Origin of the sequence: Sulfitobacter indolifex, assembly GCF_022788655.1 — a bacterium.
GTDB classification, from domain to species: Bacteria; Pseudomonadota; Alphaproteobacteria; order Rhodobacterales; family Rhodobacteraceae; genus Sulfitobacter; species Sulfitobacter indolifex.
The window spans coordinates 1,801,648-1,857,363 of the sequence record NZ_CP084951.1 but is presented as its reverse complement, the minus strand read 5'-3'; the positions used below and the strand labels follow the sequence as shown (position 1 = coordinate 1,857,363).

The 55,716-nt window shown below is 60.1% G+C and carries 53 protein-coding genes (1 of these 53 only partly in view); 32 read left to right on the top strand and 21 right to left on the bottom strand.

Features of this window, described 5'->3' with window-relative positions; genetic code table 11:
* The 9 genes from DSM14862_RS09045 to cysE all read left to right on the top strand — a co-directional run.
* A protein-coding gene (locus DSM14862_RS09045) for a phage major tail protein, TP901-1 family (RefSeq protein ID WP_007119956.1) crosses the window boundary here: on the top strand, positions 1 to 345 show its 3' portion. It extends 78 nt beyond the left edge of the window; 345 of the gene's 423 nt are visible here — the last part of the coding sequence; the start codon falls outside the window, past its left edge; the stop codon is at positions 343 to 345.
* Positions 346 to 347: 2 nt separating this feature from the next.
* Positions 348 to 662: a gene transfer agent family protein gene (locus tag DSM14862_RS09040; protein ID WP_007119955.1), complete on the top strand. Its 315-nt coding sequence runs from the start codon at positions 348 to 350 to the stop codon at positions 660 to 662.
* Entirely contained in the window at positions 659 to 871 is a 213-nt protein-coding gene (locus DSM14862_RS09035) for a rcc01693 family protein (RefSeq protein WP_007119954.1), read from the top strand. The genes DSM14862_RS09040 and DSM14862_RS09035 overlap by 4 nt, the downstream gene beginning before the upstream one ends.
* Positions 864 to 1,523: a phage tail tape measure protein gene (locus DSM14862_RS09030; RefSeq protein WP_007119953.1), complete on the top strand. Its 660-nt coding sequence runs from the start codon at positions 864 to 866 to the stop codon at positions 1,521 to 1,523. Before DSM14862_RS09035 ends, DSM14862_RS09030 begins: the two co-directional genes overlap by 8 nt.
* A 26-nt stretch (positions 1,524 to 1,549) precedes the next feature.
* Positions 1,550 to 2,182: a DUF2460 domain-containing protein gene (locus DSM14862_RS09025; protein ID WP_007119952.1), complete on the top strand. Its 633-nt coding sequence runs from the start codon at positions 1,550 to 1,552 to the stop codon at positions 2,180 to 2,182.
* On the top strand, positions 2,182 to 3,069 hold the full coding sequence (locus tag DSM14862_RS09020; protein ID WP_007119951.1) for a DUF2163 domain-containing protein: 888 nt from the start codon (positions 2,182 to 2,184) through the stop codon (positions 3,067 to 3,069). The genes DSM14862_RS09025 and DSM14862_RS09020 overlap by 1 nt, the downstream gene beginning before the upstream one ends.
* On the top strand, positions 3,066 to 3,512 hold the full coding sequence (locus DSM14862_RS09015; RefSeq protein ID WP_007119950.1) for an NlpC/P60 family protein: 447 nt from the start codon (positions 3,066 to 3,068) through the stop codon (positions 3,510 to 3,512). Before DSM14862_RS09020 ends, DSM14862_RS09015 begins: the two co-directional genes overlap by 4 nt.
* On the top strand, positions 3,512 to 7,441 hold the full coding sequence (locus tag DSM14862_RS09010; RefSeq protein WP_007119949.1) for a baseplate multidomain protein megatron: 3,930 nt from the start codon (positions 3,512 to 3,514) through the stop codon (positions 7,439 to 7,441). Before DSM14862_RS09015 ends, DSM14862_RS09010 begins: the two co-directional genes overlap by 1 nt.
* A 98-nt stretch (positions 7,442 to 7,539) precedes the next feature.
* Positions 7,540 to 8,352, top strand: a complete 813-nt coding sequence (gene cysE, locus DSM14862_RS09005; RefSeq protein ID WP_007119948.1) for a serine O-acetyltransferase — start codon at positions 7,540 to 7,542, stop codon at positions 8,350 to 8,352.
* Between the two features lie 73 nt (positions 8,353 to 8,425).
* On the opposite strand, the gene DSM14862_RS09000 is transcribed toward cysE, so the two are convergent.
* The 5 genes from DSM14862_RS09000 to DSM14862_RS08980 all read right to left on the bottom strand — a co-directional run bounded on the left by DSM14862_RS09000 (position 8,426) and on the right by DSM14862_RS08980 (position 14,000).
* Positions 8,426 to 9,787, bottom strand: coding sequence for a pyruvate dehydrogenase complex dihydrolipoamide acetyltransferase (locus DSM14862_RS09000; protein WP_007119947.1), 1,362 nt, complete (start codon positions 9,785 to 9,787; stop codon positions 8,426 to 8,428).
* Between the two features lie 10 nt (positions 9,788 to 9,797).
* On the bottom strand, positions 9,798 to 11,192 hold the full coding sequence (locus DSM14862_RS08995) for a pyruvate dehydrogenase complex E1 component subunit beta (RefSeq protein WP_007119946.1): 1,395 nt from the start codon (positions 11,190 to 11,192) through the stop codon (positions 9,798 to 9,800).
* Between the two features lie 4 nt (positions 11,193 to 11,196).
* The gene (gene pdhA, locus DSM14862_RS08990) at positions 11,197 to 12,204 is read right to left on the bottom strand and encodes a pyruvate dehydrogenase (acetyl-transferring) E1 component subunit alpha (RefSeq protein WP_007119945.1); all 1,008 of its coding nucleotides are present in this window, start codon (positions 12,202 to 12,204) and stop codon (positions 11,197 to 11,199) included.
* A gap of 196 nt (positions 12,205 to 12,400) precedes the next feature.
* Complete coding sequence (locus DSM14862_RS08985; RefSeq protein WP_007119944.1) at positions 12,401 to 12,700, bottom strand: FtsB family cell division protein; 300 nt, start codon at positions 12,698 to 12,700, stop codon at positions 12,401 to 12,403.
* 121 nt (positions 12,701 to 12,821) lie between these two features.
* The gene (locus DSM14862_RS08980; RefSeq protein WP_007119943.1) at positions 12,822 to 14,000 is read right to left on the bottom strand and encodes a phosphoglycerate kinase; all 1,179 of its coding nucleotides are present in this window, start codon (positions 13,998 to 14,000) and stop codon (positions 12,822 to 12,824) included.
* Between the two features lie 128 nt (positions 14,001 to 14,128).
* Here DSM14862_RS08980 and DSM14862_RS08975 point away from each other — a divergent pair, with 128 nt between their 5' ends.
* The 3 genes from DSM14862_RS08975 (at position 14,129) to DSM14862_RS08965 (ending at position 16,215) form a co-directional block, all read left to right on the top strand.
* Positions 14,129 to 14,635, top strand: a complete 507-nt coding sequence (locus DSM14862_RS08975; protein WP_007119942.1) for a peptidylprolyl isomerase — start codon at positions 14,129 to 14,131, stop codon at positions 14,633 to 14,635.
* Positions 14,628 to 15,182 carry a peptidylprolyl isomerase gene (locus DSM14862_RS08970; protein ID WP_007119941.1) on the top strand — a complete coding sequence of 185 codons (555 nt, stop codon included), beginning with the start codon at positions 14,628 to 14,630 and terminating at the stop codon, positions 15,180 to 15,182. Before DSM14862_RS08975 ends, DSM14862_RS08970 begins: the two co-directional genes overlap by 8 nt.
* A 64-nt stretch (positions 15,183 to 15,246) precedes the next feature.
* Positions 15,247 to 16,215 (top strand): DUF3179 domain-containing protein, encoded by a 969-nt coding sequence (locus DSM14862_RS08965; RefSeq protein ID WP_007119940.1) that lies wholly within the window; start codon positions 15,247 to 15,249, stop codon positions 16,213 to 16,215.
* A 77-nt stretch (positions 16,216 to 16,292) separates the two neighbouring features.
* On the opposite strand, the gene DSM14862_RS08960 is transcribed toward DSM14862_RS08965, so the two are convergent.
* The 4 genes from DSM14862_RS08960 to DSM14862_RS08945 all read right to left on the bottom strand — a co-directional run bounded on the left by DSM14862_RS08960 (position 16,293) and on the right by DSM14862_RS08945 (position 19,595).
* Positions 16,293 to 16,793, bottom strand: coding sequence for a bactofilin family protein (locus DSM14862_RS08960; protein WP_007119939.1), 501 nt, complete (start codon positions 16,791 to 16,793; stop codon positions 16,293 to 16,295).
* The gene (locus tag DSM14862_RS08955; RefSeq protein ID WP_007119938.1) at positions 16,783 to 18,111 is read right to left on the bottom strand and encodes a DUF5930 domain-containing protein; all 1,329 of its coding nucleotides are present in this window, start codon (positions 18,109 to 18,111) and stop codon (positions 16,783 to 16,785) included. Before DSM14862_RS08955 ends, DSM14862_RS08960 begins: the two co-directional genes overlap by 11 nt.
* Positions 18,112 to 18,300: 189 nt before the next feature.
* Positions 18,301 to 19,125: a ferritin-like domain-containing protein gene (locus tag DSM14862_RS08950; protein ID WP_007119937.1), complete on the bottom strand. Its 825-nt coding sequence runs from the start codon at positions 19,123 to 19,125 to the stop codon at positions 18,301 to 18,303.
* A complete protein-coding gene (locus DSM14862_RS08945) occupies positions 19,122 to 19,595 on the bottom strand; it encodes a peroxiredoxin (protein ID WP_007119936.1) in 474 nt (157 codons plus the stop codon). Before DSM14862_RS08945 ends, DSM14862_RS08950 begins: the two co-directional genes overlap by 4 nt.
* Positions 19,596 to 19,690: 95 nt before the next feature.
* Between DSM14862_RS08945 and DSM14862_RS08940 the strand changes: the two genes are divergently transcribed.
* From DSM14862_RS08940 to uvrA, 7 genes are all read left to right on the top strand, one after another.
* Positions 19,691 to 23,032, top strand: coding sequence for a YhdP family protein (locus DSM14862_RS08940; RefSeq protein WP_007119934.1), 3,342 nt, complete (start codon positions 19,691 to 19,693; stop codon positions 23,030 to 23,032).
* Positions 23,033 to 23,076: 44 nt separating this feature from the next.
* A complete protein-coding gene (gene queA / locus DSM14862_RS08935; RefSeq protein WP_007119933.1) occupies positions 23,077 to 24,123 on the top strand; it encodes a tRNA preQ1(34) S-adenosylmethionine ribosyltransferase-isomerase QueA in 1,047 nt (348 codons plus the stop codon).
* A 91-nt stretch (positions 24,124 to 24,214) separates the two neighbouring features.
* Positions 24,215 to 25,549 carry an MFS transporter gene (locus tag DSM14862_RS08930; protein WP_007119932.1) on the top strand — a complete coding sequence of 445 codons (1,335 nt, stop codon included), beginning with the start codon at positions 24,215 to 24,217 and terminating at the stop codon, positions 25,547 to 25,549.
* A gap of 65 nt (positions 25,550 to 25,614) precedes the next feature.
* A complete protein-coding gene (locus DSM14862_RS08925; protein WP_007119931.1) occupies positions 25,615 to 26,214 on the top strand; it encodes a DUF924 family protein in 600 nt (199 codons plus the stop codon).
* 97 nt (positions 26,215 to 26,311) lie between these two features.
* Entirely contained in the window at positions 26,312 to 27,706 is a 1,395-nt protein-coding gene (lpdA, locus tag DSM14862_RS08920; protein WP_007119930.1) for a dihydrolipoyl dehydrogenase, read from the top strand.
* A 615-nt stretch (positions 27,707 to 28,321) separates the two neighbouring features.
* Entirely contained in the window at positions 28,322 to 29,497 is a 1,176-nt protein-coding gene (locus DSM14862_RS08915; RefSeq protein ID WP_007119929.1) for an MFS transporter, read from the top strand.
* Between the two features lie 66 nt (positions 29,498 to 29,563).
* The gene (gene uvrA / locus DSM14862_RS08910; RefSeq protein WP_007119928.1) at positions 29,564 to 32,449 is read left to right on the top strand and encodes an excinuclease ABC subunit UvrA; all 2,886 of its coding nucleotides are present in this window, start codon (positions 29,564 to 29,566) and stop codon (positions 32,447 to 32,449) included.
* Between the two features lie 38 nt (positions 32,450 to 32,487).
* Here the strand turns inward: uvrA and DSM14862_RS08905 are convergent, their stop codons facing one another.
* The 6 genes from DSM14862_RS08905 to DSM14862_RS08880 form a co-directional block, all read right to left on the bottom strand.
* Entirely contained in the window at positions 32,488 to 33,546 is a 1,059-nt protein-coding gene (locus DSM14862_RS08905) for a hypothetical protein (protein WP_007119927.1), read from the bottom strand.
* An 80-nt stretch (positions 33,547 to 33,626) separates the two neighbouring features.
* Positions 33,627 to 34,511 carry a 3-hydroxyisobutyrate dehydrogenase gene (gene mmsB / locus DSM14862_RS08900; RefSeq protein ID WP_007119926.1) on the bottom strand — a complete coding sequence of 295 codons (885 nt, stop codon included), beginning with the start codon at positions 34,509 to 34,511 and terminating at the stop codon, positions 33,627 to 33,629.
* Entirely contained in the window at positions 34,508 to 35,551 is a 1,044-nt protein-coding gene (locus DSM14862_RS08895) for an enoyl-CoA hydratase/isomerase family protein (protein ID WP_007119925.1), read from the bottom strand. Before DSM14862_RS08895 ends, mmsB begins: the two co-directional genes overlap by 4 nt.
* Positions 35,552 to 35,559: 8 nt before the next feature.
* Positions 35,560 to 36,702, bottom strand: a complete 1,143-nt coding sequence (locus DSM14862_RS08890) for an acyl-CoA dehydrogenase family protein (RefSeq protein WP_007119924.1) — start codon at positions 36,700 to 36,702, stop codon at positions 35,560 to 35,562.
* Positions 36,703 to 36,783: 81 nt separating this feature from the next.
* Entirely contained in the window at positions 36,784 to 37,893 is a 1,110-nt protein-coding gene (locus tag DSM14862_RS08885) for a carboxylate-amine ligase (RefSeq protein WP_007119923.1), read from the bottom strand.
* Positions 37,894 to 37,950: 57 nt separating this feature from the next.
* Positions 37,951 to 39,450: a CoA-acylating methylmalonate-semialdehyde dehydrogenase gene (locus tag DSM14862_RS08880; protein ID WP_007119922.1), complete on the bottom strand. Its 1,500-nt coding sequence runs from the start codon at positions 39,448 to 39,450 to the stop codon at positions 37,951 to 37,953.
* 124 nt (positions 39,451 to 39,574) lie between these two features.
* Between DSM14862_RS08880 and DSM14862_RS08875 the strand changes: the two genes are divergently transcribed.
* The 3 genes from DSM14862_RS08875 to coaD all read left to right on the top strand — a co-directional run bounded on the left by DSM14862_RS08875 (position 39,575) and on the right by coaD (position 41,623).
* A complete protein-coding gene (locus DSM14862_RS08875; protein WP_040701353.1) occupies positions 39,575 to 40,495 on the top strand; it encodes a LysR family transcriptional regulator in 921 nt (306 codons plus the stop codon).
* A 61-nt stretch (positions 40,496 to 40,556) separates the two neighbouring features.
* Entirely contained in the window at positions 40,557 to 40,991 is a 435-nt protein-coding gene (locus tag DSM14862_RS08870) for a CBS domain-containing protein (RefSeq protein WP_007119920.1), read from the top strand.
* Positions 40,992 to 41,125: 134 nt separating this feature from the next.
* Positions 41,126 to 41,623 (top strand): pantetheine-phosphate adenylyltransferase, encoded by a 498-nt coding sequence (coaD, locus tag DSM14862_RS08865; RefSeq protein WP_007119919.1) that lies wholly within the window; start codon positions 41,126 to 41,128, stop codon positions 41,621 to 41,623.
* A 221-nt stretch (positions 41,624 to 41,844) separates the two neighbouring features.
* Here the strand turns inward: coaD and DSM14862_RS08860 are convergent, their stop codons facing one another.
* Together DSM14862_RS08860 and gap are read right to left on the bottom strand one after the other, a co-directional pair.
* Positions 41,845 to 41,988 (bottom strand): hypothetical protein, encoded by a 144-nt coding sequence (locus tag DSM14862_RS08860; protein ID WP_007119918.1) that lies wholly within the window; start codon positions 41,986 to 41,988, stop codon positions 41,845 to 41,847.
* Between the two features lie 58 nt (positions 41,989 to 42,046).
* Positions 42,047 to 43,048 carry a type I glyceraldehyde-3-phosphate dehydrogenase gene (gene gap / locus DSM14862_RS08855; protein WP_007119917.1) on the bottom strand — a complete coding sequence of 334 codons (1,002 nt, stop codon included), beginning with the start codon at positions 43,046 to 43,048 and terminating at the stop codon, positions 42,047 to 42,049.
* A gap of 218 nt (positions 43,049 to 43,266) precedes the next feature.
* Between gap and DSM14862_RS08850 the strand changes: the two genes are divergently transcribed.
* Positions 43,267 to 44,241, top strand: coding sequence for a DUF808 domain-containing protein (locus tag DSM14862_RS08850; protein ID WP_007119916.1), 975 nt, complete (start codon positions 43,267 to 43,269; stop codon positions 44,239 to 44,241).
* An 83-nt stretch (positions 44,242 to 44,324) separates the two neighbouring features.
* Here DSM14862_RS08850 and tkt read toward each other — a convergent pair whose 3' ends face one another.
* Positions 44,325 to 46,340, bottom strand: coding sequence for a transketolase (gene tkt / locus DSM14862_RS08845; RefSeq protein WP_243254226.1), 2,016 nt, complete (start codon positions 46,338 to 46,340; stop codon positions 44,325 to 44,327).
* A gap of 310 nt (positions 46,341 to 46,650) precedes the next feature.
* On the opposite strand from tkt, the gene DSM14862_RS08840 reads away from it, so the two are divergent.
* The 4 genes from DSM14862_RS08840 to rpiB all read left to right on the top strand — a co-directional run bounded on the left by DSM14862_RS08840 (position 46,651) and on the right by rpiB (position 48,478).
* Positions 46,651 to 47,202 (top strand): hypothetical protein, encoded by a 552-nt coding sequence (locus DSM14862_RS08840; protein ID WP_007119913.1) that lies wholly within the window; start codon positions 46,651 to 46,653, stop codon positions 47,200 to 47,202.
* Positions 47,202 to 47,594 carry a cell division protein ZapA gene (locus DSM14862_RS08835; protein ID WP_007119912.1) on the top strand — a complete coding sequence of 131 codons (393 nt, stop codon included), beginning with the start codon at positions 47,202 to 47,204 and terminating at the stop codon, positions 47,592 to 47,594. Before DSM14862_RS08840 ends, DSM14862_RS08835 begins: the two co-directional genes overlap by 1 nt.
* Positions 47,591 to 47,926 carry an MliC family protein gene (locus DSM14862_RS08830; protein WP_083804562.1) on the top strand — a complete coding sequence of 112 codons (336 nt, stop codon included), beginning with the start codon at positions 47,591 to 47,593 and terminating at the stop codon, positions 47,924 to 47,926. Before DSM14862_RS08835 ends, DSM14862_RS08830 begins: the two co-directional genes overlap by 4 nt.
* A gap of 102 nt (positions 47,927 to 48,028) precedes the next feature.
* Positions 48,029 to 48,478: a ribose 5-phosphate isomerase B gene (gene rpiB, locus DSM14862_RS08825; RefSeq protein WP_007119910.1), complete on the top strand. Its 450-nt coding sequence runs from the start codon at positions 48,029 to 48,031 to the stop codon at positions 48,476 to 48,478.
* 211 nt (positions 48,479 to 48,689) lie between these two features.
* On the opposite strand, the gene grxD is transcribed toward rpiB, so the two are convergent.
* The 3 genes from grxD to DSM14862_RS08810 are packed head-to-tail and all read right to left on the bottom strand — an operon-like array spanning position 48,690 to position 49,639.
* A complete protein-coding gene (grxD, locus tag DSM14862_RS08820; protein ID WP_007119909.1) occupies positions 48,690 to 49,052 on the bottom strand; it encodes a Grx4 family monothiol glutaredoxin in 363 nt (120 codons plus the stop codon).
* A 1-nt stretch (position 49,053) separates the two neighbouring features.
* Positions 49,054 to 49,398, bottom strand: coding sequence for a hypothetical protein (locus tag DSM14862_RS08815; protein ID WP_007119908.1), 345 nt, complete (start codon positions 49,396 to 49,398; stop codon positions 49,054 to 49,056).
* Between the two features lie 4 nt (positions 49,399 to 49,402).
* Positions 49,403 to 49,639 (bottom strand): BolA family protein, encoded by a 237-nt coding sequence (locus DSM14862_RS08810; protein ID WP_007119907.1) that lies wholly within the window; start codon positions 49,637 to 49,639, stop codon positions 49,403 to 49,405.
* A 144-nt stretch (positions 49,640 to 49,783) separates the two neighbouring features.
* Here DSM14862_RS08810 and DSM14862_RS08805 point away from each other — a divergent pair, with 144 nt between their 5' ends.
* From DSM14862_RS08805 to DSM14862_RS08785, 5 genes are all read left to right on the top strand, one after another.
* Positions 49,784 to 50,743 carry an XdhC family protein gene (locus tag DSM14862_RS08805; protein ID WP_007119906.1) on the top strand — a complete coding sequence of 320 codons (960 nt, stop codon included), beginning with the start codon at positions 49,784 to 49,786 and terminating at the stop codon, positions 50,741 to 50,743.
* Positions 50,740 to 51,741: a molybdopterin-binding protein gene (locus DSM14862_RS08800; protein ID WP_007119905.1), complete on the top strand. Its 1,002-nt coding sequence runs from the start codon at positions 50,740 to 50,742 to the stop codon at positions 51,739 to 51,741. Before DSM14862_RS08805 ends, DSM14862_RS08800 begins: the two co-directional genes overlap by 4 nt.
* A gap of 86 nt (positions 51,742 to 51,827) precedes the next feature.
* The gene (locus DSM14862_RS08795; protein WP_007119904.1) at positions 51,828 to 52,313 is read left to right on the top strand and encodes a (2Fe-2S)-binding protein; all 486 of its coding nucleotides are present in this window, start codon (positions 51,828 to 51,830) and stop codon (positions 52,311 to 52,313) included.
* 115 nt (positions 52,314 to 52,428) lie between these two features.
* Complete coding sequence (locus DSM14862_RS08790) at positions 52,429 to 54,804, top strand: xanthine dehydrogenase family protein molybdopterin-binding subunit (RefSeq protein ID WP_007119903.1); 2,376 nt, start codon at positions 52,429 to 52,431, stop codon at positions 54,802 to 54,804.
* A gap of 70 nt (positions 54,805 to 54,874) precedes the next feature.
* Positions 54,875 to 55,663, top strand: a complete 789-nt coding sequence (locus DSM14862_RS08785) for an FAD binding domain-containing protein (protein WP_007119902.1) — start codon at positions 54,875 to 54,877, stop codon at positions 55,661 to 55,663.
* The last annotated feature ends 53 nt before the right edge of the window (positions 55,664 to 55,716 follow it).

The following is a 55,716-nucleotide window of genomic DNA, read 5'->3' as shown; positions in this document are numbered from 1 at the left end:
CTACGCGCCAGACGGGTGAGTTTCAACGCCGAGACGGTGGATGTGACCTCGCTCGACTCAAGCGGTGGCTGGCGGGAATTGCTGGTGGGCGCGGGCGTGCGCTCTGCTGCGATCAGCGGGTCGGGGGTGTTTCGCGATGCGGGCACGGATGAGCGGGCGCGGCAGTTGTTCTTTGACGGGCTGACACCCGATTTTCAGGTAATTATCCCGGATTTTGGTGTCGTGCAGGGGCCGTTCCAGGTGTCGGCCTTGGAATACGCAGGGTCGCTGAACGGGGAAGCGACGTTCGAGTTGAGCCTTCAATCTGCCGGGGAATTAATCTTCACCCCCGATGTGGCGGTGTGAGGATGGCCAACCCATGGCGTGGTGAGGTGAGCCTTGTAATTGACGGGCAACGCCACGAGGCCCGGTTGACCCTTGGTGCATTAGCCGAGCTTGAAGCGGCATTGGGGGCTGACAGTCTTGTAGCCTTGGTCGAACGTTTTGAAGGCAATCGCTTTTCCAGCCGGGACGTGCTGGTCTTGCTGCTCGCTGGGCTGCGCGGCGGCGGGGTGGAGATGGATGTGCCCACACTTGAGCATGCGCAGATCGAGGGGGGGCCGATGGCAGCGGCGCGGGCGGCAGCGGAACTGCTCGCGCGGGCATTCACGGTGCAGACGTGAGCGACGCGCGGGTGTTTGATTGGCCCGCTCTGCTGCGGGTTGGACTGTCTGGTTTGGGCCTGCCCCCTGCAGAATTTTGGTCGCTCACACCCGCTGAGTTGCAGTTGATGCTGGGCCCACCGTCCGAGGCCACGCCACTGTTGAGTGAAGGTTTGGCCGCCCTGATGGTCGCGTACCCGGACAAAGTGAAAGGGGCTGACGATGCCTGATTTAGATGATTTCGAAAACCTCGAAGGCCGCGCTGACGGGTTGAATGAGACGCTGGCGCAAACGAGCGGTCTGGTGGCTGGATTTGACCGTGAATTGCAGCGGATGCGAAACGCTCTTGCCGAGACCGGAAAAGGTGTGGCGACCCTGGAAAAGGGATTAAGCCGGGGGTTGCGGCGCGCATTCGATGGTGTGGTCTTTGACGGCGCAAAGCTGTCGGAGACGCTGAGCGATATGGCGAACTCTATGGTCCGCTCGACCTATAACGCCGCGATGAGGCCGGTTACGGACCATTTCGCCGGGCTGATCAGCGAAGGCGTCGGGGGTATCGTCGAGGGAATATTGCCTTTCGCCAACGGTGCGCCGTTTTCCCAAGGAAAGGTCATGCCCTTTGCACAGGGGGGAGTGATCAGTTCGGCGACTGCCTTTCCCATGCGGGGCGGCACGGGCGTGATGGGCGAGGCCGGGCCGGAAGCGATCATGCCGCTGGCCCGTGGGTCGGATGGCAAGCTTGGGGTGCGTGGCGCGGGCGGCGGAGCGACCACCATCGTAATGAACATCACGACGCCGGATGTGCAGGGTTTTCAACGCAGTCAGACCCAGATCGCTGCGCAGATGAGCAGGGCGCTTAGCTCGGGCAACCGCAACCGCTGATCCGTACAATGAAGGAGGAGCAGACCATGCAATTTCACGATGTCAGATTTCCGCCCTCGCTGAGCTTCGGCTCGGTCGGTGGGCCGCAGCGACACACTGATGTGGTCACGTTGGCCAATGGCTATGAGGAGCGCAACACGCCTTGGGCGCACTCACGTCGCGTCTATGATGCGGGCCTTGGTATGCGGTCGATTGAAGACATTCAGGCGCTGATTGCGTTTTTCGAAGCGCGTATGGGTCAGATGTTTGGCTTTCGTTGGAAAGATTGGGGCGACTTCAAATCTGGCGCGGCGGCTTTACCAGTGGCATATGATGATCAGAGCCTTGGCTACGGCGACGGGGTTTCCGCCAGCTTTCAGATTTCAAAAACATACCGTTCAGGTGCGCATAGCTACCGTCGTCCAATCACCAAACCGGTTGCCGGCACGGTGCGTGTAGGGGTGGCCCAAGATGAGCTGCAACACGGCGTCGAATACGAGGTCGATGCCACCACGGGCATTGTCACCTTCGCCCATCCGCCAGACCCGCAAATGGAAATCTTTGCGGGGTTCGAGTTCGATGTGCCGGTGCGGTTCGATACGGATCGCATCCTGACGTCTGTCGAAAGTTTTCATGCCGGGCAGGTGCCGAATGTGCCCGTGATCGAGGTGCGGGTCTGATGCCGGGGCTAGAGGCCGGATTTGCCGCGCATATTGCTGCGGGTGTCACGACGCTTTGTCATTGCTGGCAGGTGACGCGACGCGATGGGGCGGTGTTTGCTTTTACCGATCATGATATGCCGTTGCGCTTTGGCGGCGTTACCTTCCGCGCAGACACCGGGCTTAGCGCCCGCGCATTGGCGCAGACAAGTGGGCTGTCGGTCGACAATACCGAAGCGCTTGGCGCGCTTTGCGATGATGGAATCCGTGAAGATGAGATCGAACAGGGGCGGTTCGATGGGGCCGACGTTCAGGCTTGGTTGGTCAATTGGGCTGAGCCATCACAACGGATGTTGCAGTTTGGGGGATCAATTGGGGAATTGCACCGCGCAGGCGGTAGTTTTCGGGCCGAGTTGCGCGGGCTGACCGAGCCGCTCAATCGACCGCAGGGGCGGGTCTATCAAAAGCCCTGTTCGGCGGTGCTAGGCGACGGCAACTGCCGTTTCGACCTCTCTGAACCGGGCTATGCCGAGGAACGCGCTGTGGAGACTGTCCAAGATGCGCAATCTTTTCGCTGGGCGGGGTTCTCGGGCTTCGAAGAAAACTGGTTCGTACGGGGGCGATTTGATGTCATCGACGGCCCCGCGGCGGGTCTTTGGGGCATGATTAAGCTGGATTATTTCGAGGATGCGCAGCGTGTTATCGAACTGTGGGAGCCAATCCGAGGGGCGCTGCCTGAGGGCACGCGGGTACGGCTTACAGCCGGTTGCGACAAGCGGATGGAGACTTGTCGGCTGAAGTTTAACAACTTGGTGAACTTTCAAGGTTTCCCTGATCTTCCGGGTGAGGACTGGATGATGGCGGTGCCGCGTTCGGACGGGGCCAATACAGGCGGGTCGCTTAGATGAGCGGGTCTGGAGAGGCGCTGGTCAAGGTCGCCCAAAGTTGGATCGGCACGCCCTATGTGCATCAGGCGGCGACGAAGGGGGCGGGCTGCGACTGCCTTGGGCTGATAAGAGGACTGTGGTGTGAACGCTTTGGCGCTGAGCCCGAGACGGTACCGCCCTATTCAATGGATTGGTCCGAGCCTCAGGGGGAAGAGCAGCTTTGGGCGGGGGCGCTGCGGCACATGGCGGTGAAGGACAGTGATCTTGCAGCCCAAGGCGATGTACTGCTGTTTCGAATGCGCCAAGGTGCAGTGGCAAAGCATCTTGGGCTGCAGTCGCGCATCGGTGACGCCCCGAGTTTCATTCACGCCTATTCAGGGCATGGGGTGGTTGAAAGCCCGCTGAGCGTGCCTTGGCAAAGGCGCATTGTGGCGCGTTTCATATTTCCTGAGGAGATTTTCTGATGGCGACGATTGTTCTTTCAGCAGCAGGCGCGGCGGTTGGTGGCTCTATTGGGGGCACGCTGGCGGGGCTATCCTCGGTTGCGGTTGGCCGTGCGGTAGGCGCGACTTTGGGGCGTTTGGTGGACCAGCGGTTGCTTGGTCAGGGGGGGCAGGCCGTAGAGACCGGCAAGGTCGACCGGTTCCGGCTGACCGGATCCGGCGAGGGCGCGGCGATCCCACAGCTTTATGGGCGAATGCGGCTGGCCGGTCATGTCATTTGGGCATCTCAATTCCAAGAGGTAACCAACGTCAGCGGGGGTGGCAAAGGCGGATCGCCGACGCCGAAAACGACTGAGTATAGCTATACTGTCAGCCTTGCGGTCGCTCTTTGTGAGGGGGAAATCACCAGCGTCGGGCGCATCTGGGCCGAGGGGGTGGAAATCGCTCCGGATGACCTGAACATGCGCGTTTATCGCGGCGAGCCAGACCAGCAACCTGATCCCACGATGGCAGCGATTGAGGGCGTCGATAAGGTGCCTGCCTATCGCGGCACGGCTTATGTTGTGATGGAGGACTTGCCCCTGGCGCAATTCGGCAACCGTGTGCCCCAGTTTTCTTTTGAGGTGATGCGCCCAGAACAGCCCGCTGCGCCGGGATGGGAGCACGCGCCTGCCTTTGGCGTTCAAGGGGTCGCCCTGATCCCCGGAACGGGGGAATATGCGCTGGCTACCACGCCGGTACATTACTCGGATGGTCCCGGAAGTCGTTGGAGCGCCAATGTAAACTCGCCTGCGGCAAAGACCGACTTTTCCGTGGCGCTGGACGCCATGACAGAGGAGTTGCCCCGGTTGGAGGCGGCCTCTCTCGTTGTGTCGTGGTTCGGCAGTGACCTGCGGTGCGGCGGATGTCGCTTGCGCCCCAAGGTGGAAGACCCGGAAATTGACGGAGAGAACATGCCTTGGCAGGTCTCAGGTTTGACGCGCGACACGGCAGAGGTGATCGCCCAGCAGAGTGAGCGTCCGATCTATGGCGGCACGCCTGCGGATGCTGCGGTGATCGAGGCCATTCAAGCGCTCAAAACGGCGGGCAAGGCAGTGATGTTCTACCCCTTCATTCTGATGGATCAGACCGAAGGCAACGGGCTGCCGGACCCTTATAGCGATGCCGCAGATCAGCCACGCCTGCCATGGCGAGGGCGGATTACCCTCTCGGTGGCGACAGAGCGACCAGGAAGCCCAGATGGCACATCGGCGGCGGATGCAGAGGTGGCGGCATTTTTTGGTACGGTCACGGCGGCGGATTTCACAGTGACGAATGGGACGGTGAGCTATCACGGCCTCGATGAATGGTCCCTGTCCCGGTTCATCTTGCATTACGCAGCGCTTTGTGTGGCAGCGGGTGGGGTGGAGGCGTTTTGCATATCTTCTGAGATGCGCGGGCTGACACAGATACGCGGGAACGCGAATGGCTTTCCGGCCGTCGCGGCACTGCGGGCGTTGGCAGGAGAGGTGCGTGCCTTGCTCGGACCAGAGGCCAAGATCAGCTATGCTGCGGATTGGTCTGAGTATTTCGGCTATCAACCGCAAGACGGCAGCGGAGATGTCTACTTCCACCTGGACCCACTTTGGGCCGATGAGAACATCGATTTTATCGGTCTCGACAACTACATGCCGCTGGCCGATTGGCGCGAAGAGCAGGGGCATATTGATGGGGAACACTGGCCTGCCATTTACGATGTCGATTATCTGCAATCCAACATTGAAGGTGGTGAGGGCTATGACTGGTACTACCATTCGGCCGAGGCCCGGGCCGCGCAGATCCGCACACAGATCACTGACGGGGCGCATGATGAGCCTTGGGTGTACCGCTACAAAGATCTGCGCAACTGGTGGCAGAACCATCACCACGAGCGCATAGGCGGAGAGCGCCAAGCCGCGTCGACGGACTGGCTTCCGATGTCCAAACCCATTTGGTTTACTGAGTATGGATGTGCCGCAATCGATAAGGGTGCGAACCAGCCTAACAAGTTCCTCGATCTAAAAAGTTCCGAAGGTGCATTGCCGCATTTTTCCACCGGTGCGCGGGACGACTTGATGCAGATGCAATATCTGCGCGCACTCTCAGAATACTGGCGCGATCCGGCACATAACCCGACCTCAGAAGAATATGGCGGGCCGATGCTTGATATGTCCCGCGCGTTTGTCTGGGCGTGGGATACCCGGCCCTTTCCGTTCTTTCCCAATAATGTCGATCTTTGGAGCGATGGTGAGAATTACAGCCGGGGGCATTGGCTGAACGGGCGCGCCTCTTCGCGGTCGCTGGCTTCGGTCGTAAGTGAGATTTGCAACCGCGCGGGGGTGGAGCATTTCGATACGTCGCAACTTTTCGGCTATGTGCGTGGCTATGCGGTGACCGAGGTCAGCGAGGCGCGCGCGGCGTTGCAACCGCTTATGCTGCGCTATGGGTTCGACGCGATTGAACGGAATGGGGTTCTGCAATTTCGAATGCGCGACGGGTTGGATGCGGTGTCAATCAGGCAAGACATGCTTGTGACGAGCCCAGACCTCAACGGGCTGACTGAGCAATTGCGTGAAGCGGAGGCCGAAGTTTCAGGCCGTGTGCGGTTGCGGTTCATTCAGACAGATGCGGATTTCGATGCGATCTCGGAAGAGGCGGTTCTGGCGGATGAGGCGACCCATGCGGTCAGCGGGACCGAACTTAATATGGCGCTCACCCGGGGGGAGGGGCGTCAGGTGGCAGAGCGCTGGCTGACCGAAGCGCGCGTCGCGCGCGAAGCGTTGCGATTGGCTTTGCCGCCGTCCCAGATGGCGATCGGTGCCGGCGACGTGATCGAACTGCCGGGGGAGGGTGCGGAAGGACCGGGGTGCTACCGAATTGACCGTGTCGAACAAGCCGGAGCCCTGTTGATAGAGGCCACCCGCATCGAGCCGGAAGTCTATGATCCGGCCCCGCTTGAGGAAGAACTGGCAAGCCTGCGGCCCTTTGCGCCCCCGTTACCGGTCTTTTCGCTATTCATGGACCTGCCGCTCATGCGCGGAGATGAGGTGCCAGATGCCCCACATCTCGCGATCACCGCGGCCCCTTGGCCGGGGTCGGTCGCGGCCTATCGCGGGGCTGTTGATGCGAATTATGCTCTCAATGCCATCGTGCCGAGCCGATCAGTCATGGGCGTTACGAGGTCACCATTGTATGCGGCGCGGTCCGGGGTGCCGGATGCGGGGCCGGTGCTAGAGGTGAAGTTGACCAGCGGCAGTCTTGAATCAGTTAGTAAGGAAGCGCTGTTGAACGGTGCGAACCTTGCCGCCATTGGTGATGGCAGCGCGGACAATTGGGAGCTTTTCCAGTTTCAGGAGGCGCAGCTGATCGCCCCGCTGACATATTGGCTTAAGGGGCGTTTGCGCGGTCAGGCTGGCAGCGATGGGCTGATGCCCGAGGTCTGGCCTGCGGGGTCGAGTTTTGTGCTGATGAACGGCACGCCGCAACAAGTAGAACTCAGCCCGCATCTGCGACGTGTCGCGCAGCACTACCGGATTGGCCCGGCGCGGCGGCCCGTGGATGATCCGTCTTATGTGCATCAGGTTCAGGCCTTTGACGGGAATGGCTTACGGCCCTTTAGCCCTTGCCATCTTCGTTCAGAGACGGAGCCGACCGGAGATATCGTCTTCCGATGGGTGCGCCGCACGCGGATCGACGGCGACGCATGGGAGGGACCGGAGGCGCCGCTTGGGGAAGAAAGTGAGCGGTATCTTCTGCGGGTTTTTGTGGGCACGGAACAGCTGCGAGAAGAGCTGCTTGATACGTCGAAATGGACCTACAGTAACGCGGCACAGGCCGCTGACGGTGTCTTCGGCGCTTTCGAAGTTACAGTTGCTCAGGTCTCAGCGACCTATGGCGCGGGGCTCGCAACACGTCTTGAGTTGGCGGTTTAAGCCCGCGCGTTATCACGTTTTTGAGCATCTGCGGATTTACAATTGGTCCTACGCCATTGCATGAGCTACCCTATCAGCAGAGTGAAGGAGCCCGTGACATGGCACAAACACGCAGAAATATCTCGAAAGTGGACCCGGTGTGGGACCAAATTCAGCAAGAAGCCGAAGATGCGGTGCGTGACGAGCCGCTCATCGGCGGCTTTGTTCATGCCTGTATTCTGCACCATAAATCGATCGAGAACGCGCTCTCCTATCGCATCGCCGCAAAGCTTTCGTCCAATGAGATGTCGATGATGGTCGTGCGCGAAATGGTCGAAGAAGCCTATGCCGAAGACCCCGATCTTGTGGCTGCGGCGCGCGCTGATCTGGTCGCGATCTATGACCGCGATCCGGCTTGCCATCGGCTTCTGCAGCCTATCCTTTATTTCAAAGGCTATCAGGCGGTGCAGGCATATCGGGTTGGCCACCACCTTTATATGAAGGGCAAACGCGATCTGGCCTATTTCATCCAAATGCGGGTGAGCGAGATCTTCGGCGTCGATATTCACCCGGCGGCAAAGATGGGCAAGGGCATCATGATCGACCACGCGCATTCTATCGTGATCGGTGAGACGGCAGTGGTGGGCGATAACGTTTCAATGCTGCATTCGGTCACTCTTGGTGGCACGGGCAAAGAGGAAGAAGACCGGCACCCCAAGATCGGCAACGGCGTGCTAATCGGTGCAGGCGCAAAGGTGCTGGGCAATATCACCATCGGTCATTGCAGCCGCATCGCCGCGGGTTCTGTGGTGCTAGAGGCGGTGCCTGCTTGCAAAACCGTCGCAGGCATCCCCGCGCGGATTGTGGGGGAGGCGGGCTGTGATCAGCCTTCAATGTCGATGAACCATCTCTTCGGGCCAAACAGCGAATAAATACGAGAGATATCGTACGAAATGAAAAAGCCGGGGCATGCCCCGGCTTTTGTTTGTTTTGATGAAGATGACCTTAGGCGAGCATAACCATCGGATTCTCCAGGTTCTCGACAATCGCATTCAAAAGCTGCGCGCCGAGCGCCCCATCGATCACGCGGTGGTCCACCGAAAGGGTCACGGACATGACTGTCGCCGCAGTCACCTCACCGTCTTTGCCAATGATCGGCTTTTTCAAGCCAGCACCGACAGCAAGGATCGCCCCATGCGGTGGGTTAATCACCGCGTCAAAATTATCGATGCCGAACATGCCCAGGTTAGAGATGGCAAAGCTGCCGCCCTGATACTCATGCGGCGCAAGCTTGCGGTCGCGGGCGCGGGTGGCGAGGTCTTTCATCTGCGCCGATAGAGTCGAGAGCGACTTGGTGTCGGCATCCTGCAAGACAGGCGTAAAGAGCCCGCCTTCGATTGCCACAGCAACAGCCACATCCGACGGCTTCAGCTTGAGAATGCGATCCCCGGCCCAAACAGCATTGGCATCGGGCACAGATTGGAGCGCCAGCGCACAGGCTTTGATGATGAAGTCATTCACCGACAGCTTCACACCGCGCGCGTCGAGTTGCTTGTTCAAATCACTGCGGAACGAGAGCAGCGCATCGATCTGAATGTCGCGGCGCAGGTAGAAATGCGGTACGGTCTGCTTGGCCTCAGTAAGCCGCGCGGCGATGGTTTTGCGCATGCCGTTGAGGGTGACTTCCTCGTACTCTCGGCCCTCGTACATCTTAGCAACGGCATCGGCGGAGGGGCCGGTGGCCACGGCTTTGGCGACCGGTGCTGCTTCTTTGGCGGGCGCTGTGCTGTCGGATTTCACAGCACTCGGTTGCGCATTCTCGACATCCGCTTTGACAATCCGGCCCCGCGGGCCGCTGCCGTCGATCTGCGACAGGTCCAACCCCTTGTCGGCCGCGATCCGGCGGGCGAGGGGGGAGGCAAAGATACGCTCGCCCTTATCGCTTTTCGGTGCGGCGGGGGCTTTGCTGTCGCTTTTGCCCTGCGCGTCATTCGCATCCGTAGCGCCGCGGCCATAGCCCGCTTCGGGCGTCTCGGCATCGGCTGCTTTGTCGCTTTCTTCGGCCTGTGGTTTCTCTTCCTTAGCGGGAGCCTTGGCAGAACTGTCGATGTCGTCGGCGCTTTCGCCTTCTTCAAGAAGAACGGCGATGGGGGTGTTCACTTTTACACCCTCGCTGCCATCGCTGATCAGGATTTTGCCGATCGTGCCTTCGTCTACCGCTTCAAACTCCATCGTCGCTTTGTCGGTCTCGATTTCGGCCAGAATGTCACCGGAGGCGACGGTATCGCCTTCCTTGACCATCCATTTGGCCAGCGTGCCTTCTTCCATCGTGGGCGAAAGGGCGGGCATGAGAATTTCTATGGGCATGATCCGCTCCTTACCGATAAGTGACTGATTTTACGGCTTCAATCACCTCGTCGGTGGTGACCAGCGCGTGTTTTTCGAGGTTGGCAGCATAGGGCATGGGCACGTCCTTGCCGGTGCAAGTGATGACCGGGGCGTCGAGGTAATCAAACGCCTCCTGCATGATCACGCCGCTGATATAGCCGCCGACCGAGCCCTGCGGCCAGCCTTCTTCGACCGTCACACAGCGGTTGGTTTTCATCACCGATTTCAGGATCGTATCCGTGTCCATCGGGCGCAGGGTGCGCAGGTCGATGACCTCGGCTTCAATGCCGTCTTCGGCCAGCTTCTCAGCAGCCTCCAACGCATAGGTCATGCCGATGCCAAAGCTGACGATGGTCACGTCGGACCCTTCGCGCCAAATGCGCGCTTTGCCGAAAGGTACGGTGTAATCCTCAACATCCGGCACATCGAAGCTGCGGCCATAGAGGATTTCGTTCTCAAGGAAGATCACCGGGTTCGGATCACGGATGGCTGTCTTCATCAGACCTTTATAATCGCTCGCCGAATAGGGCATCGCCACTTTCAAACCGGGAATCTGCATGAACCACGCGGCGTAGTCCTGCGAGTGTTGCGCGCCGACGCGGGCCGCTGCACCGTTGGGGCCACGGAAAACCATAGGCGCGCCCATCTGACCGCCCGACATGTAAAGTGTCTTGGCCGCAGAGTTGATGATCTGATCCATCGCCTGCATGGCGAAGTTGAAGGTCATGAACTCAACGATCGGGCGCAACCCGCCAAAGGCCGCACCAACGCCGATACCGGCGAAACCATGCTCAGTAATCGGCGTGTCGATCACGCGCTTGGGGCCGAATTCGTCCAGCATCCCTTGGGTGATCTTATAGGCCCCTTGGTATTCGGCGACTTCCTCGCCCATGAGGAAAACGTCACCATCGCGGCGCATTTCCTCGGCCATGGCGTCGCGCAGCGCTTCGCGCACGGTCTGCTGCTTCATCGGCGTGCCTTCGGGCCAGTCGGGGCTGGTGTCAGGCTTGGGCTGTTTCTTGCCCTCAGCGGGTGTGGCGCGGTCGCTGTCATCGCTTGCTTTGGCGTCGTCGGCTTCACCGTCATCGCTTTTGGCCTCAGCGGGCGCAGATTTTGCGCTGTCGATGTCGTCGGCGCTTTCGCCTTCTTCCAGCAGAACGGCGATGGCGGTGTTCACTTTCACGCCTTCGGTCCCTTCCTCGATCAGGATCTTGCCGATGGTGCCTTCGTCCACGGCTTCAAATTCCATGGTGGCCTTGTCGGTTTCAATCTCGGCCAGAATGTCACCGGAAGAGACGGTATCGCCTTCCTTAACCATCCATTTCGCCAATGTACCTTCTTCCATAGTAGGGCTGAGGGCGGGCATAAGAATTTCAATTGCCATTGCTTCAGGCCTCCTGCGGTACTTCGGTTGCGTAGATGTCGGTCCAAAGCTCATCGAGCGCGGGTTCCGGGCTTTCCTTAGCGAATTCAGCGCCTTCGTTCACGATCTTCTTAATCTCTTTGTCGATTGCCTTGAGATCATCTTCGGTGGCGTGATTGCCTTCCAACAACAATGTGCGCACTGATTCAATCGGATCACGCTCATCGCGCATCTTTTGGACCTCTTCGCGGGTCCGGTACTTGGCCGGGTCCGACATTGAGTGGCCGCGGTATCGATAGGTTTTGATCTCAAGAATGTAAGGTCCGTCCTTGCGCGCATGCGCCACGGCTTTTTGACCCGCTTCCTTGACCGCCAGCACGTCCATGCCGTCGACCGCTTCGCCGGGGATGCCAAAGGCCTTGCCGCGTTCCCAAATCTCGGCCGAAGAGGTCGAGCGCTGTTGCGACGTACCCATGGCATATTGATTGTTCTCGATCACGAAGATCACCGGCAGCTTCCACAGCGCGGCCATGTTGAAGGTCTCATAGACCTGACCTTGGTTCGCCGCGCCGTCGCCGAAATAGGTGAAGGTGACGCGCCCGTTGTCTTTGTATTGATCCGCAAAAGCCAAACCGGCCCCCAGCGGCACCTGCGCTGCAACAATACCATGGCCGCCGTAGAAATGTTTCTCTTTCGAGAACATGTGCATCGAGCCGCCCTTGCCTTTGGAATAACCGCCTTCGCGGCCCGTCAGCTCGGCCATGACGCCGTTCGGGTCCATGCCGCAGGCCAGCATATGTCCGTGGTCGCGGTAAGAGGTGATGCGCTTGTCGCCTTCTTCGGCGGCGGCTTCGAGCCCAACAACGACCGCTTCTTGCCCGATATAGAGGTGGCAGAACCCCCCGATCAGCCCCATGCCGTAAAGTTGCCCGGCCTTCTCTTCGAAGCGCCGGATCAGCAGCATGTCGCGGTAATAGCTGGTCAGCTCCTCCGCCGAGACATTGGGTTTCTTGCTCGATTTCTTCGCGGCCATGGACGTCTCCTCCGTCGGCTCTGGTCAGGTGCCAAAAGTAGTTTAGCGTTAAACTATTCCCTATCGCATTCCGGAATGGATTGCGAGAGGCTTTGTGACGTGGCGCGTGTACCACGGCTGACAAGGTAAAGGAGGCCAGAGATTTAATGTGATTGCAAGACCGCAGGCGCGGGGCAGGGCGATCAAGTGCGAAAGCTCAGCGAATGACGATCTCATCGGTGCGGACCATGCCCAGCACCTTGCGCGTGCGCTCGTCCAAAAGATCAAGGTCAAGGTAATCGTCCGACAGGCGGCGGGTGAGGTTTTCCATCCGCGCAACCTCGGCCCTCACCTCGGCCAGACGGTCGCTTAGCTTTTGGTTCTCGGCCACGATCTCGGTCCGGCGGAACAGGCCGAAATCCCCTTGCACGGCGGCAAAAGTAAAATACAGGCTCAGCGCGAAAGCAATCGCGAAGAACAGCAATGTGCCGAAGGCCGGACGGGTGTTGCGTGTCATGGTTCTGCCTCTGCGTCTCTTGGCGGACGTGACATCAGTATGACACAGGCGATTCGTCATGGGAATCCCACAATTGCGGGAAACCCGTTGTTTTTAACAAGAATTTGCGTTTTTGCGCGGCTCAGCCGCCCAAAGCGGCCACACCGGGTAGGGTTTTGCCTTCCATCCACTCAAGGAACGCGCCCCCGGCGGTTGAGATATAGGTGAAATCGTCCGCGACACCTGCTTGGTTCAGTGCCGCGACCGTGTCACCGCCCCCTGCAACCGAGGTCAATGTGCCTTCGCGTGTTTTGGCCGCTGCTGCGCGGGCCGCGGCGACGGTGGCGGTGTCGAAGGGGGGAATTTCAAAGGCACCCATGGGGCCGTTCCAGATTAGGGTGCGCAGCCCGGCAAAAGCGGCCTTAATCAGCGCGACCGTGTCGGGGCCCGCATCCAGTACCATTTGATCATCGGCGAGCTTGGCATCCGGGCCAAGCTGGACCACCTCATGCGCGGCCCCTTTGGCGAACTCACGCGCGACCAGACCGTCGACCGGCAAGATCACCCGGCAGCCCGCCTTATCAGCCTGCGCCATGATGTCTTTGGCCGTGTCGTAATAATCTGGCTCTTCCAATGACTTGCCCAGATCAGCACCAAGTGCGGCGAGAAAAGTGTTCGCCATCCCGCCGCCGATCACCAAAACATCCAGCCGGTTCACGAGGTTTTCCAAAAGCGCGATCTTGGTCGAAACTTTAGCCCCGCCCACGACAGCCCCAACCGGGCGCTCTGGCTTGGCGAGTGCTGCCTCCAGCGCCGAAAGCTCCGCCTGCATCAGACGGCCCGCGCAGGCAGGCAGCAGCCGCGCCAGCGCTTCGGTCGAGGCATGCGCGCGGTGCGCTGCAGAGAAGGCATCGTTGCAGTAGATATCGCCCAGATCGGCCAATTGGCGGGCGAAGCCTTCGTCATTGGCCTCTTCGCCGGGGTAAAAGCGGATGTTTTCCATAAGTTGCAGATCGCCCTGCGCCGCCGCCGCCGCATCGAGCGAGGGGACAAAAGCCACGTCGCGGCCCAGTGCCTTTTCCAGCGCAGGTAGCACTTGGCGAAGGCTCATCTCCTCCACAACCTTCCCCTTGGGACGACCGAAATGCGCCAGCAGCGTCACCTTCCCACCGCGCGAAAGGATGTCGTTCACCGTGGGCACAATCCGCTCGATCCGCGTGGCATCGGTCACCCGGCCATCCTCGACTGGCACGTTGATATCCACGCGCAGCAGCACGCGTTTGCCGTCCAGTTCAATGTCGTCCAGTGATTTCCAGCCCATCGGTCTTCTCCCGTTCCCAATTGTTGCGCTGTGTTTTGCCGTTTACAGCCGTCACGTCAATGCACCTGCTTGGCAATCCGGGCCAAGCCACCTAGGTATCTGGCAAACACCAAAACAAGGATTGCCCAATGGCCGATATCAAAGACCCCGAAAACACCATCCTGATGGAGCTCAAAGGCGGCACCGTCACCATCGAACTGATGCCTGACCTTGCGCCCAAGCACGTCGAGCGGATGAAAGAACTGGCCCGCGCCGGGAAATACGACAATGTCGCCTTCCACCGCGTGATCGAAGGCTTCATGGCTCAGACCGGCGATGTGGCCAACGGCAATATGGAAGACAACTTCAACCTGCGCGCCGCAGGTACAGGTGGCTCCGACATGCCAAACCTGCCAGCAGAATTCTCCAAAGTGCCCCACGCACGCGGCACCATTGGTGCGGCCCGTTCGGCAAACCCCGACAGCGCTAACAGCCAGTTCTTCATCAACTTCAAAGACAATGACTTCCTCAACGGTCAGTATACTGTTTATGGCCAAGTCATCTCTGGCATGGAACATGTCGACGCACTGACGCGGGGTGAGCCGCCTGCGAATCCTGACCGCATGATCTCGGTCAAGGTGGCCGCAGATGCGTAAGCTTTTTGGCACCAGCGCCGTTCTGGCGCTTCTCGGCACGGCGGCTGCGGCCACCGGGCTTGAGATCGAAGTCGCGGGCGAGGCCAATGGCACCGTCAAGATCGACCTGTTGGAAGACGTGGCACCTGAGCATGTGGCGCGGATCACCGAACTGGCCGAAGATGGCGCCTATGACGGGGTGGTCTTCCACCGCGTGATCGACGGTTTCATGGCCCAGACCGGTGACGTGCAGTTCGGTAAATCCGGCGGCGATATATCGCGTGCCGGCATGGGCGGCTCGGACATGCCCGATGTTGCGGCTGAATTCTCGGACATCGCGTTTGAGACCGGTGTGGTCGGCATGGCGCGCAGCCAAAGCCCGGACAGTGCCAACAGCCAGTTCTTCATCATGTTTGACGCAGCACCCTTCCTTGACGGCCAATATACGGTCGTTGGCAAGGTGACCGAAGGCCAAGATGTGGTAGATGCCATCAAACGCGGCACCGGCCCAAACGGTGCCGTTGTTGGCGCGCCCGATGTGATGAAAACGGTCACCGTGACCGAGTAACATCCGTTCAGGATCGCGTGGGGTGGGCTTGTGCGCTCACCCCCGCATGCGCCAAGCTCGGCGTATGAAAAAATTGAGCGCCATTGTCCTGAGCCTTGGCCTGCTGGCCAATACTGTCACTGCCAACCCCGCCCGCTGGCAGGGCGAATGGCCCGACACCGATTTCGCCAAAACAAGCATCAACGACTGGTCCGAGATCATCTCAGGCGGCCCGCCTAAGGATGGCATCCCGGCGCTTGATGCGCCCGATTTCAGCGCCGCAAGTGCAGAGACCCGCATCGCCCCGCGCGAGCCGGTCATCACGGTCGAGATCGACGGCGCCAAACCGCGCGCCTATCCGATCCGCTATCTGACATGGCATGAGATTGTGAACGATACGGTGAATGGGCGGCCCATTGCCGTGACCTTCTGTCCGCTGTGCAACTCTGCGCTGGTCTTTGACCGCCGCGTTGCGGGCAAGGTGCTGCGCTTTGGTGTCTCGGGCAAACTGCGCCATTCCGATATGGTAATGTACGACCGCGAAACGCAAAGTTGGTGGCAGCAGGCCGAAGGCCGGGCCATTGTCGGCGCGCTGACCGGTACCGAGTTAAAGCACCTCCCAAGCTGGCTGGAAAGCTGGGCCGATTTCACCGCACGCCACCCCGATGGGCTGGTGATGGAGGAGCCGTCCTATAATCGCGACTATGGCCGTAACCCGTATCGTGGCTATGATTCCTCGACCAAACCCTTCCTCTATGATGGCGCGCAGCCACCTCACGGGATTGCACCGTTGGAGCGTGTGGTGCGCGTGGGGGACCGGGCGTGGCGGCTTAATCGACTGGCGGAGGAAGGTGAGGTCCGCGAAGCAGGTGTGACGATCACTTGGCGGGCAGGGCAGGCTTCGGCCCTAGACGCGGGGCAGATCGGCAAGGGGCGTGACGTGGGCAGCATCCGCGTGCGCGACAACGCCGGGCGCGACGTGCCGCATGACGTGATGTTCGCCTTCGCCTTTGATGCCTTCTGGCCAAACGGCACATGGATGCTGGGCCGCTAACTCAGAGCCATAGTAAAACGAAAACGGGCGCCGCAGTTTCCTGCGACGCCCGTGAATACTTTGAACCGACCGCGGCCTTAGGAGGCGGGGTTCGGCTTTTGCGCCGGAGCAGACTTTGCGCCGGGGTTCAGCGGATCGTCCTGACGCTGCACGGAGCCTTCGAAATGCGCGCCGGATTCGATCGCGATGGTCTTGTGGATGATGTCACCCTCAACCCGTGCGGTCGATGTCAGGCGCACCTTGAGGCCACGCACTCGGCCGACGATGCGGCCATTGATAACAACGTCATCGGCAACCACTTCGCCCTTGATCGTCGCAGTCTCACCGATGGTCAGCAAATGCGCGCGGATGTCGCCCTCAACGGTGCCTTCGACCTGAATATCGCCGGTGGTCTTCATGTTGCCGGTGACATGCAGATCCGAAGACAGAACGGATGCGGGCGGCTTCGCTTTGGGCGCGCTGGCCTTGAACTCGCTCTGCTTGGACGGCGCAGGGGCCGTGGAAGCGCTGGAAGGTGCCGGTTTGGACGCATCTGCATCCTGGGGCGCGGGATCGTTGATTTTGCTTTTAGAAAACATCGTTTGCAGCCTTGATATAGATCATGGGGTTAACAGCCTTGCCACCTACGCGGACTTCATAGTGGAGATGGACACCGGTGACCCGTCCTGATGCTCCCATATCACCAATATGCTGCCCGCGCGAGACTCTTTGACCAACTTTCACGCGAAGCTTGGACATATGCGCATAGCGGGTCTCAATACCAAACTCATGTTGGATTTTCACCAGACGGCCATAGCCCGATGACCAGCCCGCGTGGGTCACCACACCATCGGCAGTGGAATAAAGGGGTGTGCCCATGCCAGCGGCAAAGTCGACACCCTTGTGCATCCGGCGTCCACCGGTCTTGGGGTCGCGGCGATAGCCGAATTGGCTGGTGAAGCGGAAAGCGTTTTTCACCGGGTTGGCAAAAGGCGCCTTTTCGGCGGCAATCCGGTAGAGGTTCAGCCGGTCCATCTGGTTCAACAGGCGGTTGGCGCGCTGCGTGTCGGGGCTCAGCTCTTCGCCACGGGTGGTGAAAGACAGCGGCGTCATCGGGCCACCTTGGCCGGAGTACCCACGGCGCACGGTGGCGAGGATACGGTCGGTCGGCATGCCTGCGCTGCGGAACATTTTATCAAGCGGAGCGACGGATACGCTCATCGCTTCTTCAAGCTGGCGGAAGATCGCATCATTCTGATCCCGCATCAGCGCAATCTCTTGGGCCATTTCATCGGCCTGCAGCAGCGCGTCTTGCGCATCAACCACGACCTTATCACGTTCTGCCGAGGTGCGCGCCAAGGCTTGGGCTAGGAAATCAGTAGGCACTTGGTCGGCGTCAGCACGAACGCTGCCCGCCTCTCCATTCTCAAGACTGCCTTCCAAATCGGCCAGTTTCGACCGCGCTCTTTGGCGGTCTTTCATCGTGTCGCGCAGGGTGGACTGAATCACGTCAATCCCGGTCTCCAGCTCGCGGCGGCGGGTCTCAGACGACAGCAGTTCAGACTGCATCACAGAGATTTGTGTCAGCGCAGCGTTAAAGCGATCCTGTGCGGCCAATGCTTCTTCGGCGCGCAGATCACGCTGCGCGGAAAGTTCGTTCAACCGGGCCTGATAGGTGCGCTGGTCGCGTTTGGCCTGCTCGCGGAAGTTGCCTGAGCCGATGCTGTCCATCAAGATGATCGCCGTGGCGATGATCGCCCATGATACGAGGAAGGCAGAGCCCGCCAGCCCGATGATCTGAGTGCCGGGGCGAAGACGGATGAATCGGGTGTCGCTGTCGGATTTCAGAAAGACGCGGCGCTCGGGAAAGTAATGCTCAAGCAGAGCATGCGTCTTGATTGCAATCCGTGAGCGCATGTTGTCGTCCCTTGTCTCGTCCCGTCGGCGCGGCGAGGCAGCCCGGCCCGCGCCCAACGTCAATAGCCAGTGCGTACGAATGGGGCAACCCTGTTGCCCCAAAGCTGCGCGGCAATCCCCCATTCCTCTGCTCAACAGGGCAAGTGGTTGGCAAAAATCCGCCTATTCCAACCACTTGCTGATGTGAGCTTAGTTTTTTGTTGATCCACCATCGGCAGTGAGAGGCCAATAAAAGTCGGGAGGGATTCCCGCCTCGGCTCGTTTTTCTTCGTTAAAGGGCGGCTTCAAGTCGCCGTGGAAATACTTGCGTACGAGGGCGTGAAAGCGGTCTTTCGGGTCTTCATCATGACGCCCGCAGAGAAAGTGAAACCACTTGCTGCCATAAGCGACATGGGCGACTTCTTCGGAATAGATCGTCTCAAGCGCTGCTACGGCGCTATCGGCCTTTGCGTTGCGGAAAATCTTGATCATGCCCGGCGTCACGTCTAGCCCGCGCGCTTCCAGCACCATGGGCACCACGGCCAAGCGCCCCATAAGGTCGTCGACCGTATCCTCTGCCGCGCGCCACATGCCCGCATGGGCGGGCATGGCCCCGTAGTGGCTTCCCATCTCTTCGAGGCAGTCGCACATCAGGTTAAAGTGTTTCGATTCGTCGTCCGCCGCTTTCACCCAGTCGTCAAAAAACCCAAGCGGCAGCGGGACATGCGAAAACCGCGCAATCACGTCCCAATGCAGGTCGACGGCGTTCAACTCAATATGTGCCACGGCATGCAGCAGCGCCGCGCGGCCTTCGGGCGTGCCCGGGCGGCGGCGGGGCACTTCGCGGGGGCTGAGCAATTCGGGCTTGGCGGGCCGGGCAGGGTGCAGTGGCGGGTCGGCGCGGCCCACTTCGGGGCGGGCACCTTCAGCACGGGCCGAGAGCCACTCGGCCGCGAATTTCCGCGACAGCGCTGTTTTCTCACGCCCATCCGCCGTGCGCAGTACCGCTTCGGCCATCTCTGCCAGCGGCATCATGCGCCACGCACCGCATCAAGCACGGCATCCACATGGCCGGGCACCTTCACTTTGCGCCAGACCTGCGCGATCTTGCCTGTCGCGTCGATCAGGTAGGTCGCGCGCTCAATGCCCATAGATTTCTTGCCGTACATGTTTTTCTCGACCCATACCTCATAGGCTTCCGTCACTGCCCCATCGGTGTCGGACAAAAGCGGCACGGTCAGCGCGTGTTTGGACGCGAACCTGTCGTGTTTGTCCATGCTGTCGCGCGAGATGCCAAAGACCTGCACACCGGATTCGGCAAACTCCGAAAGCCGCTCCGAAAAGCCGATCGATTCCTTGGTGCAACCGGGCGTGTCATCGCGCGGGTAAAAGAACAGGACCACGGGGCCACCGCGCAGGGCAGAGAGCGTAATCTCGCCACCGCCGGTCACAGGAAGGGTGAAATCCGGGGCCGGTTGGCCGGGCTGCGGTCCGATCTGCGACATGGGGCGGTTCCTTTGGCTTGTGAAGGGTCGTTCAGGGCTGTCATACTGCATCTGATTTGACAACGTCAAAGCCGCCCCAGCCGAACCGGAGCCCGATGAGCGACCCGCCCCCTTCCAGCCCGCCTGAGCCCACCGGCAAGGGGCCATCGCGCCGCAGGCCGCTGCGCCGCGTGGGGGTTGCGTCACTCGTGGCGCTGGTGCTGCTGGCCGTGCTGGCGACGGGGGCGGCGATACATTTCACCGGGCGTCCAATCCCCGCGCCGCTTTGGGTGCAAGAGCGGATCGAGACGCGGATTGCATCAGCGCTGCCGCAGGCGCGGGTGGAATTCGGTGCGATGGAGTTTGTCGTCGACGAAGGTTGGCGGCCCCGCGTGCGGCTGCAAGATATCCTTGTCACCACGCCTGAGGGCGACGAGATCGTCAGCTTTAATGAGTTCAAGGCAAGCCTGTCGATGCGGTCTCTGCTGCGCGGGGTGGCGCAGCCGCGTGAGATTTCCTTGTCGGGCGTGGTGGCCAATCTGCGCCGAGGCGCAGACGGGCGCGTGAGTCTTTCCGCCGGGGCCGGGATCGCCCCGCCCGAACGGGAGGCCGCGACCCTGCCGCAGCTTATCGGCCAAATTGACAATGTGCTGGCCGCGCCTGCGCTCTCGGCGCTGCGCTCGGTCGAGCTGCGCGCTTTGACCTTGCGGTTTGAGGATGCCCGCGCGGGTCGGGCTTGGACCGGAGATGGCGGGCGGCTGCGTCTGTCGCGCAGTGGTGAGCAGGTTGACCTTTCTGCCGATCTTGCGGTGTTGAGCGGCGGCGCAGGGGTGGCCACGCTTACGGCGAATTACAGCAGCCGCATCGGCCAGAATGCCGCGACCTTTGGCGTGACCTTTGACGGGATCGACGCACGCGACATTGCCGCACAGGGGCCGGCGTTCTCATGGCTTGAAGTGCTGCGGGCCAATATTTCAGGCGCGGTGCGCAGCGGGATCGACAGCGCCGGTCACTTTGCCCCGATCAACGCATCGCTACAGATCGACAAGGGCGTGCTGCAGCCCCACTCACAGACCAAACCGATCCCTTTCGACGGGGCGCGCAGCTACTTTAGCTATGACCCCGCGCGCCAGCTTTTGCGCTTTGATGAAATGTCGCTCGACAGCCCTTGGGTCTCTGGCAACATCACCGGCACGTCGCAATTGGGCGATGTCACGGGGGGCATTCCGGGGGAGATGGTCGGCCAGTTTTCCCTACGCGATCTGCGCGCCAATCCGGCTGAAGTTTACTCCGAGCCTGTGGCGCTGGATCAAGCCGACATCGACTTTCAACTCAGTCTCAACCCGTTTCGCCTGAAGTTGGGCCGTCTGGAGATTAACGATCAGGGCCGCAGTCTGCGCCTTGATGGCGAACTTTTGGCTGAGCCTGAGGGGTGGAACCTCTCGCTTGACGGGCGCATGGACCGGTTGGGACCGGAACGTCTGCTGACCCTCTGGCCAGAAGGTGTGAAACCCAAGACCCGCACTTGGCTGGACGAGAACCTCCACGCAGGCCAGATGCGCAACCTCGACCTGGCCCTGCGCATGGCACCGGGGCAGGCGCCGCAAACCTATGTGGCTTTTGACTACGCAGGTGCCGAGGTGCGGTTTTTGAAAACCCTGCCGCATATCACCGACGGAAGCGGCCATATGAGCCTGCTCGACAACCGCCTCGTTGTCACAGTGGACGCGGGCGAGGTGATCGCGCCGCAGGGCGGGGCGGTGACGCTGGATGGGTCGTCCTTCATCATTCCCGACGTGCGGGTGAAAGACGGCAGCCCTTCGGTGATCCGGCTTGCCACCCGATCCACCCTAACTGCGGCGCTGTCGCTGCTTAACCAACCGCCGATGCAGGTTATGGATAAGGCAGGGCTGCCGGTGACGCTTGCGGATGGCATGGCGGTGCTGAAAGGCACACTGGCGCTGCCGTTGAAAAAGGGCGGCAAGCCTGAGGACGTGCACTATCACTTCGCGGGGGATTTGCTGTCGCTCTCGACCGATACACTGGTCAAGGACCGCAGCCTTCGGGCCAGCAGGCTGGCTATTACCGCCAGCAATGAACGCATCACCATTGGCGGCGAAGGGCGTATCGACGGCGTGGGTTTCGATGGGGAGTGGTCGCAGGCGATTGGGCCGGGCTCAGACGAGAGCCGCCTGACCGGACAAGTCGCGCTGACCCCCTCGGGGCTGGAGGCCTTTGGCATTGCATTGCCCCCCGGCAGCATTCGCGGCAGCGGCACGGGGCAGATCGCGCTGGACCTGAAAAAGGGTCAAGCGCCCCGCTTCTCACTACAGAGTAATCTCTCAGGGGTGGGTATCTCGGTCCCGCAACTCTCGTGGGTCAAGGCGCCGGGCAGCAAGGGCGAATTGCGGCTGGCCGGACGGCTGGGCGAGACGCCGAATGTCGATGCCTTCCAGCTGACCGCGCCGGGGCTGAGCTTGGCAGGCTCCATTGACCTCAAACCCGGCGGCGCGCTGGACCGGGTGCAGATCGACCGGCTGCGACGCGGCGACTGGCTTGATATCCCGGTGCAACTTATCGGGCGTGGCAAGGGCAATCCGGTGCAGGTTGTGCTGGGCGGTGGTATGCTTGACATGCGTCGGGCGGAATTTGGATCAGCCGGTGGGCAACCCGGCCCGCCGATGCGGGTGGCGCTAGATCGGTTGCAGATTACCGATACAATCTATCTGGCGAACCTATCGGGCACTTTTGACACCGCCAAGGGCATGGATGGAACGTTCACCGCTCAGCTTAACGGGGGCACATCGGTGCAAGGGCAGGTGCTGCCCCAAGGCGGGCGCAGCGCGGTACGGGTGGTCTCAAACGATGCGGGCGGGATCCTGCGTTCGGCTGGATTGGTAAAGCAGGTGGTCGGGGGAAACCTGTCGCTCACGCTGTTGCCTGTCGGCACTGGCGGGGCCTTTGATGGGCAGCTCACAGTCGATGATGTGGGCATTCGAGATGCGCCAGGGATTGCGGCGCTGGTCAATGCGATCTCGGTCGTGGGGTTGATCAACGAACTCAACGGCGATGGAATTTACTTCGATGATGTAGAGGCGAACTTTCGCCTGACCCCGAACCGCTTGACCTTGACCGAGGCCAGCGCCGTGGGCGCGTCATTAGGCCTGTCCATGGATGGGGTCTATGCGCTCGACAGCGGGTTGATCGACATGCAGGGCGTGATCTCTCCGGTCTATATGTTCAATGGGATCGGCTCGCTGTTCACCCGCAAGGGCGAGGGGCTAATCGGCTTCAACTACCGCCTGACCGGGGCCGCGAAAGAGCCGAATGTGTCGGTAAATCCGCTCTCGGCCCTTACGCCCGGCATGTTCCGCGAGTTGTTCCGCCGCCCGCCGCCCACTGTGCCGCAGGTGCAGGGCCAAGCGAATCCGGTTGCCCGGGTGCCAGAGGATCGCTAAGCGCCGAGGCGACCTATGCCGCCAGACCCGCAGGAGCCGCGCCGATGAAGCTTTCCGATTTCGATTTCGACCTGCCTGAGGAATTGATCGCCACGCGCCCGGCCAATCCGCGCTCTTCCGCCCGGCTCTTGGTGGCCGAGGGCGCTCAGCTTCATGACAGGCGGGTAACCGATCTGACCGATTGGCTGCGCCCCGGTGACCGTCTGGTGCTGAACGATACCCGCGTGATCCCCGCGCGGCTTTCCGGGCTGCGCCACCGCGCCTCGGCCCAAGGTGCCGTGCAGGCTAAGATCGAAGTCACGCTACTGGAGCCCCGCGGCGACGGCACGTGGTCGGCACTGATCAAACCGCTGCGCAAACTGAAAATCGGCGAAGAAGTCATCTTCTCTGACGATCTGCGCGCCACACTGGAGGCGGTGGAGGACGGGCAGGGGCATCTGCGGTTCAACTGCGCGGGCGATGATTTCGACGCAGCACTCAATGCCGCCGGTGCCATGCCGCTGCCGCCCTATATCGCCGCCAAACGCGCGGCTGACGCGCAAGACATGACCGACTACCAAACCGTTTTCGCCCGCCACGCAGGCGCGGTTGCGGCCCCCACGGCCTCGCTCCACTTTGATGAGACGTTGCTCGCCGCGTTGGCGGCGAAGGGGGTCACCTTCAGCCATGTCACCCTGCATGTCGGCGCGGGCACCTTTCTGCCGGTTAAAGTCGACGACATTTCCGAACATAAGATGCACGCCGAATGGGGCCGGGTCAGCGCCGAGGCTGCGGAAGAGATCACCGCAACCCGCGCCGCCGGAGGCCGCGTGATCCCCGTGGGCACCACTGCGCTGCGCTTGATCGAAACAGCCGCGCGCGATGGCCAGATTACCGCTTGGGAAGGTGACACCGATATTTTCATCACGCCGGGTTTCACCTTCAACGTGACTGACGGGCTGATGACCAACTTCCACCTACCAAAATCCACGCTGATGATGCTGGTCTCAGCGCTCATGGGCGTGCAGCAGGTGAAAGACATCTATGCCCATGCCATAGCAGAGAAATATCGCTTCTTTTCCTATGGCGATTCCTCCCTTCTGCTGCCCTAAGGCGCAAAATCTCGCTTGAACGTCGCACTAGGGGGTGACTAGCCTTCGATTGCGGTTCATGGGAAGGGCTGGGCGAACAAGGACTAGACCGATGATTCAAGTGGTTTCAAGCGCATGGGCGCTATTGCTGGGCATGTGCCTTTTGATGGTCGGCAACGGCATGCAGGGCACTTTGCTGGGTATTCGCGGCGGCATCGAAGGGTTTTCGACCTTCCAGATGTCGATCGTTATGTCCGCCTATTTCGTCGGTTTCTTGGGCGGATCGCGCATGGCTCCGGGAATGATCCGCCGGGTGGGCCACGTTCGGGTCTTTGCAGCACTTGCTTCGCTGATTTCTGCCGTGATGATCCTCTACCCGACGTTCCCCAACACGATCGTTTGGTCCATTGGTCGCGTGCTGATCGGCTTTTGTTTCTCCGCCGTCTATGTCACGGCGGAAAGCTGGCTGAACAACGCGGCCACCAACGAAAACCGGGGGCAGGCGCTCTCAGCCTATATGATCGTCCAGACACTCGGCATCGTCATTGCCCAAGCGCTGCTGCTAACAGCCGACCCATCGGGCTTCATCCTTTTCGTCATCCCATCGGTATTGGTGAGCATCGCTGTGACGCCGATCCTGTTGTCGATCAGCCCCACACCGCCCTTTGGCACCACCAAACCGATGAGCCTGAGCACCCTGATGGAGACCTCGCCACTCGGCTGCGTCGGCATGTTCCTTTTGGGTGGTGTCTTCTCTGCGCAATTCGGCATGGCGGCGGTTTACGGTGCCGAAGCGGGGCTGAGTGTCGCGCAGATATCACTTTTTGTAGCGGCCTTCTTTGTGGGCTCTGTGATCTTGCAATACCCCATCGGCTGGATCTCTGACCGGATGGACCGACGCAGCCTGATCGTGATCACCGCGCTGATCGGTGGCGCGGGCTCCATGGTGGGGATGATGCTGGGGCATATCTTTCCCATTCTGCTCGCAACCGCCTTTGTCGTTGGCGGCATGTCGAACCCGCTTTACTCGTTGATCATGGCCCATACCAATGACTTTCTTGAGCATGAGGACATGGCTTCAGCCTCGGGGGGGATGTTGTTTATCAACGGTTTGGGTGCCGTTTTGGGACCGGTGATTACCGGTTGGATGATGGGCACCACCTTGGGGCCGGGCGGGTTTTATCTATTCACCGCCGTGCTCTTTGCCGCGCTTGCGGGCTATGCCTCCTATCGTAAGACACAGCGTGCAGCGGTTCCGGTGGAAGACACAGGCAACTACGTGCCGATCTACCCCTCTGCAACTGCGGTGGCAGTGGAAATCGCCCAAGAATATGTGATTGAAGCTGAACAAGAAGCCGCCGAAGAGGCTGCACAAAAAAGCGCCGAAGAAGACAAAATCGCCCATGATAGCGATAACTATGTCGCGGATGATATAAAACGTGACTAGGCTTTTAGGGTAAGACGTTATTAACTTTAGTGAAACGCCCAAGTTGCGGCAAAGGAGTGTGCGGGATGACTGGCACAAATGCAGGACCCGAAGACGTACTGAAATTCTGGTTGGAGGACATTGGACCAGCCGGATGGTACAGCAGTTCTGAAGATTTGGATGCCGACATCCGTGCCCGCTTTGAAGAGCTTTGGAATGACGCGCAGGCGGGCAAGCTGAACCATTGGCTCACCAATCCCACTGATGCATTGGCGTTTTTGATCCTGACGGATCAGTTCCCGCGCAACATGTTCCGCGACACAGGCAAAGCGTTTTCAAGCGACCGTCTGGCGCTTACCGCTGCCAAGCTCGCGATCGAAAAGGGCTGGGACATGCGCATCGAAGCACCCGAGCGGCAGTTCTTCTACTTGCCGATGATGCATTCGGAAAACCTCTGCGATCAAGATCGGTGCGTAAGGCTGATGTGCGAACGCATGCCAGAAAGCCGTGACGGCAATCTGCTGCACGCCCGCGCGCACCGCGAAGTGATCCGCCAATTTGGCCGTTTCCCATACCGCAATGCGGCGCTTTCTCGCAGCTTTACGGCGCAGGAAACCTCCTATCTCAAACAGGGTGGCTATGGCCGGACTGTCAAACAGCTCCGCGAAAACCGCGTCGCGGCCTAAGCCTCTGCAGGGTGCAGGCAATACGCGTGGTTGTGGCGATTGCAAATATGGTTTAGCGGTAAACTATATTTGCAAACCCTAACGCGAGGTCCGTGCCATGGCTGCCAAATCCTTTGATCTGATCGTGATCGGTGCGGGGCCGGGCGGCTATGTCGCCGCCATCCGCGGCGCACAGCTTGGCCTTAAGGTCGCGATTGTAGAGCGGGAAAACCTTGGCGGCATTTGCCTTAACTGGGGCTGCATTCCCACCAAGGCGCTGCTGCGGTCTGCCGAAGTGTTCCACCTGATGCACCGCGCCAAGGATTTTGGTCTGACGGCGGATAAAATCGACTATGATCTTGAAGCGGTGGTCAAACGCTCGCGCGGTGTTGCCAAGCAGATGGAAGGCGGGGTCAAACACCTGCTGAAGAAGAACAAGGTCGAGGTCTTCATGGGCGAAGCCTCGATCCCTGCGAAGGGGAAGGTCTCTGTCAAATCCGACAAGGGCCACGAAGACCTGACGGCTAAGAATATCGTTCTGGCCACTGGCGCCCGTGCCCGCGAATTGCCGGGGCTTGAGGCGGATGGAAAACGCGTCTGGACCTATCGCCACGCCCTACAGCCCGTACATGACCCCAAGAAGCTGCTGGTCATCGGTTCAGGCGCCATTGGCATTGAATTCGCGAGTTTCTACAACACGCTTGGCGCGGACACGACCGTAGTCGAAGTGATGGACCGTGTTTTGCCCGTAGAAGATGAAGAAATCTCTAAATTCGCCAAAAAGGCGTTTGAGAAACAGGGCATGACCATCATGCAAAAGGCTACGGTCAAGAAGCTTGACCGCGCGGCTGACAAGGTGACGGCCCACATCGAACGCGATGGCAAAGTCGAAAAGCTTGATTTTGACACCGTGATCTCTGCCGTGGGCATCGTTGGCAATACCGAAGGGCTGGGGCTCGAAGACTTGGGCGTTAAGGTTGACCGCACCCATGTTGTGACAGATGAATACTGCCGCACCAGTATCGACGGTCTCTATGCCATCGGTGACATCGCAGGTGCGCCTTGGTTGGCCCATAAGGCAAGCCATGAAGGCGTCATGGTGGCCGAACTCATCGCAGGCCAGAAACCCCATCCGGTCAAACCCGAAAGCATCGCCGGGTGCACCTATTGCCACCCGCAGGTCGCTTCTGTCGGCCTGACCGAAACCAAGGCCAAAGAGCAAGGCTATGATATTAAAGTCGGGCGTTTCCCCTTCATCGGCAACGGCAAGGCCGTGGCCTTGGGCGAGCCTGAAGGGTTGGTGAAGACCATCTTCGACGCCAAGACCGGCGAGCTTTTGGGCGCGCATATGGTTGGGGCGGAGGTGACCGAACTGATCCAAGGCTACGTCGTGGGCCGTCAGCTTGAGACCACGGAAGAAGACCTGATGAACACTGTCTTCCCGCACCCCACGCTTAGCGAAATGATGCATGAATCCGTGCTCGACGCCTTCGATCGCGTTATCCATATGTGACGCCAACAGGACAGGGTGCGCGGCGCGTGCCCTGCTCAATCGGTACTCGGTTAATCGCGAACCTACCGGGCCAATCTGGTGGTCAATTCCGATCAAAGCCAGGTGGACCGCCGGCGGCCGACGAAGGACTGGGCAAGGGAACTAAGCACGTCTAGTAGCCGCGGTGTTTCTAGAAAAAACTGCGGCAGGTGGCCTGAGTTGATAATCGATACTCTGCTTGGCCACCCATGACATGAGGGGACTGTCGGTTGCCAAACCCTGCTCCGCGGCTTTGTGCAACTCTGTCATTATTTAGCCCATATATCCTAGTGAAAGCAGTTTCGCTGCATTCGGTCTGGCGCTACCAATAGGTAACACTTCCTTTCGGCCAGAATTTCGGTTCATCGTATCGTATTCATTTCTTTCTCTCCGGAACCTCCAATTCAATTTCTAGCTAATCCCCTTAAAAAATAGCGTAACTGCCCTTTAAATTTTCGTCCGACGTCATCTCTTTCTATGCACGACCATCGGAGCACGGGGACGCCAATTCGGGGACAAAAGTTCGACTAAGAAGCCAACAATTTGATAAACGGGTTGCGTTTCCACACGCGGCGAACCCCAAAGATTTGAGAACCAATGGTCGAACATACCTCCTTCCTCCGCGTCTTCGCGCTTTGGGCTGCCGGTCTGGGCGCCGCGGCGCAATATGCCAAGATGAGCGTCATTTTTGACCTGCTCCCAGAACTCTATCCCCAAGCCGGATCTGCGCTTGGCTTTCTGGTATCGCTGGTCGGCGGCGTTGGTATCCTTTTTGGTGTTGTGGCGGGTCTAATGGTCGCCCGTATCCGATATCGTCGTGCGCTGCTTTTTGCCCTATGGCTCGGGGCGGCGGTTTCGGCCTTCCAAGCGCTTTTGCCGGGGTTCGGTTGGATGCTGGCCAGTCGGGTGGTTGAAGGGCTCTCTCATCTGGCCATCGTTGTCGCTGCGCCGACGCTCATCGCACAGCTCAGCACTATTAAAGACCGAGGGTTCACCTTGACCCTCTGGGGTACTTTTTTTGGCGTCGCCTTTGCGATTTTGACCCTCGCCGGTCGACCGCTCGCACTTACGTGGGGCGTGCCTGCACTTTTTGCCGCCCACGCGCTGTATATGGCGGGTTGCGCGCTGGTGCTTTCCGCGACCCTTCGAAGTCTGCCGGAGGAGGGCGCGCAACCGCCATTCTCTCTGTCGCAGATTTGGCGCGACCATTTGGCGATATACCGGTCACCTTTCCTCTCGGCACCTGCCGCGGGGTGGCTATTCTATACATTCAGCTTCGTCTCCATTCTGACAGTATTGCCGCCCTACCTTCCCGAAGGCTGGCGCGCGATTACCATGGCCGCAATGCCGCTCACCAGCATCGCGGTCTCATTGACAATCGGCGTTGCTCTCCTGCGGCGTCTACCGGCTGTTCGGGTTGTGCAGGCTGGCTTTGCCCTATCAGCCCTCTCGATGGTTTGGCTTTGGTTGAGCCCCGGCTTCCCCTTGCCTTGTTTGGCCCTCGCAGCGGCGATGGGGTTGATCCAAGGGGCAAGCTTCACTGCGGTGGCACAGCTAAACCATGGCCCCGCCGCTCAGGCGCAAGCGAATGGCGCTGTGGCGCAGATGGGCAACCTCGGCAACAGCCTGGGCACGCCGGTCATGGCTTTTGGCCTTGTGACATTTGGGGGGGCCGCACTGCCGCTGTTGGCGGGCGGGGCATTCGTTTTGGGACTTGTGGCGCATCTCCTCCTTGGTGCGGCGCGGCGTCGCAGGACAGCCGTTCCTGTTTAGTTCTCATTTTCCCGTTGGAAAACACTGCATCAGCACCTATGTACAAATCGTTAAGAGGGGCATGTCATGGCTGAACTAAAGAACATCGAAGTGCGCGGCGCGCGCGAGCATAATCTAAAGAACATCGACGTGGATATACCGCGGGATCAACTGGTTGTTATTACAGGTCTTTCAGGGTCGGGTAAGTCGAGCCTCGCCTTTGACACGATCTATGCCGAGGGCCAGCGGCGATATGTGGAATCCCTGTCTGCATACGCCCGACAGTTTCTTGATATGATGCAGAAACCCGATGTGGACCATATTTCTGGCCTCAGTCCGGCGATTTCCATCGAACAAAAGACGACCTCAAAGAATCCCCGGTCGACTGTCGGCACGGTGACTGAAATCTACGACTATATGCGCTTGCTTTTTGCGCGCGTCGGCACCCCCTATAGCCCCGCCACCGGCAAGCCGATTGAGGCGCAGCAGGTGCAGGATATGGTTGACCGGATTATGACCATGGAAGAGGGCACGCGTGCCTATCTGCTGGCGCCGATTATCCGCGACCGTAAGGGTGAGTATCGTAAGGAGTTCATCGAGTTACGCAAGCAAGGCTTCCAACGGGTCAAGGTGAACGGAGAGTTCCATGATCTTGATGAGCCGCCAACATTGGATAAGAAGTTCCGCCATGACATCGATGTTGTTGTTGACCGGATCGTGGTGCGCGAAGGGCTTGAAACACGTTTGGCAGACTCGCTGCGCACCGCGCTTGATCTGGCCGACGGCATAGCCGTTTTAGAAACTGCACCTGCCGACGGTGAACCCGAACGGCATACATTTTCAGAGAAATTTGCCTGTCCTGTCAGTGGCTTCACGATCCCCGAGATTGAGCCGCGTTTGTTTTCGTTTAACGCACCTTTTGGGGCATGCCCGTCTTGCGATGGTTTGGGAGTTGAGTTGTTTTTTGATGAACGGCTGGTCGTGCCAGATCAGAACCTGAAGATTTACGACGGTGCGCTGGCGCCCTGGCGCAAGGGGAAATCACCTTACTTTAAGCAAACCATCGAAGCCATTGCGAAACATTATAAATTCGACCAAAAAACCCGCTGGAAGGACTTGCCGGAGCAGGTCCAAGAGGTCTTTCTTCGCGGTTCGGGGAAAGAAGAGATTACCTTTCGCTATGACGAAGGCGGACGCGTTTATGAGGTGAAACGCGTGTTTGAGGGGGTGATCCCCAACATGAAGCGCCGCTACCGCGAGACGGACAGCAACTGGGTACGTGAGGAATTTGAGCGCTACCAGAACAATCGTCCCTGCGGTACCTGCGGCGGATTTCGTCTGCGCCCAGAGGCACTTGCAGTTCGGATCGGTCCCGAAACTGGCAACGAAGATGAACTCCTTCACATCGGTAAGGTTGTGGAAATGTCGATCCGCGAGGCCTATGCATGGTGCACGTCAGTGTCAGAACATCTGACCCCGCAGAAAAACGAGATCGCTCGGGCCATTTTGAAGGAGATTCGCGAACGTCTGGGTTTCCTAAATAACGTGGGTCTTGAGTATCTTACGATGTCACGTGCAAGTGGCACATTAAGTGGGGGCGAAAGCCAGCGGATCCGTTTGGCGAGCCAGATTGGCTCTGGGCTGACGGGTGTGCTTTATGTGCTTGATGAACCTTCTATCGGCCTCCATCAGCGCGACAATGATCGCTTGCTTGGCACGCTGAAAAACCTGCGTGATCAGGGCAATACAGTTATTGTTGTCGAACATGACGAAGAAGCAATCCGTGAGGCGGACTACGTTTTTGACATTGGGCCAGGTGCTGGCGTCCATGGGGGGCAGGTTGTCAGCCATGGTACCCCTGAACAGGTCGCAAACGATCCAAACTCCGTTACTGGTCAGTACCTTACCGGCGTACGTGAAATCTCTGTGCCGAGCAAACGTCGGAAGGGGAATAAGAAGAAGCTTCAGGTCGTGAAGGCGACTGGGAACAATTTGCAAAGCGTCACAGTGGACTTTCCTCTGGCCAAGTTTGTCTGCGTCACTGGGGTGTCTGGTGGCGGTAAATCGACACTGACGATTGAGACATTGTTCAAAACGGCTTCGATGAATCTCAATGGTGCACGGCAAACTCCGGCACCGTGTCAGACCATCAAGGGGTTAGAACACCTTGATAAGGTTATCGACATTGACCAGCGGCCTATTGGGCGGACTCCGCGTTCAAATCCGGCGACTTATACAGGGGCCTTCACACCGATCCGAGACTGGTTTGCGGGGCTGCCTGAATCTAAAGCACGCGGATATAAACCGGGGCGCTTCAGCTTTAACGTAAAGGGTGGGCGCTGTGAGGCCTGCCAAGGCGACGGTGTTATTAAGATCGAGATGCACTTCTTGCCGGATGTCTATGTTGAGTGCGAAACCTGCAAGGGTGCGCGCTATAACCGGGAAACGTTAGAGGTGCGGTTTAAAGGCAAGAGCATCGCCGATGTCCTTGATATGACAGTGGAAGATGCGCAAACATTTTTCGCCGCCGTGCCTTCAATCCGCGAGAAGATGGACGCGCTTATGCGGGTTGGATTGGGGTACATCAAGGTTGGTCAGCAGGCGACAACCCTTTCGGGAGGCGAGGCGCAGCGGGTGAAGTTGAGCAAGGAGCTAAGCAAACGCTCAACGGGTCGCACGTTGTATATTCTTGATGAACCCACGACCGGGCTGCACTTTGAAGACGTTCGTAAGTTGTTGGAAGTGCTTCATGAATTGGTAGATCAGGGCAACTCTGTTGTCGTGATTGAACACAACCTCGATGTGGTGAAAACCGCTGACTATATAATCGACATCGGGCCAGAAGGTGGCGATGGCGGTGGTCGGGTCGTGGCCACAGGGACACCGGAAAAGGTCGCCGAAGTCGCTGAGAGCCATACCGGGAAGTACCTTAAGCCGATGCTTTATAAGCAAACAAAAGTGGCGGCAGAATAACCGCCGCCACTTCCTAGTCGATCGGTTGCGCCACGCGCTTATAGCACGGCGCGGGCGACCCGGATCAGCTGCAGCGTTTCATAAGCGCTGTCTTGCAGCGATATCACCTGACCGTTGAGCACAGCGTAGTTATAGCCGTCTTCCGGGTCTGGTAGGCGATAGAGGCGCATGAGATCAGCCTGCGTCAGTGCCGCAGTGGGGGCCACGTTGACACCTAAACCGACGTCCGGCACGCGAGCCAATTCGTTGATACGGAGCAGGGCCGTGTGATCCTCGGTGCTCAGCAGGACTGGCTGCCCATCAATCAGCGCGTAGCGGTGCCCCTGGGGAGCGGCGTCAAGATTGTAAAGTTGGGCGATCTGGCCGGATTCCAGCAGCAACAATTCGCGCTCGGTGCGGGGTTCAGCCTCAAGATATGGGCGGCGGCGCTCTTCTAGTAGCGTCGTGAGTTCATCGTCGGAATAGCTGGCCCATTCCTCATAAGTCACCCCGTCTTTCGCCAGTCCCGGTGGGACGCAAGGCGGGTCTTTTTTGGCCAAGCCGGGCGGGCAGTTGCGATAGGTGATTAATTCGTCTTCAGGCAGGGCTGCGGCGTTCAAATCAGGCGCGGCCAATGCCAGCGCGGCCGCAGCTCCGAGGATAGCAGCCATGTCACGCCCTTCAGGGGCCGGCGTGTTCAGTAGCCGGGTAACTATTGTTTCCCGGTCTTGGGTGAAACGCGTCACGCGCTGATCGAACTCCGCTCGGTCCACGCCCTTGGGGAGTTTGATCTTGTCGCCCTTGATCTTGACCTTTTCACCGTTGATCTTGAGCTCGGCTTTGTCGTCCTTCTTGTCTTTTTTTCTTTCTTTATCGGCTTTCTTAGCCTTCTTTTCCCTATTTTTCTTTACCTTCTTCTCGTGCTTATCCTGCTTTTTCTTAGCCTTTTTCTCTTTCTTGCCTTTGTTCTTATCGTCTTTTGCAAGCCAAAGGGTTTCGGGGCCGCTGCTGTCAAAGGTAAGTGTCGGCTGTGTCGGGGCAAAGCCCGGACCGGCAGCGGCCAGTGGGCCAGCCGCGCAAGCAGTTGTTATGATGGTGGTAATAAGCAGGCGTCGCATCAGATGATCTCCTCAAAAGGGGTCGTTCTGATGCTAACGCCTGCAGGGGTTAGCGCGTTCCCGCAAGGGCGCCCTTCGGCTTAACCTTGCCAGCCGCGCTTTTCGAAACGGGGCAACATGGCAGAGAAGTCTTTCCCCCTGCCGCCTTCTTCTTCAACAAAGCGGGTGTAGAGGGCGTTGGCCAATGCGCCCATTGGGGTGTCCGCATTGGCCATTTCGGCTGCCTGTTGTGACAGACCCAAGTCTTTCAGCATTAATTCTGCCGCAAATCCCGGTTTGTAGTCGTTGTCTGCAGGCGACGTGGGGCCAACGCCCGGCGCGGGGCAGTAGGCATTCATAGACCACGAGTAACCAGATGAGGTACTGACCACGTCGAACATCCGCTCCCGGTCGAGGCCAAGTTTATCGGCCAGCGCAAAGGCTTCGCAGGTGGCGATCATAGTCGCGCCGAGGATCATGTTATTACAGATTTTGGCGGCCTGACCTGCGCCCGCGTCACCGCAGTGCACAGCCTTTTGGCCCATGATGTCAAACAGCGGTTTGGCTTTTTCAAAGGCCGCTTCCGCCCCGCCTGCCATGAAGGTCAAGGTGCCGCCCTGCGCGCCGCCGATGCCGCCCGACACGGGCGCATCTACGAAAAGCAGCCCGGCTTTTTGCGCCGCCTCTGCGGCAAAGCGCGCGCTTTCCACGTCAACGGTTGAGCAATCGACCAGCAGCGCGCCGGGGGCCATATGGGCGATTGCCTCTTCAGCAACTTGGCGCAGGATCGCGCCGTTGGGCAGCATTGTGATGACCACATCCGCGTCTTTAACGGCGTCGGCGATGGTCGCGGCCTCGCTTACGCCCTTGGCGGTGGTGCCTGCCACGTCATTGCCGCGCACGGTATGACCCGCAGCGGCAAGATTGGCCGCCATCGGGCCGCCCATGTTGCCCAAACCGATGAAACCGATTGTAAGATTGCTCATGAATTTTCCTCCAACTTCAATTCGTTATCGCCCAAAGGGGCAAGCATAGCGTCGACATCGGCCTGCGGCACGGCCATGCTGTCATGTTGCCAGGTAGGGCTGCGGTCTTTGTCGATGATCGCGGCGCGCACGCCTTCGATGAAATCGCCTTTTTCCAGTGACCGCGCGGTAAAACGGTATTCTTGTTCCAGCGCCGGTACCATGCCAATGCCAGGGCCGCGCAGGCGCCGCAGCATGTCGAGCGTGCAGGCCATCGACAGCGGTGAGTTGCGGCGCAAAATCTTGAGGGTTTCGGCTGCAAACGCGCTGTCGGACATCGCATGCGTGGCTTCTATTTCGCTAAGGGTCTCACCTGCAAAAAGCCGGTTCACATCGCCTTCAAGCTCGGCCAGCTTGGACTGCGGCGGGGCGGTGGCCGCGCGGTCGAGGATGAAAGGATCACCGTTCTCCTCCAGTTGCGCAATCAGGTCTGGCCATTGCTTCTCAGGGATAAAGTAATCGGCAAAGCCTGCGTAGACCACATCACCGGGGCCCATGCGCGCACCGGTCAGCCCAAGATATTCGCCCATCCGTCCCGGGGCCTGCGCCAGCAGCAGAGTACCGCCCACATCCGGCACCAGACCGATGCCGCATTCCGGCATGGCGATCTTGCTGCTCTCGCCGATCACGCGGTGCGAGCCGTGACATCCAATGCCAACGCCACCGCCCATGGTGAACCCTTGCATGAAAGAGATCACCGGTTTTGCATAACCGTGCAGCTTGTTATTTAACCGGTATTCATCGGCCCAGAAGCGGCGGGCAAAGTCGAAATCGCCCTCTTTGCCGGTCTGGTAAAGCTGCGCCACGTCGCCGCCCGCGCAGAAGGCCTTCTCGCCCTCCGCATCCAGAACGATCACCGCCACTTCGGGATCATCACGCCAGTCATCTATGGCGGCCTCGATGGCAAGGCACATGTCATAGCTGAGCGCGTTGAGTGCCTTAGGCCGGGTCAGGGTGATACGCCCGGCGCGGCCAGCTTTGCGAATGTTAATATCACTCATGCCAAGCCTCAGCGGTTTTTCAGCATGTCGCGGGCAACGATGACGCGCATGATTTCGTTGGTGCCTTCAAGGATCTGATGCACCCGCAGGTCGCGGACCAGTTTTTCGATCCCGTAATCGGCCAGATAGCCATAGCCGCCGTGAAGTTGCAGACATTGGTCGACGACCTTGCTGCCAGTCTCGGTCACGAATTTCTTGGCCATGGCGCAGAACTTGGTCGCGTCTGGCGCACCGGTGTCGAGTTTCCATGCCGCTTGGCGCAGGAAGGTCCGCGCGGCCTGAAGTTCAATCTCCATATCCGCAAGTCGGAATTGCAGACCTTGGAACTGGTCGATGCTCTGGCCAAAGGCCTTGCGGTCGCCCATATAGTCCAGTGTCTTGTTCAGCGCAGTTTGCGCAGCTCCGAGCGAGCAGGCCGAGATATTCAGCCGCCCACCATCAAGCCCGGCCATGGCGTATTTAAACCCTTTGCCCTCTTCGCCGACAAGGTTCTCGGCCCCGATCTTGCAATCGTCAAACTGCACCAGCGCCGTTGGTTGGCTGCGCCAGCCCATCTTGTCTTCGAGCCCGCCGAACGAAAGCCCCGGTGTGCCGTCTTCGACATAGACGGTCGACACACCCTTGGCCCCGTCATCCGAGGTGCGCACCATCGTGACATAGGCGTCCGAGTACCCGCCGCCCGAGATAAACGCCTTGGTGCCGTTGAGCGTATAGCCTTCATTGGTCCGCTCGCAGCGGGTCTTGAGCGCCGCCGCGTCGGAGCCGGAGCCGGGTTCGGTCAGGCAGTAGGACAGCACGGTGTTCATGCTCAGCACGCCGGGCATGACGCGCGCCTTCATCTCGTCACTCGCGAAACTGTCGAGCATTTTGGCGCACATGTTGTGGATCGACAAAAAGGCCGCAACCGAGGGGCAGGCCATTGAAAGCGCTTCAAAAACCAGCGTCGCGTCCAGCCGGGTCAGGCCAGAGCCACCGGTTTCTTCCGAGACATAGAGCCCGCCGAACCCCAACTCACCGATCTGCGGCCAAAGCTCTTTAGGAATAGTTTCGTCCTTTTCCCACTGGTGGGCGTGGGGGGCGATATTGTCCTGCCCAAAGGCATGGGCCATATCGAAAATGGCGGTCTGTTCCTCGTTCAACGCGAAATCCATCGCGGCTCCTCCCTGATGTCTTGTGTTCTTGGAACTGAACACTTGTTTAATTCTATCAGCCGAGCAGAGCCGCAACAAGCGTCACAGATCGGCGTGAAATTCCTCGATAAGATGGCGGACGACAGCTTCGCCGCCCCTACCTTCAGGGGCCTTTGCCCAAACTTGGCGCTGACGCTCAGCCGAGGTGCCGTCTTTGACCAGATCGCGCAGGGCGCAAACCTCGTCGAGACACCCAAGCGCTTCGGCATCTTCGGCGATAAGGCCGATGATCTCTTCAAAAAGCGCCGCAAAAGGTTTCAGTTTCAAATCACCAAAATCAATCAGGGCCTCGGCGGTGCCATATCGCTGCGCCCGCCAGCGGTTTTCCGAGATGAGAAAGCGGTCATACGCGCGCCAGCACATGTTGCTGTCGCGCAGGCGCAGCAGGAACCGGCAAAGCGCCTGTGTCAGACCGGCCAACCCAATTGCATGAGACAAGCGCGGCTGCACATCGCAAATGCGGCTTTCCAGCGTCGGATAATGCGAGGAGGGGCGCAGATCCCACCAGATTTTCGATGCGTCTTCAATGATGCCCAACTCGGTCAGCGTGTCGGTGGTGCGCTGGTATTCTGCCCAGCTGGACAGTTGCGGCGGCAGACCCGTGCGCGGCATGTTGTCCATCACCGTCAACCGGTACGAGGCAAGGCCGGTGTCTTCGCCCTGCCAAAAGGGTGATGACGCCGACAACGCCAGTAGATGGGGTAAGAAATAGGACAGCTGCGGCATCAGATCGATGCGCAGGTCGTCTTCGTCAATGCCGACGTGCACATGCATGCCACAGATCAGCATCCTCCGCGCGATATCGCCCAATTCGACTTCTAACTGAGAATAGCGCTGTTTGTCGGTCGTTTCCTGCGTCTTCCAGTCTGAAAACGGGTGGCAGGAGGCGGCGATGGGGGTCAGATTATGCTGTCCGGCGAGGTCCGAGATGGTGCTGCGCAGGCGGCGGAGGTCGTCACGCGCTTCGGCGACGGTTTCGCAAGGTTTGGTGCCGATCTCGATCTGACATTGCAGAAATTCGGGGCTGACTTGATCTTGCAGCGCGTCGCGGCAAGCCGCCATCAGCGCCTTGGGCGTGTCGGCGAGGGCCAACGAGTCCTTGTCTACCAGCAGATATTCTTCTTCGATACCGATCGTAAATTTGGATTGCATGGGCCCAGGCCTCCGGTAGGTGGTGCCGACCGCCAAAAAGGCGGCCGGCGGGATGGATCACTCCATCACGGGGATGGAGAACTCGCCACCCTCTTTGATGCCCGAGGGCCAACGGGCCGTCACGGTTTTGGTGCGGGTGTAGAACTTGAACGCATCCGGGCCGTGCTGGTTCAAATCGCCAAAGACAGATTTCTTCCAGCCGCCAAAGGTGTGATAGGCCAGCGGCACCGGGATCGGCACGTTGATGCCGACCATGCCGACGTTGATCCGGTTGGCAAAGTCACGCGCCGCGTCACCGTCACGGGTGTAGATCGCGGTGCCGTTGCCATACTCGTGGTCCATCGCAAGGCCGATCGCCTCTTCGTAGGTCTGGGCACGCACACAGGTCAGCACGGGGCCAAAGATTTCCTGCTTGTAGATGTCCATGTCTATGGTGGCGCGGTCAAACAGGTGCGGGCCGACGAAATAGCCGTTCTCATAGCCCTGCAGTTTGAAGTCACGCCCATCGACGACCAGTTCAGCACCCTGATCGATGCCGGTCTGAACCAGACGCTCGATATTGGCCTTGGCGGCAGCGGTCACGACGGGGCCGTAATCCACGTCATTGCCGGAGGTGTAGGGGCCGACCTTCAGGCTCTCGATGCGCGGCACCAGCTTTTCGATCAGACGGTCGGCAGTATCATCACCCACCGGCACAGCCACGGAGATCGCCATGCAGCGTTCGCCAGCAGCACCGTAGCCCGCACCGATCAGCGCGTCGGCGGCTTGGTCCATGTCCGCGTCGGGCATGATGATCATGTGGTTCTTGGCGCCACCGAAACACTGCACGCGCTTGCCGTTGGCACAGCCGGTTGCATAGATGTATTCGGCAATCGGGGTCGAGCCAACGAAGCCCACCGACTGGATCACATCGTGGTGCAGGATCGCGTCGACGGCTTCTTTGTCGCCGTTCACAACCTGAAGAATGCCCTTGGGCAGACCGGCTTCTTCCAGCAGTTCGGCCAGCATCAGCGGCACGGAAGGGTCACGCTCGGACGGCTTCAGGATAAAGGCGTTACCGCAGGCGATGGCAGGCGCAAACATCCACATCGGGATCATGGCGGGGAAGTTGAAGGGCGTGATGCCTGCCGTCACACCAAGCGCTTGGCGCATGGAGTACATGTCGATGCCGGGGCCCGCGCTGTCGGTGAAATCACCTTTCAGCAGTTCCGGTGCGCCGATGCAGTATTCCACCACTTCAAGGCCACGCTGCACGTCACCGGCGGCGTCGGGCAGGGTCTTGCCGTGCTCGCGGCTCAGCGCCTCGGCCAGCTTGTCCATGTCACGGTTCAGCAGGGCGACGAATTTCATCAGCACGCGGGCGCGGCGCTGCGGGTTGGTCGCGGCCCATTTGGGCTGGGCGGCAGCGGCGTATTCGACGGCTTTGTTCATCTCTTCGGCATTGGCAAGCGGCACTTTCGCCTGCACTTCGCCAGTGGCGGGGTTCATCACATCGGCAAAGCGCCCGGAGGTGCCTTTGACGTGTTCGCCGTTCAGGTAATGGGTCATCTCTTGCATGATCGGTCTCCTTATATGGTTGGCGGCACGATAGCCTTGCAAAAAGCAATGGAACAGAGGAAGGATGGCAAAACCGTCTTGCATTTTTGCAAGACGCTGGCAGAAGCTTGGCGCGGAGGGCGGCATGGAACAGAATTGGGATGACCTACGACTGTTCCTTGCTGTGGCGCGGGAAGAGAGCCTTTCCGGGGCAGGGAAGCTGCTGCGGCTCGACCCCGCAACACTGGGCCGTCGAATGGCGCGGCTCGAGAAGTCATTGCAGACGGTTCTCTTTGTCAAATCCCCGCAGGGCTATGCGCTGACGGAAGCGGGCAGCGATCTGATGCAACGGGCAGAGCGGGCAGAACAAGCAATGCGCGCGGCGACGGCCGGGGTGCCGGTTCAGAGTGACCAATTGACCGGCCAGATCCGTGTGGGCGCGCCGGATGGGGCGGCAAACTATCTGCTGCCGCAAGTCTGTGCCGCGATTGCTGCGGAAAATCCCGATCTTGACGTGCAGATCATCGCGCTGCCGCGCGTGTTCAACCTATCGCGCCGCGAGGCGGATATGGCGATTGGGGTAAGCGCGCCAACGGCGGGGCGGCTGGTGGTGCAGAAAGTCACAGACTACCACCTGCATCTTGCAGCCGCCGAAAGCTATCTGGCGCAGCACCCTGAGGTCACCTCTGTGACTGACCTGCAAGGGCACCGGATGGTCGGCTATATCCCCGATATGATCTTTGACCGCGAGTTGGATTACCTTGCGGATCTTGGCGTTAGTCGGGTGGCGCTGGCATCAAATTCGGTTTCGGTCCAAGTGCGGATGATCCAGCAGGGCGGTGGCATCGGCGTAGCGCATGATTTCTCTCTGGCAGCCACGCAAGGTGTGCGGCGGATCCTTACGGATGCTGTTAGCCTCAAACGCGCTTTCTATCTCATTCGCCATGCCGATGATCGGCGCAATGCCCGACTGGCGGCATTTGCTGAGGCATTGGCAGCGGGACTGCGCGCCGAAACCGCGCGGCTAGAGGCGGCAACGGCAGACAAGAGCGCGCTAAAAGCTTGACAGAAAAGGGTTTCGCGGTGACGCTGGAATTCTCTTTGCCGCGCACCGAAGGAGACGCCAGATGCTTGTATCGCAAATTCTCAAGACCAAACCGGACGATAAGGTGGTTACGACCAAACCCGGACTAGCGATTTCCGAGGCGGCAGCAATGCTTGCCGAAAAGCGCATCGGGACGTTGGTGATCTCTGCCGATGGCAAGACGCCGGATGGGATATTGTCCGAGCGCGACATCGTGCGCGAGCTGGGCCGCCAAGGGGCCGGGTGCCTGCAACAAACGGTCGAGAGCATTATGACGACCAAACTGGTCACTTGCAGCCGCGATGATCGCTCTGACGCGATCTTGCAAAAGATGACCGACGGACGTTTTCGCCACATGCCCGTTTTGGAGAACGGTGAACTGGTCGGGCTGATCTCTCTAGGCGATGTGGTGAAGGCACAGTTGATGGAACTGTCGATGGAGAAACAAGCCCTTGAGGGTATGATCATGGGCCATTGATTTGGCTCAGCTTGTTTTCCTATTGTACTGCCTTGTCAGGTGACTGCAGGGCAGTGCTACCGCTAACCGACTTGCGCTTGGTGCGGTGAAATGGTTGGCTGTGCCGCAACATAGCAGACACCCAGGACAGTTACATGCGCATAGCCCTCTACCCCGGTACGTTCGACCCGATCACACTGGGGCATATCGACATTATTCGCCGCGCTGCGCGCATGGTCGACCGGCTTGTGATCGGTGTGGCGATCAACCGTGATAAAGGGCCGTTGTTTAGCCTCGAAGAACGCGTTGCACTGATTGAAGCGGAATGTGTGCAATTGGCGAAAGAAACCGGTGTCGAAATCATCGTGCATCCGTTCGAGAATCTGCTGATCGACTGCGCCCGTGATGTGGGCGCGCAGACGATTGTCCGCGGTCTGCGCGCGGTGTCAGATTTTGAATATGAGTTCCAGATGGTCGGGATGAACCGCCAGTTGGACGATACGATCGAAACCGTCTTCCTTATGGCCGAAGCCACACATCAAGCCATCGCCAGCAAGCTGGTAAAAGAAATCGCTCGGCTGGATGGGGATGTGAGCAAGTTTGTCACCCCAGCAGTGAACGAAGTGCTGATTAAACGGTTCGCGCAGAGGTAGTTTCTGGACTGGCGAGCGGGGCGGTTGTGGCTATGGTCTGCACGGTATTTTTAAAAGGATGAATGGGAGGTTCAGCGCCGCGCCTACTAGGGGGCGTGGTGCTGGATCGCCTTGAGGTCGGCCGCGGCGGGTGTAAGGTTTGAGGCGCAAAAGACGTGTCGTAGTGAATAACGCTTCGGCAGTAGGGGGCGACATCAGACCATGCGCGGGCCGTGCCTACGTTACCGCCAGAACGCGATCCATTCGATTAATTCGAAAAGCTTTTTCCCGAGAAAGATCATGTGATCCGCGCCGTATGAATAGGCGTCAATCAGCATCGCCCCGGCGATGACGAGGGCCAGCACAATGGCGATGGAATTGGTCATGGCGCGGCTCCGGGCGGGGTTGGCCTGATATTACAGGCCAACCCGCGCCGTGCAAGCTTTAGCCCAGTTTGCCCATGGCCACGGCAACATCGGCCATGCGCACCGAGAAAGCCCATTCGTTGTCGTACCACCCCAAGACGCGCACCGTGCGGCCTGCGACGACGATGGTTTGATCGGGGGCGAAGATGCAGCTTTCTTCGGTGTGGTTGAAGTCGATAGAGACCTTTTGCTCTGGGTCATAGGCCAGCACGCGTTTCATCGGACCTTCTGCTGCGGCGCGGGCGGCGGCGTTGATCTCTTCGACCGTGACGTCGCGGCTGGCTTGGAAGGTCAGGTCTACGGCGCTGACGTTTGGCGTGGGCACGCGCATGGCGGTGCCGTCGAGCTTGCCTTTGAGTGCTGGCAGCACTTCGCCCAAAGCTTTGGCGGCACCGGTCGACGTGGGGATCAGGGCCATGGCAGCAGCCCGCGCGCGGTAGAGGTCATCGTGGCGGCGGTCGAGCGTCGGTTGGTCGCCGGTGTAGCTGTGGATCGTCGTCATCAGCCCGCTTTCGATGCCCACGGCGTCATGCATGACTTTGGCCAGCGGCGCGAGGCAGTTGGTGGTGCAAGACCCGTTTGAGATCATCCGGTCAGAGGCGGTCAGTTGGTCGTCATTCACGCCGTAGACGATTGTTTTATCGACGTTTTTGCCTGGGGCGGAGAGCAGAACGCGTTTGGCGCCATTCTTGAGGTGGACGTTGGCCTTGTTGCCGTCGTTGAATTTGCCGGTGCATTCCAAGACCACGTCGCAGCCGGACCAGTCAAGCTCTTCGAGGTTATAGCTCGACATCATTTCGATGTCGTTTTGACCAAGGTTCATATAGCCGCCGTCGATGTTCACGTCGCCCGGAAAACGGCCATGGACGGAATCGTATTTGATCAGATGCGCGGCGGTGCTGAGCGGGCCGGTGGCGTTAACCTTGATCACTTCGATGTCGTCACGCCCCGAGGCCGCGATATGGCTGAGGGTGCAGCGGCCAATACGGCCAAATCCGTTGATGCCAACTTTGATGGTCATGGTCCATTCCTTGTCATGGGCCGCGCGATTGGGGGCCGTATGTCGGGGTTGCGGGCTCTATATCTGGGGTAGGCCGTCAGGGGAAAGGGGCAAAGCCAAATGATTTCCAGATGTTAGCGTTAAACTTGCATGTTAGCGGTAAAGGTCGCGGCAGCTTCGGGCTTGCCAGATGGGCCGTGCATGCTACTTCGGGTGCAACACGCAAAAAGGGGCACGGAATGAGCGGTTTACTGGCACTTGTGGATGACGTGGCGGCCATCGCCAAGGTTGCGGCGGCGAGCGTGGATGACGTGATCGGGCAGGCGGCCAAGGCGGGCTCGAAGGCGGCGGGCGCGGTGATTGATGACGCGGCGGTGACGCCAAAGTATCTGCATGGGTTCAAGGCCGAGCGTGAATTGCCAGTGATCTGGCGGATCACCAAAGGGTCGTTGCGCAACAAATTGGTGTATCTTTTGCCCGTCGGTCTGCTTTTGGCCAATTTTGCGCCTTGGGCCATTTCACCGTTGTTGATGCTGGGCGGGGCTTATCTGTGTTTCGAAGGGGCTGAGAAGGTCGCTCATGCGCTTGGATGGGGGCATGGCCATGAAGATTACCCCGACAAGGAAAAGGTCATCGAAGACCCCGCGCATCTGGAAGAACAGAAAGCGGCTGGGGCGATCAAGACTGACTTTATCCTTTCCGCAGAGATCATGACCATCGCACTGTCGGCAATCCCGGAAAGCAATTTCTGGATGGAGGCCGCAACGCTGGCGGCGGTGGCGGTGATGATCACGGTCGCGGTCTATGGCGCGGTGGCATTGATTGTCAAAATGGATGACCTGGGGTTGGTGATGGCAAACAAAGGCCGCTTTGCCCTGACGCGGACGTTGGGGCGCGGCTTGGTGCGCGCGATGCCGGGCTTTCTGAAGCTGCTGACGATTGTCGGCACCGCTGCAATGCTCTGGGTCGGCGGGTCGATCATCATTCACGGGCTTGAGCAAATGGGCTTTGCTGGGCCTTACAACTGGATCCACGACATTGCTGTAACGGTGGGCCATGCGGTTCCGGCCCAGATCGAAGGGGCGGTTGAGTGGACCACCACGGCTGCCATCGACGGTGTCTTTGGTCTGGCGCTTGGCTTGCTGCTGATCCCGGTGGGGGAAAAGATCATCACGCCGATCTGGCGCAAGGTCTTTCATAAGGCCGCTGTGTAAAACGCGGCCTTGGTGATGGGACAATAGAAAAGGGGCGACGGATGAACCGTCGCCCCTTTTTGCTGTGCCATGTGATCTTTGGATCAAAGCAGGGCTTTGGCTTTCTGAGCGACATTCTCGGCGGTGAAGCCGAAACGCTCGAACAGCTCTTCTGCCGGGGCGGAGGCGCCGAAGCGGTCCATGCCGACGAAATCTGCTTTGCCGTATTTGCCGCGCTCGCCGAAGAGCCACTGATCCCAGCCCTGACGCACGCCTGCTTCGACGCCAACACGCACGGCACCACCGGGCAGCACGCGCTTGCGGTAGGCTTCATCCTGCGCGGCGAAAAGCTCCATACAAGGCATGGAGACCACGCGTGTGCCAATGCCTTCGGCTTGCAGCAGATCACGTGCGGCCAGTGCCACATGCACTTCGGAGCCGGTGGCGATCAGGATCACCTGACGCTTGCCCTCGGCATCGGCCAAGACATAAGCGCCTTTTTCGGTGAGGTTGTTGTTCTTGTGCTCAAGGCGCACGGTCGGCAGGCCCTGACGGGTCAGGGACAGGACTGACGGTGTGGTCTTGGAAGTAAAGGCGATTTCCCACGCTTCTGCCGTTTCCACCGCGTCGGCGGGGCGGAAGACATAGGTGTTGGGCGTGCTGCGCGAAATGGCCAGATGCTCGACCGGCTGGTGGGTCGGGCCGTCTTCGCCCAAACCAATGCTGTCGTGCGTCATGACAAAGGCGGTGGGGACCTGCATCAGCGCCGCCAAACGCATCGAAGGACGCGCATAGTCGGTGAAGCACATGAAGGTGCCGCCGTAGGGGCGAATGCCGCCGTGCAGTGCCATGCCGTTCATCGCCGCTGCCATGCCATGCTCACGGATACCCCAGTAGACATAGCGCCCACCACGGTTGTCCACGTCGAAGACGCCCAGATCAGAGGTCTTGGTGTTGTTCGAGCCGGTGAGGTCCGCCGAGCCGCCGACAGTCTCGGGCAGGATCGGGTTCAGCACTTCGAGAGCTTTCTCGCTCGCGGCACGGGTTGCAATCTTGGGCGCGGTTTCAGAGACCTGCTTTTTGAACGCCTTGATGGTGGCGCTCATCTTTTTGGGCGCGTCCAGTGCCAAGGCGCGGTTGAAGGTCTCGCGCTTGGCGCGGGGCATCTGGTCGAAACGCTCTTCCCACGCGCGGCGGACGTCGGCGCCGCGTTTGCCGATCTCTTCCCATGCGGATTTTACATCAGCGGGGACTTCGAAGGGGCCGGTTGTCCAGCCGTAAGCCTTTTTGGCCTCGGCCATCTGGTCGGCATCTGTCAACGCGCCGTGGCCTTTGGACGTGTCCTGCGCGGCGTGGCCCAAAGCGATATGGGTCTTGCAGGCGATCATCGTCGGCAGGTCAGAGGCTTTTGCCTCGGTCAGGGCCGCGTCGATCTCATCCGGGTTGTGGCCGTCGATCTCGATCACATGCCACTTCGCTGCTTTAAAACGCGCGACCTGATCAGTGTTGTCCGACAGGGACACAGGGCCATCGATGGTGATGTTGTTGTTGTCCCACATGACGATCAGCTTGCTGAGCTTATGACGGCCCGCCAGCGTGATCGCCTCTTGGCTTACGCCTTCCATCAAACAGCCGTCGCCGGCGATGACATAGGTGTGGTGATCCACGACCTTTGCCCCGTATTGCGCGCGCAGCATTTCTTCGGCCATAGCGAAACCGACCGAATTGGCGATGCCCTGACCCAGCGGACCGGTGGTGGTCTCAATGGCGTCAGCAAGGAAGTTTTCCGGGTGACCGGCCGTGCGTGCGCCCATCTGGCGGAAGTTTTTCAGCTCTTCGATGGGGAACTGCTCATAGCCCGTCAGGTGCAACAGAGAGTAGATCAGCATGGAGCCGTGGCCCGCTGAGAGGATGAACCGGTCGCGGTCAGGCCAAAGCGGGTTCGCCGCGTCAAACTTCAGGTGCTTTTCAAAGAGCACGGTGGCCACATCGGCCATGCCCATTGGCATGCCAGAGTGGCCAGAATTGGCGGCGGCGACGGCATCGAGGGTCAGCGCGCGAATGGCGGTGGCCTTGGACCAGTGATCGGGGTTTGCGCGTGCGAGGGCTGTCAGATCCACGGGGCGTTCCTTTGCGGCTGTGGCAGATTGGGCCTGTGCATACCAGCGATCGGGCAAAGTTCAAGCACAACCGGGCAGGATAGGGTGCGCTGGCCGCGGTCCGGGGTGAACTCTGCGGTCCAAGTCGCTGAAACGAAAGGGGGGCGCAATTGGTTCGGTCTTTGGCTAGGATCGCGGAAACCGGCTTATCACGGCGATTCGGGTGCGTGACATTGCGCAAGACGCGCGCTATCTGCCCAGAACGGCAGGAAACAACGGGCATGGCAGGCAAATAATGCAGCCCTCAGAGCAGGACGAACAAGGAGACTTCATGCGGATGAGTGAACTCGAAGAATATCAACGCCGCATCACGGCCGCGATGGACCGGATGGCGAAGGGGCTGGATCAGCTCAGCACAGCCCCGGCTGAGCCGGATGAGGATATCGTACAGGCGCTGGAAGACGAGCGGCAGGCCAATGCGCAGCTGACCGAACAGATGCAGGGTTTGAAGGAAAGCCACCAAAACGATCTTGTTAATCTGCGCGAGCAGATGGATTTCAACGACGATCGGATGACCCAGCTTGATATGGACGTGCAGCGTCTGCGGCAGGCGAACGAGCAGCTTTCCGCAGCCTGTGAACAGCTCCGTATGGCCAATGCTGAAGGGCTGGCCGACCCTAAGTTGATCGACACCGCCGTGATTGCCGAGCTGGAAAGCCTGCGCGCCACCCGCGCCATTGAGATGGCCGAGATTGACGCTGTGCTGACCGCGCTGGCGCCTCTGGTTGAAGAGGGCGAGCCCGAATACGACGCGCAGGCTGATGAGCAGGGTGCCGAGGATGACCGCGCCGAAGATGAACCCAAGTCAGGAGGGGCCGACTGATGCCCGAAATACGGATCAACATTGGCGGCCGCCAGTTCGAGGTCGCCTGTCAGGAAGGTGAAGAAAGCTATCTGCACGCCGCCGCCAAAATGCTGGACGATGAAGCCCGCGTTTTGAGTGATCAGGTGGGCCGCATGCCCGAGGCGCGGATGCTGCTTATGGCCGGTCTGCTCTTGGCCGATAAAACCGCCAGCGTTGAAGACCGCATCGCTGAGGTGCGCGCCGAATTGGCCGAACGCGAGGCTGAGTTGACCAGCCTGCGCAACACCAAGATCGAGCCGGAGCGCATCGAAGTGCCCGTCGTGCCGCAGGGTGTCAAAGACACGCTGGCCGAAATCGCCGCCCGCGCCGAAGCGCTGGCCGCGGAGATCGAAGAGAAAACTGGCAAATGAGCAGGATGATCAGGGCTGCGATTTGCGCGCTGCTCTGGGCCGCGCCTGTCGGTGCTGAGACCCTCGCGGTTACCTATCTTTGTGACCGTGGGGTGTCGGTGCCGGTGGTCTATGTCCCGGTTGCCGAACCCTCTGTCGCGGTGATCTATGTCGAAGGGCGGCTCATCCATTTGCAGAACATGCCCGCCGCTTCCGGCGCACGATACGGCTGGCCGTCGGATGGATCATCCTATGAGTGGTGGGAACATCAGGGCCGCGCGCATTTGAGCTGGAAAGATGGCGCCAGCGACGAGGTGACACCGATCTACAAGGACTGCGTGCCGCAGGATTGACCAAGCGCGGGATTGCGGCGCGCGCTGCGATATGCTCTGGGGGGCGCGAAAAGCGCCCCTTCGGCGCTGCCCTTTTCGATCTAGCAATCAGGATGCCTTTCCATGACCGCAAAACCCCGCATCATCATCTCAAGCGACCACGCCGACATTGCCCTGCGCCAAGACATCGCGCGCCATGTGGCCGACCGCGGCTATGAGGTCGAAGACATCGGCCCGACAACGGCAGAGAGCACCGATTACCCCAAACACGGCGAAGCCGCCGCGCGGCGCATCGCGGCAGGGGAATTCGACCTTGGGATTCTGATCTGCGGCACAGGGCAGGGCATCATGATGGCCGCCAATAAGGTCAAAGGCATCCGCTGCGGTGTCTGCGCCGATACATTCTCGGCCAAGATGATCCGGGCGCATAACGACGCGAACATGCTGTCGATGGGCGCGCGGGTGATCGGGGGCGGGTTGGCGCTTGAGATCGTGGATGCGTTTCTCGACACTGAATTCGAAGGCGGGCGTCATGGCCGTCGTGTCGATATGATCACCGCGATTGAAGACTGAGAGCGGCACCGCCGGGACGCGCCCAAGCTGGGGGCGTTCGGGACGGTCTCTTTGGTTGCATCGGCGCTGCAAACGCTAAGCCGGTTTAGCCCCGAGATGTCACAACCTCGCCCTTCGACGCTGCTGGGCTGTGGGGGTGCTGACGTACCCATAAAAACACCCCGGAGGGCTAAGCCGCTCCGGGGTGTTGTTCGTTTCGCAGGTCGTCGCTTCAGCCGTTGGCTTCGCGAATCTTCTCCGCCGCGTCCTTATCAAAGGTCACGCCGTTCTCAGCAAAGAGCGTGTCCAACTCGCCCGAGAGCGTCATCTCAGTGATGATGTCGCAACCGCCGACGAACTCGCCCTTGACGTAAAGCTGCGGGATGGTCGGCCAGTCAGAGAATTCTTTGATGCCCTGACGCAGGCCTTCGTCGGCCAGCACGTTCACATCGGCAAAGTTTACGCCCATGTAGTTCAGCACCCCGGCCACGCGGCTGGAGAAACCGCACTGCGGCATTTCCTTGGTGCCTTTCATAAACAGAACCACGTCATTCTTGGTGATCTGTTCTTTGATTTGGTTGGCGGCGTCGCTCATGTCATTTGTCCTTCACATCTGATTTCTTGAACGCAGCGTGATAGCGCCGCGCATAGGTTTCATCGTCGGCCCAGGGCTTTACGTCCAACTCGGCCCCGCCGAGAAAGAACCCGCCCCGTTTCTTGGTCCAATTCGTCTGCCCACGCTCTAGGCTCTCATTGCGCCGGGCGGTGCTGGCCACGGCATCCAAATCCAGTGCCTCCATCCCCAGCGGCACCTTGCCGGTCTCAGGGCGCGGAGGCTGGCGTTGCGAGAGCGGCACATGCCGCCCGCGCCGCGCGCGGTGCTGGGCAAAGGCGGTGGCGGCGATCCCGCCCAGAACTACCGCTGCGGCCCAGCCCCACACCCGTTTAGTCCGGTGTACGCGTGGTCAGCGCCAACGCGTGCAAATCGCCGTTTGAGCCGTCCATCTTGCCCTTAAGGGCCGCATAGACGGCGCGCTGTTGCTGCACACGGTTCATGCCACGAAAACTTTCGTCGATGACCATGGCCGCCATATGCACGCCGTCATTGCCTTCGACGGTGATCTTGGCATCCGGAAAGGAAGCGCGGATCAGGTCTTCAATTTCGCTGGCTTGCATGGGCATGGGGGTGGCTCCGAGTATTGTGATATCTTGGGCTAGATGTAGTGCCGCACAGCGCTGCGTGCAAGGCGAAGGCTTGTGCCGTTCTCGCATTGACCTTTGGCCGCGAAGCAACACACTCTGCCCCCCGATAGGAAAGGAAACCAGATGGACCGGATCCCCGAACAAGCGCTCGATTGGGCCGAGGCCGGACAGCCCGTGGCGCTGGCCACGGTGGTGGAGACATGGGGCTCTGCCCCGCGCCGCGCGGGTGCGCAGCTGGTGGTGGCGGGCGATGGCACGATGATGGGCTCGGTCTCGGGCGGCTGTGTCGAGGGCGCAGTGGTGGTCGAGGCGCTGGAGGCGATTGAGGACGGGCGCACGCGGCTTTTGGAATACGGCGTCAGCGACGGCGATGCCTTTGCCGTTGGTCTGGCCTGCGGTGGCACGATCAAAGTGCTGGTGGAGCCGGTCGGGCCTGAGGCGTTGCCCCTTGAGATGTTGCGCGACTTGGTCGCGAAACGCGCAAGCCGGCAGGCCGTGGCCTATGAGGTCGCGCTTGACGGCAGCACCCGGCAGCTGATCCAGGACCGGCACTCAGACCGCCTTCGCCGAGATCGCTCGGGCGTGGACGAGGAGACCGGGCGTTTCATTGCCATCCACAACCCGCCGCTGCGGCTGGTGATCGTCGGCGCGGTGCATATCGCGCAGCATCTGGTGCATATGGCGGGGGAAGCTGGGTTTGATCCGATTGTCGTCGATCCTCGCGAAGCTTTTGGCTCGCCCGCGCGCTTTCCCGATTGTGACCTTATGAACGACTGGCCCGATGCCGCGCTGCACGAAATCGGCCTCGACGCCCGCTCTGCCGTTGTTTTGCTGACCCATGACCCCAAGCTCGACGATCCGGCGCTGCATGTGGCGCTTGAGTCTGAGGCGTTCTACATCGGCGCGCTCGGATCGACCCGAACACAGGCCAGCCGCCTTGCGCGGTTGGAAGAGGCAGGTGTGGCCCCGGATCAGGCCGCGCGCATTCACGGGCCGGTCGGTCTCGACATTGGTGCTGCCAGCCCCGCCGAGATCGCTGTGTCGATCCTCGCCCAAATGATCCAAAGCCTGCGCCGCCCATGAGGTTCGGCCCGGTCCCATTGAGCGATGCGCTTGGCGCGACGCTGGCGCATTCCGTGGCCGTTGCAAAGGGGCGTCTGCGCAAGGGGCGGGTGTTGGAGCAGTCCGATATCGACGCGCTTTTGGCTGCTGGCATCGAAGAGGTAATCGTCGCCCGGCTCGACCCCGGCGACATTGACGAAAACACCGGTGCTGCCAGATTGGCCCAAGCGCTCTGTGGGCCGGGTCTTCACATGTCGAAACCCTTCACCGGGCGGGTAAACCTGCTTTCCGATGGGCCGGGCGTGGTGGTGATGGACCGTGCGGCGCTTGAGGCGATCAATGCAGTGCATCCGATGATCACGCTGGCCACGGTGCCGCCCCATCAACAGATGGGTGAGAACGGCATGGTGGCGACCATCAAAATCATCTCATATGCCGTGCCTGCCGAGGCGGTAGAGACCGCCTGTGTGGCTGCGGGAGAGGGCGCGCTGCGCCTTGCGCCACCCGTCCTGCGCGATGCGACGCTCATCATCACCGATGTTCCCGGCGGCGCCGGAGACAAGGGCCGCGCAGCGGTGGAAGGGCGGCTGAAAGCGCTGAACGTGGAATTGAAAGATGTCACCACGGTCCCCCATCGCAGCGCCCCTTTGGTCGAGGCGATTGCCGCGGCACAGACCGATCTGATCCTCATTCTCACCGCCTCGGCCACCTCTGACATCAATGACATCGCCCCGTCCGCCTTGCGCCAAGCGGGCGGCGAAGTGACGCGGTTTGGCATGCCGGTGGACCCCGGCAACCTGCTCTTTCTCGGCCATCTGGGCACCCGTGCCGTCATCGGCCTGCCGGGCTGCGCCCGCTCGCCTGCGCTTAATGGTGCGGATTGGGTGCTGTCGCGGCTGGTTTGCGGCATTCCGGTCACCAGCGCGGATATCGCGGGCATGGGGGTGGGCGGATTGCTCAAGGAAATCCCAACCCGTCCGCAGCCCCGAAACCCCGGCAAAAGCGCAGGCGGCGGCTGAGAAAAAAACCTCTGAAAATATGTGTTCTCAACTAGAGCTTGTCGTGCTTAACTGCCTCTAACAAGCGTCAGACTGGGAGGAAGAACATGACACAGGTCAAGATGACCGTGAACGGCAAACCCGCGTCGGGGGAGGTCGAAGGCCGCACGCTGCTGGTGCATTTCCTACGCGATGATCTGGAACTCACCGGCACCCATGTGGGCTGCGATACCAGCCAATGCGGGGCCTGTGTGGTTCATGTGAATGGGAATGCGGTCAAGGCCTGCACCATGTTCGCGATTGAGGCTGACGGCGCCGAGGTTGACACCATCGAAGGGCAGGCGGCCCCGGATGGCACGCTCAACACCATCCAGCAGGCGTTTCAGGATCACCACGGGCTGCAATGCGGATTTTGCACGCCGGGCATGGTGATGTCGGCGGCGGCTCTGCTCAAGGACAACCCCAAACCGAGCGAGGCCGAGGTGCGCCATTACCTTGACGGCAACATCTGCCGCTGCACCGGTTATCACAACATCGTCAAAGCGATCATGGCCGCCAGTGGTCAGGACGTCAGCGCGCTGGCGGCAGAGTAAACCCAAGCACAGCGTCACGCAGAGCAGACCGGTGATGGCGGAGGGAGGACCACCTGAACCGGGCGCCGCGTGACAGATCAGGTGCATCCGCACCGCCACCAAACGGGAGGACATTATGCCTAAGGATCTTGAACCGACGCGGGGAATTGGCGCCAGCAGCAAACGACGGGAGGACATTCGCTTTCTCACCGGATCGGGGCGCTACACGGATGATATTAACCTGCGCCGCCAGACCCATGTGTTTTTCCTGCGCTCGGACGTGGCGCATGGGCGGCTGACCGGGGTCGATACCTCTGCCGCCGAAGACATGCCCGGCGTGCTGAAGATTTTCACGGGCGCGGATTTTGCCGAAATCGGCGGCATGCCCTGCGGCTGGCAGATCACCGACAAACACGGCCAACCGATGCAAGAGCCGAAACACCCGGTTTTAGCCCACGAAAAGGTCCGCCATGTGGGCGAACCCATCGCCGCCGTGGTGGCGGAAACCTTGGCACAGGCGCGCGACGCCGCTGAGGCGATCGTCGTCGATATCGATGAGTTGCCCGCCGTGGTGAACATGAAAGACGCGGTCAAAGACGATGCGCCCAAGGTGCATGACGATCTGACTAGCAACCTGTGCTATGACTGGGGCTTTGTTGAGGAAAACAAAGACGCGGTGAACAAGGCCTTTGAGGAGGCCCACCATGTCACCACGCTGGAACTGGTCAACAACCGCCTTGTCGCCAACCCGATGGAGCCGCGCGTGGCGATCGGCGAGTACGACCGCTCGGCTGGGGATTATACGCTCTATACCACCAGCCAAAACCCGCATGTGATCCGTCTGTTGATGGGCGCGTTCGTTCTGGGCATCCCCGAGCATAAGCTGCGCGTCGTGGCCCCCGATGTGGGCGGCGGCTTTGGCACCAAGATTTTCCATTATCAGGAAGAAGCCTTCTGCACCTTCGCAGCCAAGGCGGTGGGGCGGCCGGTTAAATGGACCTCCAGCCGGTCTGAGGCTTTCATGTCGGATGCCCATGGCCGGGATCATGTGACCAAGATCGAATTGGCGCTGGATGCCGAGAATAACTTCACCGCGCTGCGCACTGATACCTATGCGAACATGGGGGCCTATCTATCGACCTTCGCGCCCTCGGTGCCGACGTGGCTGCACGGCACACTGATGGCCGGGAACTACAAAACACCGCTGATCTATGTGAATGTTAAGGCAGTCTTTACCAATACCGTGCCAGTAGACGCCTACCGCGGTGCCGGGCGGCCCGAGGCGACCTATCAATTGGAGCGTTTGATCGACAAAGCCGCGCATGAGCTGAAGGTCGACCCGATCAACCTGCGCCGCCAAAACTTCGTGACGGAGTTTCCCTACGCCACCCCGGTGGCGGTGGAATATGACACGGGCGACTACAACGCCACGATGGACAAGCTCGAAGAGATCGCTGACCACGCGGGCTTTGAGGCGCGGCGCCGCGAGAGTGAAGCGAAAGGCAAGCTGCGCGGTTTCGGCGTGAACTGCTATATTGAGGCATGCGGCATCGCGCCGTCGAACCTCGTCGGGCAACTCGGCGCACGCGCGGGACTCTACGAGAGCGCCACGGTGCGGGTCAACGCGACCGGCGGCTTGGTTGTGATGACCGGCAGCCACAGCCACGGGCAGGGGCATGAGACGTCTTTCGCCCAAGTGGTCGCGGATATGATCGGCATTGACGAGAACATGGTCGAGATCGTCCATGGCGACACGGCGCGCACGCCGATGGGAATGGGCACCTATGGTTCCCGCTCGCTGGCCGTGGGCGGCAGCGCGATGGTTCGGGCGACGGAAAAGATCATCGCCAAGGCCAAAAAGATCGCAAGCCACCTGCTTGAAGCCTCGGAAGGGGATATTGAGTTGAAGGATGGCGCGTTCAGCGTGGCAGGCACCGACAAATCCGTGGCTTGGGGCGATGTGACGCTGGCGGCCTATGTGCCACACAACTACCCGCTGGAGGAGATCGAACCGGGGCTGGAGGAGACGGCCTTCTACGATCCGTCGAACTTCACCTATCCCGCAGGCGCCTATGCTTGCGAGGTCGAGCTTGATCCAGAAACCGGGCATGTCACGGTCGAGCGGTTCACCGCAGCCGACGACTTTGGCAACGTCGTGAACCCGATGATCGTGACGGGCCAAGTGCATGGAGGCTTGGCACAGGGCATCGGCCAGGCACTGCTGGAAAACTGCACCTACGACGAAGACGGCCAATTGCTAAGCGCGTCTTACATGGATTACGCCATGCCCCGCGCCAGCGATCTGCCGTTCTATGACGTGGATCACTCCTGCCAGACGCCCTGCACCCACAACCCCTTGGGCGTGAAGGGCTGCGGGGAGGCAGGGGCGATTGGCTCGCCGCCTGCTGTGGTCAACGCGGTGCTCGACGCCATGCGCTCGGGCGGGAAGGACATTGGCCATATCGACATGCCGGTCAGCCCCGCGCGGGTTTGGGAGGCGATGAATGGCTGAGCGCTTCGGCCTGCCGAAAATTGGTTTGAGAAAAGAGGCAACGCTTAGCGGCCTCTGGGAAGGATGAAAGATGTATGAATTCGAAATAGAGCGCCCCGACAGCGTGGCTGATGCGGTCAAAGCTCTAGGACAAGAGGACGCGCAACCGCTTAGCGGGGGGCAAACGCTTATCCCGACATTGAAGGCGCGGCTGGCGATGCCGTCGGTGTTGGTGTCGTTGGCGGGGATCGGCGCGCTCAAGGGTGTCGAAATGCGTGATGGCGCGCTCTGGATCGGTGGCGGTACCACCCATGCAACCGTCATGCGCGAGGCGGCAGAGAGCTATCCGGCGCTCGCGAGCCTGGCGGCGCGGATCGGTGATCCGGCGGTGCGCAACCGGGGAACGATCGGGGGATCACTGGCGAACAACGATCCTTCCGCCTGCTATCCGGCGGGTGCCTTGGCCAGCGGTGCCACCATTGAAACCGACCGGCGCGAGATCGCGGCGGATGACTATTTCCAAGGGATGTTCACCACAGCATTGGAAGAGGGTGAGATCGTTACGGGCGTGCGCTTCCCCATTCCGCAGGCGGCGCATTACGAAAAGTTCATCCAACCCGCCTCACGTTTCCCACTGGTCGCAGCCTATGTCGCGCGGTTCAGCGATGGCGTGCGGGTGGCGATCACGGGCGCGTCGAACGAGGGGGTCTTTCGTTGGAAGGAGACTGAAGCCGCGCTGTCTTCGCGTTTTGAGCCAAGTGCGCTGGAGGGGTTGTCCCTTGATGGGGGCGGTATGATTAGCGATCTGCATGGCAGTGGCGCGTACCGCGCGCACCTCTGCGCGGTCATGACACGCCGGGCGGTACAGGCCATCGCCTGATAGCCGATAACAAGTCGTAAACCTTTGCCGCGTCCCTGCCCGGGGGCGCGGTA

Bases quoted from the DNA above. Each gene is read 5' to 3' on its own strand.
- DSM14862_RS09040 (WP_007119955.1), top strand. From the start codon at position 348: ATGGCCAACCCATGGCGTGGTGAGGTGAGCCTTGTAATTGACGGGCAA.
- DSM14862_RS09030 (WP_007119953.1), top strand. From the start codon at position 864: ATGCCTGATTTAGATGATTTCGAAAACCTCGAAGGCCGCGCTGACGGG.
- DSM14862_RS09025 (WP_007119952.1), top strand. From the start codon at position 1,550: ATGCAATTTCACGATGTCAGATTTCCGCCCTCGCTGAGCTTCGGCTCG.
- DSM14862_RS09020 (WP_007119951.1), top strand. From the start codon at position 2,182: ATGCCGGGGCTAGAGGCCGGATTTGCCGCGCATATTGCTGCGGGTGTC.
- DSM14862_RS09015 (WP_007119950.1), top strand. From the start codon at position 3,066: ATGAGCGGGTCTGGAGAGGCGCTGGTCAAGGTCGCCCAAAGTTGGATC.
- DSM14862_RS09010 (WP_007119949.1), top strand. From the start codon at position 3,512: ATGGCGACGATTGTTCTTTCAGCAGCAGGCGCGGCGGTTGGTGGCTCT.
- cysE (WP_007119948.1), top strand. From the start codon at position 7,540: ATGGCACAAACACGCAGAAATATCTCGAAAGTGGACCCGGTGTGGGAC.
- DSM14862_RS09000 (WP_007119947.1), bottom strand. From the start codon at position 9,787: ATGCCCATAGAAATTCTCATGCCCGCCCTTTCGCCCACGATGGAAGAA.
- DSM14862_RS08995 (WP_007119946.1), bottom strand. From the start codon at position 11,192: ATGGCAATTGAAATTCTTATGCCCGCCCTCAGCCCTACTATGGAAGAA.
- pdhA (WP_007119945.1), bottom strand. From the start codon at position 12,204: ATGGCCGCGAAGAAATCGAGCAAGAAACCCAATGTCTCGGCGGAGGAG.
- DSM14862_RS08985 (WP_007119944.1), bottom strand. From the start codon at position 12,700: ATGACACGCAACACCCGTCCGGCCTTCGGCACATTGCTGTTCTTCGCG.
- DSM14862_RS08980 (WP_007119943.1), bottom strand. From the start codon at position 14,000: ATGGGCTGGAAATCACTGGACGACATTGAACTGGACGGCAAACGCGTG.
- DSM14862_RS08975 (WP_007119942.1), top strand. From the start codon at position 14,129: ATGGCCGATATCAAAGACCCCGAAAACACCATCCTGATGGAGCTCAAA.
- DSM14862_RS08970 (WP_007119941.1), top strand. From the start codon at position 14,628: ATGCGTAAGCTTTTTGGCACCAGCGCCGTTCTGGCGCTTCTCGGCACG.
- DSM14862_RS08965 (WP_007119940.1), top strand. From the start codon at position 15,247: ATGAAAAAATTGAGCGCCATTGTCCTGAGCCTTGGCCTGCTGGCCAAT.
- DSM14862_RS08960 (WP_007119939.1), bottom strand. From the start codon at position 16,793: ATGTTTTCTAAAAGCAAAATCAACGATCCCGCGCCCCAGGATGCAGAT.
- DSM14862_RS08955 (WP_007119938.1), bottom strand. From the start codon at position 18,111: ATGCGCTCACGGATTGCAATCAAGACGCATGCTCTGCTTGAGCATTAC.
- DSM14862_RS08950 (WP_007119937.1), bottom strand. From the start codon at position 19,125: ATGATGCCGCTGGCAGAGATGGCCGAAGCGGTACTGCGCACGGCGGAT.
- DSM14862_RS08945 (WP_007119936.1), bottom strand. From the start codon at position 19,595: ATGTCGCAGATCGGACCGCAGCCCGGCCAACCGGCCCCGGATTTCACC.
- DSM14862_RS08940 (WP_007119934.1), top strand. From the start codon at position 19,691: ATGAGCGACCCGCCCCCTTCCAGCCCGCCTGAGCCCACCGGCAAGGGG.
- queA (WP_007119933.1), top strand. From the start codon at position 23,077: ATGAAGCTTTCCGATTTCGATTTCGACCTGCCTGAGGAATTGATCGCC.
- DSM14862_RS08930 (WP_007119932.1), top strand. From the start codon at position 24,215: ATGATTCAAGTGGTTTCAAGCGCATGGGCGCTATTGCTGGGCATGTGC.
- DSM14862_RS08925 (WP_007119931.1), top strand. From the start codon at position 25,615: ATGACTGGCACAAATGCAGGACCCGAAGACGTACTGAAATTCTGGTTG.
- lpdA (WP_007119930.1), top strand. From the start codon at position 26,312: ATGGCTGCCAAATCCTTTGATCTGATCGTGATCGGTGCGGGGCCGGGC.
- DSM14862_RS08915 (WP_007119929.1), top strand. From the start codon at position 28,322: ATGGTCGAACATACCTCCTTCCTCCGCGTCTTCGCGCTTTGGGCTGCC.
- uvrA (WP_007119928.1), top strand. From the start codon at position 29,564: ATGGCTGAACTAAAGAACATCGAAGTGCGCGGCGCGCGCGAGCATAAT.
- DSM14862_RS08905 (WP_007119927.1), bottom strand. From the start codon at position 33,546: ATGCGACGCCTGCTTATTACCACCATCATAACAACTGCTTGCGCGGCT.
- mmsB (WP_007119926.1), bottom strand. From the start codon at position 34,511: ATGAGCAATCTTACAATCGGTTTCATCGGTTTGGGCAACATGGGCGGC.
- DSM14862_RS08895 (WP_007119925.1), bottom strand. From the start codon at position 35,551: ATGAGTGATATTAACATTCGCAAAGCTGGCCGCGCCGGGCGTATCACC.
- DSM14862_RS08890 (WP_007119924.1), bottom strand. From the start codon at position 36,702: ATGGATTTCGCGTTGAACGAGGAACAGACCGCCATTTTCGATATGGCC.
- DSM14862_RS08885 (WP_007119923.1), bottom strand. From the start codon at position 37,893: ATGCAATCCAAATTTACGATCGGTATCGAAGAAGAATATCTGCTGGTA.
- DSM14862_RS08880 (WP_007119922.1), bottom strand. From the start codon at position 39,450: ATGCAAGAGATGACCCATTACCTGAACGGCGAACACGTCAAAGGCACC.
- DSM14862_RS08875 (WP_040701353.1), top strand. From the start codon at position 39,575: ATGGAACAGAATTGGGATGACCTACGACTGTTCCTTGCTGTGGCGCGG.
- DSM14862_RS08870 (WP_007119920.1), top strand. From the start codon at position 40,557: ATGCTTGTATCGCAAATTCTCAAGACCAAACCGGACGATAAGGTGGTT.
- coaD (WP_007119919.1), top strand. From the start codon at position 41,126: ATGCGCATAGCCCTCTACCCCGGTACGTTCGACCCGATCACACTGGGG.
- DSM14862_RS08860 (WP_007119918.1), bottom strand. From the start codon at position 41,988: ATGACCAATTCCATCGCCATTGTGCTGGCCCTCGTCATCGCCGGGGCG.
- gap (WP_007119917.1), bottom strand. From the start codon at position 43,048: ATGACCATCAAAGTTGGCATCAACGGATTTGGCCGTATTGGCCGCTGC.
- DSM14862_RS08850 (WP_007119916.1), top strand. From the start codon at position 43,267: ATGAGCGGTTTACTGGCACTTGTGGATGACGTGGCGGCCATCGCCAAG.
- DSM14862_RS08840 (WP_007119913.1), top strand. From the start codon at position 46,651: ATGCGGATGAGTGAACTCGAAGAATATCAACGCCGCATCACGGCCGCG.
- DSM14862_RS08835 (WP_007119912.1), top strand. From the start codon at position 47,202: ATGCCCGAAATACGGATCAACATTGGCGGCCGCCAGTTCGAGGTCGCC.
- DSM14862_RS08830 (WP_083804562.1), top strand. From the start codon at position 47,591: ATGAGCAGGATGATCAGGGCTGCGATTTGCGCGCTGCTCTGGGCCGCG.
- rpiB (WP_007119910.1), top strand. From the start codon at position 48,029: ATGACCGCAAAACCCCGCATCATCATCTCAAGCGACCACGCCGACATT.
- grxD (WP_007119909.1), bottom strand. From the start codon at position 49,052: ATGAGCGACGCCGCCAACCAAATCAAAGAACAGATCACCAAGAATGAC.
- DSM14862_RS08810 (WP_007119907.1), bottom strand. From the start codon at position 49,639: ATGCCCATGCAAGCCAGCGAAATTGAAGACCTGATCCGCGCTTCCTTT.
- DSM14862_RS08805 (WP_007119906.1), top strand. From the start codon at position 49,784: ATGGACCGGATCCCCGAACAAGCGCTCGATTGGGCCGAGGCCGGACAG.
- DSM14862_RS08800 (WP_007119905.1), top strand. From the start codon at position 50,740: ATGAGGTTCGGCCCGGTCCCATTGAGCGATGCGCTTGGCGCGACGCTG.
- DSM14862_RS08795 (WP_007119904.1), top strand. From the start codon at position 51,828: ATGACACAGGTCAAGATGACCGTGAACGGCAAACCCGCGTCGGGGGAG.
- DSM14862_RS08790 (WP_007119903.1), top strand. From the start codon at position 52,429: ATGCCTAAGGATCTTGAACCGACGCGGGGAATTGGCGCCAGCAGCAAA.
- DSM14862_RS08785 (WP_007119902.1), top strand. From the start codon at position 54,875: ATGTATGAATTCGAAATAGAGCGCCCCGACAGCGTGGCTGATGCGGTC.